Annotated in this window: 67 protein-coding genes, 1 pseudogene and 2 riboswitches (1 of these 70 only partly in view); of the genes and pseudogenes, 61 read left to right on the plus strand and 7 right to left on the minus strand. The window is 45.4% G+C overall.

Features of this window, described 5'->3' with window-relative positions; genetic code table 11:
- Together ASG85_RS32990 and ASG85_RS32995 are read left to right on the plus strand one after the other, a co-directional pair.
- The gene (locus ASG85_RS32990) at positions 1-477 is read left to right on the plus strand and encodes an SRPBCC family protein (protein WP_057306403.1); all 477 of its coding nucleotides are present in this window, start codon (positions 1-3) and stop codon (positions 475-477) included.
- A 78-nt stretch (positions 478-555) separates the two neighbouring features.
- Positions 556-981, plus strand: coding sequence for a hypothetical protein (locus tag ASG85_RS32995; protein WP_057306402.1), 426 nt, complete (start codon positions 556-558; stop codon positions 979-981).
- Between the two features lie 66 nt (positions 982-1,047).
- Here ASG85_RS32995 and ASG85_RS33000 read toward each other — a convergent pair whose 3' ends face one another.
- Complete coding sequence (locus ASG85_RS33000; protein WP_057306401.1) at positions 1,048-1,626, minus strand: guanylate kinase; 579 nt, start codon at positions 1,624-1,626, stop codon at positions 1,048-1,050.
- Between the two features lie 163 nt (positions 1,627-1,789).
- On the opposite strand from ASG85_RS33000, the gene ASG85_RS33005 reads away from it, so the two are divergent.
- The 11 genes from ASG85_RS33005 (at position 1,790) to ASG85_RS33055 (ending at position 12,923) form a co-directional block, all read left to right on the plus strand.
- Positions 1,790-2,020: a hypothetical protein gene (locus tag ASG85_RS33005; RefSeq protein ID WP_057306400.1), complete on the plus strand. Its 231-nt coding sequence runs from the start codon at positions 1,790-1,792 to the stop codon at positions 2,018-2,020.
- 42 nt (positions 2,021-2,062) lie between these two features.
- A riboswitch (cobalamin riboswitch) is annotated at positions 2,063-2,264 on the plus strand.
- A gap of 140 nt (positions 2,265-2,404) precedes the next feature.
- Positions 2,405-4,099 (plus strand): precorrin-3B C(17)-methyltransferase, encoded by a 1,695-nt coding sequence (cobJ, locus tag ASG85_RS33010; RefSeq protein ID WP_057306399.1) that lies wholly within the window; start codon positions 2,405-2,407, stop codon positions 4,097-4,099.
- An 18-nt stretch (positions 4,100-4,117) separates the two neighbouring features.
- Positions 4,118-5,104, plus strand: a complete 987-nt coding sequence (locus tag ASG85_RS33015; protein WP_057306398.1) for a sirohydrochlorin chelatase — start codon at positions 4,118-4,120, stop codon at positions 5,102-5,104.
- The gene (gene cobK, locus ASG85_RS33020) at positions 5,101-5,877 is read left to right on the plus strand and encodes a precorrin-6A reductase (RefSeq protein WP_057306397.1); all 777 of its coding nucleotides are present in this window, start codon (positions 5,101-5,103) and stop codon (positions 5,875-5,877) included. Before ASG85_RS33015 ends, cobK begins: the two co-directional genes overlap by 4 nt.
- 5 nt (positions 5,878-5,882) lie before the next feature.
- Positions 5,883-6,533 carry a precorrin-8X methylmutase gene (locus ASG85_RS33025; protein ID WP_057307057.1) on the plus strand — a complete coding sequence of 217 codons (651 nt, stop codon included), beginning with the start codon at positions 5,883-5,885 and terminating at the stop codon, positions 6,531-6,533.
- 5 nt (positions 6,534-6,538) lie between these two features.
- Positions 6,539-7,669, plus strand: a complete 1,131-nt coding sequence (locus ASG85_RS33030) for a cobalt-precorrin-5B (C(1))-methyltransferase (protein WP_057306396.1) — start codon at positions 6,539-6,541, stop codon at positions 7,667-7,669.
- Positions 7,666-8,901, plus strand: a complete 1,236-nt coding sequence (locus tag ASG85_RS33035) for a bifunctional cobalt-precorrin-7 (C(5))-methyltransferase/cobalt-precorrin-6B (C(15))-methyltransferase (RefSeq protein ID WP_060649045.1) — start codon at positions 7,666-7,668, stop codon at positions 8,899-8,901. The genes ASG85_RS33030 and ASG85_RS33035 overlap by 4 nt, the downstream gene beginning before the upstream one ends.
- Positions 8,894-9,604: a precorrin-2 C(20)-methyltransferase gene (cobI, locus tag ASG85_RS33040; RefSeq protein ID WP_057306394.1), complete on the plus strand. Its 711-nt coding sequence runs from the start codon at positions 8,894-8,896 to the stop codon at positions 9,602-9,604. The genes ASG85_RS33035 and cobI overlap by 8 nt, the downstream gene beginning before the upstream one ends.
- Entirely contained in the window at positions 9,605-10,381 is a 777-nt protein-coding gene (gene cobM / locus ASG85_RS33045; protein WP_057306393.1) for a precorrin-4 C(11)-methyltransferase, read from the plus strand.
- Positions 10,378-11,535: a cobalt-precorrin 5A hydrolase gene (locus ASG85_RS33050; protein ID WP_057306392.1), complete on the plus strand. Its 1,158-nt coding sequence runs from the start codon at positions 10,378-10,380 to the stop codon at positions 11,533-11,535. The genes cobM and ASG85_RS33050 overlap by 4 nt, the downstream gene beginning before the upstream one ends.
- On the plus strand, positions 11,535-12,923 hold the full coding sequence (locus ASG85_RS33055; RefSeq protein ID WP_057306391.1) for a cobyrinate a,c-diamide synthase: 1,389 nt from the start codon (positions 11,535-11,537) through the stop codon (positions 12,921-12,923). The genes ASG85_RS33050 and ASG85_RS33055 overlap by 1 nt, the downstream gene beginning before the upstream one ends.
- A 46-nt stretch (positions 12,924-12,969) precedes the next feature.
- On the opposite strand, the gene ASG85_RS33060 is transcribed toward ASG85_RS33055, so the two are convergent.
- Positions 12,970-13,236 carry a hypothetical protein gene (locus ASG85_RS33060; RefSeq protein WP_029192924.1) on the minus strand — a complete coding sequence of 89 codons (267 nt, stop codon included), beginning with the start codon at positions 13,234-13,236 and terminating at the stop codon, positions 12,970-12,972.
- 180 nt (positions 13,237-13,416) lie between these two features.
- On the opposite strand from ASG85_RS33060, the gene ASG85_RS33065 reads away from it, so the two are divergent.
- Together ASG85_RS33065 and ASG85_RS38805 are read left to right on the plus strand one after the other, a co-directional pair.
- The gene (locus ASG85_RS33065; protein ID WP_057306390.1) at positions 13,417-13,671 is read left to right on the plus strand and encodes a hypothetical protein; all 255 of its coding nucleotides are present in this window, start codon (positions 13,417-13,419) and stop codon (positions 13,669-13,671) included.
- A gap of 329 nt (positions 13,672-14,000) precedes the next feature.
- Entirely contained in the window at positions 14,001-14,177 is a 177-nt protein-coding gene (locus tag ASG85_RS38805) for a hypothetical protein (RefSeq protein ID WP_164484201.1), read from the plus strand.
- Positions 14,178-14,261: 84 nt separating this feature from the next.
- Here the strand turns inward: ASG85_RS38805 and ASG85_RS33075 are convergent, their stop codons facing one another.
- Entirely contained in the window at positions 14,262-14,447 is a 186-nt protein-coding gene (locus ASG85_RS33075; protein ID WP_047674694.1) for a hypothetical protein, read from the minus strand.
- A 130-nt stretch (positions 14,448-14,577) separates the two neighbouring features.
- Between ASG85_RS33075 and steA the strand changes: the two genes are divergently transcribed.
- The 3 genes from steA to ASG85_RS33090 are packed head-to-tail and all read left to right on the plus strand — an operon-like array spanning position 14,578 to position 17,329.
- Positions 14,578-15,732, plus strand: coding sequence for a putative cytokinetic ring protein SteA (gene steA, locus ASG85_RS33080; protein ID WP_057306388.1), 1,155 nt, complete (start codon positions 14,578-14,580; stop codon positions 15,730-15,732).
- Positions 15,729-16,460, plus strand: coding sequence for a glycosyltransferase family 2 protein (locus ASG85_RS33085; protein ID WP_060649046.1), 732 nt, complete (start codon positions 15,729-15,731; stop codon positions 16,458-16,460). Before steA ends, ASG85_RS33085 begins: the two co-directional genes overlap by 4 nt.
- Positions 16,430-17,329, plus strand: a complete 900-nt coding sequence (locus tag ASG85_RS33090; protein WP_060649047.1) for a hypothetical protein — start codon at positions 16,430-16,432, stop codon at positions 17,327-17,329. The genes ASG85_RS33085 and ASG85_RS33090 overlap by 31 nt, the downstream gene beginning before the upstream one ends.
- Positions 17,330-17,338: 9 nt before the next feature.
- Here the strand turns inward: ASG85_RS33090 and ASG85_RS33095 are convergent, their stop codons facing one another.
- Entirely contained in the window at positions 17,339-17,596 is a 258-nt protein-coding gene (locus tag ASG85_RS33095; RefSeq protein ID WP_057306385.1) for a DUF2627 domain-containing protein, read from the minus strand.
- 169 nt (positions 17,597-17,765) lie between these two features.
- Between ASG85_RS33095 and lpdA the strand changes: the two genes are divergently transcribed.
- From lpdA to ASG85_RS33115, 4 genes are all read left to right on the plus strand, one after another.
- Positions 17,766-19,190 (plus strand): dihydrolipoyl dehydrogenase, encoded by a 1,425-nt coding sequence (gene lpdA / locus ASG85_RS33100; protein WP_057306384.1) that lies wholly within the window; start codon positions 17,766-17,768, stop codon positions 19,188-19,190.
- A 107-nt stretch (positions 19,191-19,297) separates the two neighbouring features.
- Positions 19,298-20,308 (plus strand): thiamine pyrophosphate-dependent dehydrogenase E1 component subunit alpha, encoded by a 1,011-nt coding sequence (locus ASG85_RS33105; protein WP_057306383.1) that lies wholly within the window; start codon positions 19,298-19,300, stop codon positions 20,306-20,308.
- Positions 20,309-20,311: 3 nt separating this feature from the next.
- A complete protein-coding gene (locus tag ASG85_RS33110) occupies positions 20,312-21,292 on the plus strand; it encodes an alpha-ketoacid dehydrogenase subunit beta (protein ID WP_057306382.1) in 981 nt (326 codons plus the stop codon).
- Positions 21,293-21,347: 55 nt separating this feature from the next.
- Positions 21,348-22,697, plus strand: a complete 1,350-nt coding sequence (locus ASG85_RS33115) for a dihydrolipoamide acetyltransferase family protein (protein WP_060649048.1) — start codon at positions 21,348-21,350, stop codon at positions 22,695-22,697.
- Between the two features lie 2 nt (positions 22,698-22,699).
- Here ASG85_RS33115 and prli42 read toward each other — a convergent pair whose 3' ends face one another.
- The gene (gene prli42, locus ASG85_RS39775; RefSeq protein ID WP_321166621.1) at positions 22,700-22,882 is read right to left on the minus strand and encodes a stressosome-associated protein Prli42; all 183 of its coding nucleotides are present in this window, start codon (positions 22,880-22,882) and stop codon (positions 22,700-22,702) included.
- On the opposite strand from prli42, the gene ASG85_RS33120 reads away from it, so the two are divergent.
- Both ASG85_RS33120 and ASG85_RS33125 read left to right on the plus strand, forming a co-directional pair.
- Positions 22,881-24,011 (plus strand): M20/M25/M40 family metallo-hydrolase, encoded by a 1,131-nt coding sequence (locus tag ASG85_RS33120; protein WP_057306380.1) that lies wholly within the window; start codon positions 22,881-22,883, stop codon positions 24,009-24,011. The two genes, prli42 and ASG85_RS33120, sit on opposite strands and share 2 nt — an antisense overlap.
- A 152-nt stretch (positions 24,012-24,163) precedes the next feature.
- Entirely contained in the window at positions 24,164-25,279 is a 1,116-nt protein-coding gene (locus ASG85_RS33125) for a DUF3866 family protein (RefSeq protein WP_060649049.1), read from the plus strand.
- Here the strand turns inward: ASG85_RS33125 and mciZ are convergent.
- Positions 25,179-25,430 carry a Z-ring formation inhibitor MciZ gene (gene mciZ, locus ASG85_RS40040; protein WP_082588331.1) on the minus strand — a complete coding sequence of 84 codons (252 nt, stop codon included), beginning with the start codon at positions 25,428-25,430 and terminating at the stop codon, positions 25,179-25,181. The genes ASG85_RS33125 and mciZ overlap by 101 nt on opposite strands.
- Positions 25,431-25,475: 45 nt before the next feature.
- Between mciZ and ASG85_RS33130 the strand changes: the two genes are divergently transcribed.
- The 18 genes from ASG85_RS33130 (at position 25,476) to ASG85_RS33215 (ending at position 41,351) form a co-directional block, all read left to right on the plus strand.
- Positions 25,476-26,030 (plus strand): NUDIX hydrolase, encoded by a 555-nt coding sequence (locus tag ASG85_RS33130; RefSeq protein ID WP_060649050.1) that lies wholly within the window; start codon positions 25,476-25,478, stop codon positions 26,028-26,030.
- A complete protein-coding gene (locus tag ASG85_RS33135; RefSeq protein ID WP_057306377.1) occupies positions 26,031-27,209 on the plus strand; it encodes an endonuclease Q family protein in 1,179 nt (392 codons plus the stop codon). It begins immediately after the preceding gene.
- A 61-nt stretch (positions 27,210-27,270) separates the two neighbouring features.
- Positions 27,271-27,912, plus strand: coding sequence for a stage II sporulation protein M (spoIIM, locus tag ASG85_RS33140; protein ID WP_057306376.1), 642 nt, complete (start codon positions 27,271-27,273; stop codon positions 27,910-27,912).
- Positions 27,913-28,017: 105 nt separating this feature from the next.
- Entirely contained in the window at positions 28,018-28,503 is a 486-nt protein-coding gene (locus ASG85_RS33145) for a Fur family transcriptional regulator (RefSeq protein ID WP_057306375.1), read from the plus strand.
- A 182-nt stretch (positions 28,504-28,685) separates the two neighbouring features.
- Positions 28,686-29,801, plus strand: a complete 1,116-nt coding sequence (gene ald, locus ASG85_RS33150; RefSeq protein WP_060649120.1) for an alanine dehydrogenase — start codon at positions 28,686-28,688, stop codon at positions 29,799-29,801.
- Positions 29,802-29,858: 57 nt separating this feature from the next.
- Positions 29,859-30,098 (plus strand): DUF4227 family protein, encoded by a 240-nt coding sequence (locus ASG85_RS33155; protein WP_057306374.1) that lies wholly within the window; start codon positions 29,859-29,861, stop codon positions 30,096-30,098.
- A 92-nt stretch (positions 30,099-30,190) separates the two neighbouring features.
- Positions 30,191-31,087 carry a site-specific tyrosine recombinase XerD gene (gene xerD / locus ASG85_RS33160; protein ID WP_057307055.1) on the plus strand — a complete coding sequence of 299 codons (897 nt, stop codon included), beginning with the start codon at positions 30,191-30,193 and terminating at the stop codon, positions 31,085-31,087.
- A gap of 106 nt (positions 31,088-31,193) precedes the next feature.
- Complete coding sequence (gene deoB / locus ASG85_RS33165) at positions 31,194-32,369, plus strand: phosphopentomutase (RefSeq protein ID WP_057306373.1); 1,176 nt, start codon at positions 31,194-31,196, stop codon at positions 32,367-32,369.
- Positions 32,370-32,425: 56 nt separating this feature from the next.
- On the plus strand, positions 32,426-33,253 hold the full coding sequence (locus tag ASG85_RS33170; RefSeq protein ID WP_057306372.1) for a purine-nucleoside phosphorylase: 828 nt from the start codon (positions 32,426-32,428) through the stop codon (positions 33,251-33,253).
- An 18-nt stretch (positions 33,254-33,271) separates the two neighbouring features.
- Positions 33,272-34,126: a purine-nucleoside phosphorylase gene (locus tag ASG85_RS33175; protein ID WP_060649051.1), complete on the plus strand. Its 855-nt coding sequence runs from the start codon at positions 33,272-33,274 to the stop codon at positions 34,124-34,126.
- A gap of 152 nt (positions 34,127-34,278) precedes the next feature.
- A complete protein-coding gene (locus ASG85_RS33180; protein ID WP_057306370.1) occupies positions 34,279-34,716 on the plus strand; it encodes a hypothetical protein in 438 nt (145 codons plus the stop codon).
- A gap of 179 nt (positions 34,717-34,895) precedes the next feature.
- Entirely contained in the window at positions 34,896-35,279 is a 384-nt protein-coding gene (locus ASG85_RS33185) for a cupredoxin domain-containing protein (protein WP_057306369.1), read from the plus strand.
- A gap of 117 nt (positions 35,280-35,396) precedes the next feature.
- On the plus strand, positions 35,397-36,698 hold the full coding sequence (locus tag ASG85_RS33190) for a pyrimidine-nucleoside phosphorylase (RefSeq protein ID WP_060649052.1): 1,302 nt from the start codon (positions 35,397-35,399) through the stop codon (positions 36,696-36,698).
- A gap of 161 nt (positions 36,699-36,859) precedes the next feature.
- Complete coding sequence (locus ASG85_RS33195) at positions 36,860-38,035, plus strand: D-alanyl-D-alanine carboxypeptidase family protein (RefSeq protein WP_060649053.1); 1,176 nt, start codon at positions 36,860-36,862, stop codon at positions 38,033-38,035.
- Positions 38,036-38,196: 161 nt separating this feature from the next.
- On the plus strand, positions 38,197-38,550 hold the full coding sequence (spoIIAA, locus tag ASG85_RS33200; RefSeq protein ID WP_047674049.1) for an anti-sigma F factor antagonist: 354 nt from the start codon (positions 38,197-38,199) through the stop codon (positions 38,548-38,550).
- Positions 38,547-38,993, plus strand: a complete 447-nt coding sequence (gene spoIIAB, locus ASG85_RS33205; protein ID WP_060649054.1) for an anti-sigma F factor — start codon at positions 38,547-38,549, stop codon at positions 38,991-38,993. The genes spoIIAA and spoIIAB overlap by 4 nt, the downstream gene beginning before the upstream one ends.
- Before the next feature lie 11 nt (positions 38,994-39,004).
- Positions 39,005-39,760: an RNA polymerase sporulation sigma factor SigF gene (gene sigF, locus ASG85_RS33210; protein WP_029192952.1), complete on the plus strand. Its 756-nt coding sequence runs from the start codon at positions 39,005-39,007 to the stop codon at positions 39,758-39,760.
- 160 nt (positions 39,761-39,920) lie between these two features.
- Positions 39,921-41,351, plus strand: coding sequence for a SulP family inorganic anion transporter (locus ASG85_RS33215; RefSeq protein WP_060649121.1), 1,431 nt, complete (start codon positions 39,921-39,923; stop codon positions 41,349-41,351).
- An 81-nt stretch (positions 41,352-41,432) separates the two neighbouring features.
- Here ASG85_RS33215 and ASG85_RS33220 read toward each other — a convergent pair whose 3' ends face one another.
- A complete protein-coding gene (locus tag ASG85_RS33220) occupies positions 41,433-41,642 on the minus strand; it encodes a DUF378 domain-containing protein (protein WP_057306365.1) in 210 nt (69 codons plus the stop codon).
- A 178-nt stretch (positions 41,643-41,820) separates the two neighbouring features.
- Between ASG85_RS33220 and ASG85_RS33225 the strand changes: the two genes are divergently transcribed.
- The 19 genes and pseudogenes from ASG85_RS33225 to ASG85_RS33305 all read left to right on the plus strand — a co-directional run.
- Positions 41,821-42,453, plus strand: coding sequence for a stage V sporulation protein AA (locus tag ASG85_RS33225; RefSeq protein ID WP_060649055.1), 633 nt, complete (start codon positions 41,821-41,823; stop codon positions 42,451-42,453).
- On the plus strand, positions 42,450-42,872 hold the full coding sequence (locus ASG85_RS33230; RefSeq protein WP_057306363.1) for a stage V sporulation protein AB: 423 nt from the start codon (positions 42,450-42,452) through the stop codon (positions 42,870-42,872). Before ASG85_RS33225 ends, ASG85_RS33230 begins: the two co-directional genes overlap by 4 nt.
- Before the next feature lie 23 nt (positions 42,873-42,895).
- Positions 42,896-44,530 (plus strand): spore germination protein, encoded by a 1,635-nt coding sequence (locus tag ASG85_RS33235; protein ID WP_060649056.1) that lies wholly within the window; start codon positions 42,896-42,898, stop codon positions 44,528-44,530.
- 159 nt (positions 44,531-44,689) lie between these two features.
- The gene (gene lysA / locus ASG85_RS33240) at positions 44,690-46,021 is read left to right on the plus strand and encodes a diaminopimelate decarboxylase (RefSeq protein ID WP_060649057.1); all 1,332 of its coding nucleotides are present in this window, start codon (positions 44,690-44,692) and stop codon (positions 46,019-46,021) included.
- A gap of 191 nt (positions 46,022-46,212) precedes the next feature.
- A complete protein-coding gene (locus ASG85_RS33245) occupies positions 46,213-46,644 on the plus strand; it encodes a peptidylprolyl isomerase (RefSeq protein ID WP_060649058.1) in 432 nt (143 codons plus the stop codon).
- 203 nt (positions 46,645-46,847) lie between these two features.
- Positions 46,848-47,030: riboswitch (FMN riboswitch) on the plus strand.
- Positions 47,031-47,264: 234 nt separating this feature from the next.
- On the plus strand, positions 47,265-48,374 hold the full coding sequence (gene ribD, locus ASG85_RS33250) for a bifunctional diaminohydroxyphosphoribosylaminopyrimidine deaminase/5-amino-6-(5-phosphoribosylamino)uracil reductase RibD (RefSeq protein ID WP_235550271.1): 1,110 nt from the start codon (positions 47,265-47,267) through the stop codon (positions 48,372-48,374).
- A gap of 16 nt (positions 48,375-48,390) precedes the next feature.
- A complete protein-coding gene (gene ribE, locus ASG85_RS33255) occupies positions 48,391-49,062 on the plus strand; it encodes a riboflavin synthase (RefSeq protein WP_057306360.1) in 672 nt (223 codons plus the stop codon).
- A gap of 169 nt (positions 49,063-49,231) precedes the next feature.
- The gene (locus ASG85_RS33260; RefSeq protein ID WP_060649059.1) at positions 49,232-50,458 is read left to right on the plus strand and encodes a bifunctional 3,4-dihydroxy-2-butanone-4-phosphate synthase/GTP cyclohydrolase II; all 1,227 of its coding nucleotides are present in this window, start codon (positions 49,232-49,234) and stop codon (positions 50,456-50,458) included.
- A gap of 50 nt (positions 50,459-50,508) precedes the next feature.
- Positions 50,509-50,979: a 6,7-dimethyl-8-ribityllumazine synthase gene (ribE, locus tag ASG85_RS33265; protein ID WP_029192962.1), complete on the plus strand. Its 471-nt coding sequence runs from the start codon at positions 50,509-50,511 to the stop codon at positions 50,977-50,979.
- Entirely contained in the window at positions 50,979-51,617 is a 639-nt protein-coding gene (locus tag ASG85_RS33270; RefSeq protein WP_060649060.1) for a site-2 protease family protein, read from the plus strand. Before ribE (ASG85_RS33265) ends, ASG85_RS33270 begins: the two co-directional genes overlap by 1 nt.
- Positions 51,618-51,633: 16 nt before the next feature.
- Entirely contained in the window at positions 51,634-52,425 is a 792-nt protein-coding gene (locus ASG85_RS33275; protein WP_057306357.1) for a segregation and condensation protein A, read from the plus strand.
- On the plus strand, positions 52,409-53,011 hold the full coding sequence (gene scpB, locus ASG85_RS33280) for an SMC-Scp complex subunit ScpB (RefSeq protein ID WP_060649061.1): 603 nt from the start codon (positions 52,409-52,411) through the stop codon (positions 53,009-53,011). Before ASG85_RS33275 ends, scpB begins: the two co-directional genes overlap by 17 nt.
- A 216-nt stretch (positions 53,012-53,227) precedes the next feature.
- Positions 53,228-53,938, plus strand: a complete 711-nt coding sequence (locus ASG85_RS33285; protein ID WP_060649062.1) for a DUF2953 domain-containing protein — start codon at positions 53,228-53,230, stop codon at positions 53,936-53,938.
- A 117-nt stretch (positions 53,939-54,055) separates the two neighbouring features.
- Positions 54,056-54,163, plus strand: a pseudogene (locus ASG85_RS37445) (sporulation protein YtfJ); the annotation flags it as partial.
- A gap of 63 nt (positions 54,164-54,226) precedes the next feature.
- Entirely contained in the window at positions 54,227-54,355 is a 129-nt protein-coding gene (locus ASG85_RS39665; RefSeq protein WP_268796146.1) for a hypothetical protein, read from the plus strand.
- Positions 54,356-54,360: 5 nt separating this feature from the next.
- Positions 54,361-54,816 carry a hypothetical protein gene (locus ASG85_RS33290; protein ID WP_156396996.1) on the plus strand — a complete coding sequence of 152 codons (456 nt, stop codon included), beginning with the start codon at positions 54,361-54,363 and terminating at the stop codon, positions 54,814-54,816.
- A gap of 260 nt (positions 54,817-55,076) precedes the next feature.
- On the plus strand, positions 55,077-55,712 hold the full coding sequence (locus ASG85_RS33295; RefSeq protein ID WP_060649064.1) for a hypothetical protein: 636 nt from the start codon (positions 55,077-55,079) through the stop codon (positions 55,710-55,712).
- A 9-nt stretch (positions 55,713-55,721) separates the two neighbouring features.
- Positions 55,722-56,090: an HNH endonuclease gene (locus ASG85_RS33300; protein WP_060649065.1), complete on the plus strand. Its 369-nt coding sequence runs from the start codon at positions 55,722-55,724 to the stop codon at positions 56,088-56,090.
- On the plus strand, positions 56,090-56,117 hold the beginning of the coding sequence (locus ASG85_RS33305; RefSeq protein ID WP_060649066.1) for a hypothetical protein. 245 nt of this gene lie beyond the right edge of the window; the window shows 28 of its 273 coding nt (coding positions 1-28); the start codon lies at positions 56,090-56,092; the stop codon falls past the right edge of the window. The genes ASG85_RS33300 and ASG85_RS33305 overlap by 1 nt, the downstream gene beginning before the upstream one ends.

Consider the following 56,117-nt stretch of genomic DNA (forward strand, 5'->3'; position numbering starts at 1 on the left):
ATGCCAACTATACGACAGGAGTTACTTATTCATGCACCTATCGAGGTTTGTTTTGATTTGGCAAGGAGTATAGATATCCATGCGAAATCGACCTCCCATACGAAGGAACGAGCAATAGCAGGCAGGACTCAGGGATTGATTGAGCATGGAGAAACAGTGACTTGGGAAGCTTATCATTTAGGTATTAAGCAGCAGTTGACTGCCCAGATTACTGAGATGGAGAAGCCGAATTATTTTGTAGATGAAATGGTAAAAGGGGCATTCAAGCGATTTCATCATACACATGAATTTGTTACTGTAGATCAAGGTACATTGATGGTAGACACGTTCGATTACACATCGCCTTTTGGAGGATTGGGGAAGATTGTTGATCACTTGTTTCTAGCAAAGTATATGACTCAATTTCTTAAAATGCGCAATAACTATGTGAAGAAAATTGCTGAAGAGATAGCCCAGTCTACAAGGTCTGTTAGGTAAGAACTGGATAGTAAGACTCCCACATGTTATTATGGATAAGGCTGGTAGGTCGAAGTGATCAGGAGAGAAGAAGAATCTATGGTTGAACAAAAAAGTGAACGAAAATTCCATTTTCTGGGTGTGCTGCTTGGTATAGCGGTCGATAACTTAGGGACTTTGATATCGACTACGTTAATTGGCGGTATATATTTTGCTAATCGCCCGGTGGATGAGCAAGATGTAAGTGTTATATATTCGAATGTAGGCCTATTACTCTTGCTTTTGGTAGTTGGTTTGTTCTGGTCGTTTCTTGGCGGATACATCGCCGCTAAGGTTGCGAAGCGTGCCGAATACTTCAATGCAGCCATTATTGGCGTCATCGGCGCTGCAATCGGATTTGATTCTATGTTAACGAATCATAGCATTCCATTATGGTATGAGTTGATTGGTTTTGTCGTCATCGTACCGGTTTCACTGTTAGGTGGATTTGTGGCCTTGAAGAGGAAAAAAGCCCCATTAAAATGAATGTAGGATCGTAAAAAAGAGACTCGGTGATGTCGATCACCGGGTCTCTTGGCGTTATTAGCACATTTAACTAGTTGTAGTTGGCATGTGAGCGAGCATGGTTGCCTTTACTTTGTCGATCGTTTCTTGTAAATTCATATTCTCAAAAACATGCTCACAATCTTTGCGGTAGGAGACTTCCTCTATGTAGTGGTTCATGTAGTGGTCTATGACGTCCGTTGGCGTGTTTCGAGCAAGCATGCGTTCCATGATCGTTTGTTTGTTGACATAGATGAACAAGCGGATTGCTCTTTCTCCAAATGTATACTTGAAACGGTTAGCTGCATAACGATTCACAATGACATAGATAAGTCCGTCTTTGCGAAGCGCTTCATCGATGTCCGCTTTCTTAATCCCATAGAAATTCCCATCAATTTCAGCAGTTTGAAAAAATTCACCTGCAATGTCACAATCGATGAAAACTTTGCGTGAGATGAAATTATAATCTTTCCCGTTGACTTCTTTGGGTCTAGGTGTTCGAGTTGTGTAGGAGACGACAGATGAGAAACCAAGTTCTTTGGCAATGTGATGGGCAATTGTTTTACGACCGGAACCGCTTGTGCCAGTAAATACAAACACCAATCCATTCGTTTCATGACTGCTCATATCAATTCCTCCTTCATATAATGAAAGCGATATCTTGATAGATTCATTATAGTACGAAAATTCTGAAAATTAAAGAAATACTTTCTCGTTTGATAGGAATCAAAGGGTTAAAATACGCTATAATAGATAGCATCACGTCGTTTAAATGGAAAGGAATCTAACAATGCCTAAATATGCGAATTTGAGTGCGGAAGCAACGGAATTTTTACGTCAAAAAACCGGAAGCAGTCACTTAGAGTGTTATACCTATATTGACCCGGAGCGTGGAGAGGATAGTTTTTTTATCGTTAAAACGATCAACAAGGTCATTCAAGTTTCTTTTGCCGAAATGACCTATGATCCAAGCAGTTACCAGAGTTTGATGGAAGGACTCTACCGGGCCATCTATGAATAAATACGTGACAACCCTATCGATAGATGGTAGGATGATCGTAATTGCATATCAATGGAATTAGGTGCCATATATCCTTTCGGATTTATGGTTAAAAGGGAAGACCGGTGAAATACCGGCACGGACCCGCCACTGTAAAAATCGCCGTTATTACGGTAACTCCTTGCAACATGCCACTGGGTAACAACCTGGGAAGGTGCAAGGGGATGATTAAGTCAGGAGACCTGCCTAATTCAACAACACAATAACCCTACGAGGAATTAGGGAGTGTTAGAGAGCGGTTACTTCTGGTTTTATTAACTGTAGTAATTTACCAAGCATTTCTAACATGACTTATGTTAGGGATGCTTTTTTTGTTTGTGTAATTATGGGAAAGGGTGATACAAATTGTCAGGAAAACTGCTCATTATCGGCTTTGGGCCGGGGAGTTTTGAACATATTACGAAGCGTGCACGGGAAGCGATTCAGGAAAGTGAAGTTATCATCGGATATAACACCTATGTGGATCTTATCGCAGGTCTGTTAACTGAACAGCAAGTAGTTCGAACAGGTATGACAGAAGAAGTGAGTCGTGCGCAAGAGGCTGTGCGGCAAGCCAAGCAGGGTAAGAAAGTTGCCGTTATTTCCAGTGGAGACGCCGGCGTGTATGGGATGGCCGGTCTTGTCTATGAGGTATTGATGGAACAAGGCTGGACCCGTGAGGATGGCGTCCAAGTGGAAGTGATTCCTGGCATTTCAGCTGTTCATTCGGCTGGATCTCTGCTAGGTGCTCCAATTATGCATGATTCATGCACTATAAGCTTAAGTGATCATCTTACGCCCTGGGAGCTGATCGCGAAGCGGGTCGAGGCAGCGGGGATGGCGGATTTCGTTATTGCCCTCTATAATCCGCGAAGCGGTAGACGGACTAGACAAATCGTTGAGACTCAGCGCATACTCCTAAAGCATCGTTCTCCTTTAACACCTGTTGGGATTGTCAAAAGTGCTTATCGAGATCGCGAGCATGTTGTTGTGACGACGCTTGCCGATATGCTGAATCACGATATTGGTATGTTAACAACCATTATTATTGGTAATTCTGCAACTAAACTGTATGAAGGTCTCATGATTACACCACGCGGTTATCAGCGGAAATACACATTAGGGGCTGAAACACAGCCGCTTAAACCACATCAAAGGTTGAAATCCGAGGCGGAGCCGTGGGCTTTGGAACAATTGGATGAGCAGGATTGGGATGAATCCATGGAGGACTTCGATGAAGATGATGAACTCATGGATGATGAGGTTACTGAAAGTAAAGAACCGTCCCTGCTGAAATCATCGCCGAATTTGTCACCTAGCAACTCCTTACAACTTGCAATGGAAGCCTTGCAGCTAGTATCCAAAGGGACTGAAGTGGTGCCTTTTGAATTTGACAATAAGCTGACTGCGACCCAATCGATCTTTGAGTTTGCCGTAAGCCCAGGTATTGCGAATAAAAAGTTAACAGCAGCCCAACTGTGTGCTTTAGGCGAGATTGTTGGAGATCGTGGAGATATTGAGTACTCACCGCATCATCAATTGATTGTTCGTGTGCAAACCAATAACCCTAAGCAGATTACCTCCGAACTAAGTGTGCTTGGATTATTGTTATCTCCGATTGGTGATGTTGCCCAAATTAAAGCATGCGACTTTTGTAATTTGGAAAAAGGTGAATCTATTCCTTATGCGGAAGCCATTCATAATCGAATTGGTAATCTAGAGGTGCCAAAAGAGCTGAAAATTGGGTTCAATGGATGTGGTATGGCTTGTTATGGGGCGGTTCAGCAAGATATCGGCATTGTTTACCGCAAAGAGAAATTTGATCTATTTCTTGGCGGAAAAACAGTAGGTCGAAATGCACATGCGGCTCAGCCTGTTGCAGAAGGAATTGATCCTGAGGAGCTTGTTGGATTAGTTGGCAGAATCGTGGAACGTTACCAAAAAGAAGGACACCCGAACGAACGGTTTCATAAATATTTCAAGCGTGTTAAAGAAATTGAAGGTTACCGCCATCAAGAAATGGTAGGTTTCGTCATCGAGAATGCCATTTGCGGCGATTAGAATTAGGAGGAATAAAAGATGAATGCTGTTTTATTTGTGGGTCATGGGAGTCGGGAAGAAGGCGGGAATGAGGAAGTTCGCCTCTTTGTTTCAGAAATTGCGAGTAAGATGCAAGAGCAAATTGTGGAGACATGTTTCTTGGAATTTGTTCAACCAACGATTATGCAAGGAATTGATCGCTGTGTAGAGCTAGGGGCTACTCATATTGTGGTCATTCCGATTATCTTATTTGCGGCTGGACATGCGAAAATTCATATTCCGTCTTCTATCGATGATGCGAAATTAAAATATCCTTTTGTGAAATTTACATACGGTAGACCTATTGGGGTACACGAACAAATTCTGGATATTTTATCCTCTAGGGTAGAAGATCTCGGAGTTCAATTGAAAGAGGACTTAGGTGAAACAGCTTTACTTATTGTTGGACGTGGAAGCAGTGATGCAGATGCGAATAGCGATCTGTTTAAAATCTCTCGTTTATTCTGGGAGAAGCTTCAGGTGAAATGGGTGGAAACAGCCTTTATCGGAGTTACAGCACCTCTGATGGATGCTGGGATTGAGCGATGTTTACTGCTCGGAGCGAAGAAGGTAATCATTTTGCCATATTTCCTGTTCACAGGCGTTTTGATTGGGCGCATGGAACAATTGGTTCAAGGGTATCGCGAAACATATCCAGATAAACAATTCCAGATGGCACCTTATTTTGGCTTCCATCCGCTGCTGCAAGAGATTCTGATTGGACGCGCGCAGGAGGCGCTTCAGGATGAAGTGAAGATGAACTGCGACATGTGCCAATATCGACTAGAGGCAATGAAGCATATTGATCATCATCACCATCATGATCATGACGATCATCACCATCACGATCACACTCACGACCACGATCATCATGACCATGAGCATAAACACGACCACGACCACGACCACGATCACGAGCATCACGAGAATCACGAGAATCACGAGCATGATCATGACCATGCTCATTCAAGAGGTGACAAACGATGATTCTCGTTCTTGCAGGTACGAGTGACGCTAGGGAGCTGGCGTTAGGAATTCGAGCAGCAGGATACGCTGTGCTCACAACAGTTGTGACCGAGAGCGCAGCAAAGAGCATGGAGGCGGAAGGGCTTCCGGTACTTACTGGTCGCCTAACCGCGGAAGACATGAACCAGCTAGTTCAAGATAAAGGTTTACGCGTGGTTGTTGATGCAACCCACCCTTTTGCGGAGGAAGCGTCGAAGAATGCAATGGCGGCGGCTAAGCTGGCGGCAGTACCTTATGTTCGTTTCGAACGTCAAAGCTTGTCCATCGAGCAAAGTGCACTTGTTACGACGGTTGATGATTATAAACAGGCTGCAGAGCTAGCGGCTGAGAAGCGTGGCAGCATTATGCTGACAACCGGCAGCAAAACATTGAAGATTTTTGCTGATCGCCTAATTGGGCTTCCCGATACGAGGCTCATTGCGCGGATGCTTCCACGCCAAGATAATATGGAGAAATGCGAAGAACTGGGTATTGAGCAGAAAAATATTGTGGCCATGCAGGGCCCTTTTTCCAAAGAGTTAAATAAAGCTCTTTATGACCATTACAAAGTTACCTTGATGATAACGAAAGAAAGCGGGAAAGTCGGAGCTGTGGATGAGAAGCTCGAAGCAGCACTCGAAATGGGGATTCCGAGTATTGTCATAGGTAGACCGGAACTTGAATATGGAACTCTTTATTCAGACTTTCAAGGCGTTATTCAATTTATAAACGATAGCATTCATAAGGAGGGCTAAATATGATGGATTTTCATACGGAATTCAAACCATTAACCGTACAACCGCAAGAAATTGAAGAGAAAAGCTTTGAGATGATTACAGAGGAATTGGGCGAGCATCCGTTTACCCCGGAGCAATATCCCGTTGTACAGCGTGTGATTCATGCTTCAGCGGATTTTGAATTAGGACGCAGTCTTGTTTTTCATCCGAGAGCAATCGAAGCAGGTATTGCAGCTATTCGAGCTGGTAAAATCGTTGTGGCTGACGTTCAGATGGTGCAAGTCGGCATTAGTAAACCGCGTATTGAGCAATTCGGCGGCGATGTCAGAGTGTATATCTCGGATAAGGATGTCATGGAGGAAGCCAAGCGTCTGAACACGACACGTGCGATTATTTCGATTCGCAAAGCAATTAAGGAAGCAGATGGAGCTATTTATGCCATTGGGAACGCACCGACAGCCCTGCTGGAGCTGATTCGACTCGTCAAAGAAGGAATCGCGAAGCCGGGGCTCATCGTCGGTGTGCCTGTTGGATTTGTTTCCGCAGCGGAATCGAAGGATGAACTGGCCAAACTGGACATTCCGTTCATCACGAACATTGGCCGCAAAGGCGGCAGTCCCGTTGCCGTCGCAGCCGTCAACGCGCTGTCCATCATGGCGGCGCGTAAGGAGTAGCGCCTATGGAGGAAGTACCGGGCAAGCCGCTGCGCCACGGCTACACCACCGGCTCCTGTGCAACCGCAGGAGCCAAAGCAGCACTAGTGGCGCTTATCGAGCAAGCGCCGCAAACGCACGTGCATATCCGTATCCCCATCGGGGAAACGGTTGAGTTTGCTCTGCACAGCTGCGCGTTCACGCAGCTGTGGGGCGAAGCCGCCGTCATCAAGGACGGCGGCGATGATCCCGATGCGACGCACGGTGCGGAGATCATCGTGCGCGTAAGCTTCCGTGCCGAGCCTGGCGTCGGCATCGATGGAGGCATTGGCGTTGGGCGCGTGACGAAGCCCGGCCTGCCAGTTGAGATCGGTCAAGCAGCGATCAACCCGGTCCCGAGGAAAATGATCCGCGAAACCGTGCAAGAAGTGCTTGACCATTACGAGATCGTGCACGGTGTAGACGTGCTCGTATCTGTGCCCGCCGGCGAAGAAATCGCCAAGAAGACGCTGAATGGGCGTCTTGGCATCCTCGGCGGCATCTCGATTCTCGGCACCCGTGGCACAGTGGTGCCATTCTCGAGTGCGGCCTACAAGGCCAGTGTCGCACAGGCGATTCGCGTAGCCGTGAAATGCGGCTGCAAGCATCTGGTGCTCTCGACCGGCGGCCGGACGGAAGTATTCGGGATTAGCATGTATCCCGAGCTTCCAGAGGAAGCTTTTATCGAGATGGGCGATTTCGTCGGTTTTGCGCTGATACAAGCCCAAAGACAAGGCATTCGTAAGGTGACATTGGTCGGTATGATGGGCAAGTTCTCTAAGGTTGCACAGGGTGTGATGATGGTGCATTCGAAGAGTGCCCCGGTTGATTTTGGGTTCCTTGCACAGGTTGCGATCGAATCGGAAGCTTCCGATGCTCTTGTTGAAGAAATCAGAGGCGCCAATACAGCTTCACAGGTTGGAGATTTAATGGCTTCTATGGGGAATTTGCGTTATTTTGAGCGGTTATGCGAGCGCTGTAATCTAGCTGGACTAGAAGAGGTTGCAAGAGACGGATTTGATTTCATAGAAACAGTGATCATTTCGATGAAAGCCGAACTCTTAGGGAAATCGGCGATGGTGAAGCGAAGCGAGAATGGAGAGTTGGCATACGAATGAGTAGAAGCGTAAAAGTGATTGGTGTCGGCGATAACGGACTAGGGAGCCTGCTCCCTTTATATATCAAATGGATTAATGAAAGTGAAGTACTTGTAGGCGGAGAGCGGAACCTTGCCTTTTTTCCTGAATATAAAGGCGAGAAGATCGTCATAAAAGGCAGCTTGCCAGAGCTCATGAGTAAACTCCAAAAAGAAGAGCGTTCCATTGTTATCTTGGCTTCGGGCGATCCTCTCTTTTATGGGATTGGCGTTTATGTTGAGAAGAAGCTGGAAGGTGTACAAATTTACCCGGCTGTTAGCTCGGTTCAATTGGCTTTTGCCCGGATGGGGGAAAGCTGGCACGATGCTTATATCACAAGCGTTCATGGACGGAGCATCAAGGGCTTGGCGCAGCGAATAGACGGGAAGGACAAAGTGGCCCTGCTCACGGATGAAACGAATTCACCGAGTGCGATTGCGGCTTATTTGCTTTCTTTTGGAATGTCCGAATATCGTGCCTTTGTGGCTGAGAATTTGGACGGAGCCGAAGAACGCTGTGGTTGGTACGATTTGGACCAGCTGGCCACGGCAACATTTTCACCACTCAATGTGGTTATTTTGAAAAAACAAGCCCCAGGGCCTGTTTGGCCGCTTGGTATTGAAGATGATCAGTTCGCCCAACGCAAACCGGATAAAGGGCTAATAACGAAAAAAGAGATTCGCGTATTAAGCATCAGTCAATTAGCTCTACAAGTGGATAGTGTCGTATGGGATATTGGAACTTGTACAGGCTCCATAGCCATTGAGGCGGCACGTATAGCTCGTGAAGGTGCTGTATTTGCCATCGAGAAAAACGAAGACGATCTTCAGAATTGCCTGGAAAACAGCGCCAAGTTTCGCGTTGATCTGACAGCCGTGCATGGCAGAGCACCAAAGGGTCTCGATACTTTTGCAGATCCGGATGCCATCTTTATTGGCGGAAGCGGTGGAGAGATGCAAGAGCTGCTAGAAATATGTGCAGCGAGACTGAAGCCGAATGGTAGAATTGTGTTGAACGCTGCGACAATTGAGACGTTATACGAAGCTGATAAAACGTTTGAAAAGGTTGGATTCACAACGCAGATATCGCTTGTACAAGTATCGCGCAGCAAGCCTATCCTCCATATGAAACGATTCGACGCACTGAATCCGATCTACATCATCACAGCGCAGCGCAAGCAGACAGATATGGAGGGAGGAACTGGCGATGAGTAGTCTCGGCACGCTATATGGTTTGGGTGTAGGCCCAGGCGATCCTGAATTAATTACGGTCAAGGCTTTTCGATTGTTAAAAGAATGTCCGGTCATCGCTTACCCAAGAAAGAAGCGTGGAGCCAAGAGCTATGCGCTAGCGATTACGGAGCTGTACGTGAATACGGAGCAAAAAGAAATGATGGGGCTCACTTTTCCAATGACAAGGGATAAAGAAGCGCTTGAACTGCAATGGACGAAGACGGTTGAAAGTGTTTGGGCACATTTGGTGCAAGGGAAAGATGTTGCCTTCGTGACGGAGGGCGACCCGATGATTTATAGCACTTACATTCACTTGATGCGTCTTATGAACGAACGTCATCCTGAAGTTAAGGCTGTCTCCATTCCAGGAATATCTTCGATTAACGCGTCTGCTTCTCGTTTGGGCATCCCCTTAGCGGATGGTGATGAGCAAATTGCTATCGTCCCGGCTATGGACGACTACGACAAGATGCGCAAGGCCATTGAAGAACATGATTGTGTCGTCTTCATCAAGGTCGCTAAAGTGATAGATTTGATGCTATCCGTACTTCACGATCTCGGACTCGTGAATAAGGCATCCGTTTTAACTAAAGTTACTTCCTCGGAGGAAGAGATTTGGCGTAATGTGGAAGAACTGCAAGGACGAGAATTAGAATATTTAACCTTGATGGTGGTGAGAAAATAGATGAAACTCTATATTATTGGTGCGGGACCAGGAGATCCGGATTTGATCACTGTGAAAGGCTTAAAGCTTCTTCAACAAGCAGATGTTGTGATGTATACGGACTCGCTTGTGAATGAAGAGTTGATTGCTAAGGCGAAGCCTGAAGCAGAAGTACTGAAAAGCTCCGGCATGGAGTTGGTGGAAATGGTTGGCATCATCGTCGACCGCCTTAAACAAGGAAAGATGGTTGTGCGCGTGCACACCGGAGATCCAGCCATGTTCGGGGCAACAATGGAACAAATCGCCTTGCTGCGTAAAGAAAACATTGGCTATGAAATTATTCCAGGCGTAAGCTCCGTCTTCGCTTCAGCCGCGGCTGTTGGCGCAGAGCTAACGATTCCAGAACTTACCCAGACGGTTATTCTAACTCGAGCGGAAGGCCGTACGCCAGTGCCTGAGCTTGAGAAATTGCGTGATCTTGCCGCACATCATTGTACAATTGCATTGTTCCTGAGTGCTACTTTAATCAAGAAAGTTGTTAGCGAGTTTGTTGAGGCGGGTTGGAGCGAGGAGACACCTGTTGCGGTCGTTCAGCGTGCTACCTGGCCGGATCAGCTCATTGTTCGTACGACGGTAGGGAAGCTGGAAGAGGATATGCGGAGCCATGGCATCCGTTCGCATGCGATGATTCTGGCAGGCTGGGCGCTGGATCCGGAAATTCATGGCAAAGAGGAGTACCGCTCCAAGTTATATGATAAATCATTTACACACCGCTTCCGCAGAGGGGTTAAGCCATGACGATTAGTCTGCAAGAAGGAGTCATTCCTGTTATACGACAGCAAAATGACTATGCGATCGTAGCTATTACGAAACATGGTGTTGAGATTGCACGCAAGCTGAATGAGCAAATGAGCGGCACGGATGTCTATTACATGAGCAAATTCGTCAAAGGTGATGAAGAGCAGCGCTCGATTCAACTTTTTACAGGAAGTGTAAGGTTATTATTTCCAGCCTTATTTCCTGCATACCAAGGACTTATTATCATCATTTCCTTAGGTGCTGTTGTTCGTATGATTGCTCCATTACTTAAAGATAAGAAAAAAGATCCTGGTGTTGTAGTTATTGATGATAATGGGGAGCATGTCATTAGCGTGCTTTCTGGGCATTTGGGCGGCGCCAATGAGCTAACCCATGAGGTCGCAGCTGCTATTGATGCAAGGGCTGTAATTACTACGGCATCGGATGTTCAGAAAACGATACCTGTCGACCTCTTCGGCCGTCGATTCGGCTGGGTTTGGGACTCGGCAGATAAACTGACCCCGGTCAGCGCTGCTGTCGTCAATGAAGAGCGAATTGCCGTTATTCAGGAATCGGGTGAACCGAATTGGTGGACGCATGAGCGACCTATACCCGCCAATATTAGGCGGTTCACATCAATTTCGGAGGGTCGAGCAAGCGAGCCGAATGCCGTTCTGCTCATTACGCATCGGCTTTTGGAGCCAGAGGAGGAGAGCGTTTTAACTAACGGTGTGCTGTACAGACCGAAAGTTATCATACTCGGAATAGGCTGTAACCGCGGTACTTTATCAGATGAAATTGAACAAGTCATACAAGTAACACTTGAAGAGCTATCATTTTCCATTCGAAGCGTGAAAGCAGTATGTACGATCGATTTGAAGAAGGACGAAGTTGGCTTGCTCGAGGTTACCCGTAATCACGGCTGGGAGTTCATCACCTATACTCCTGATGAGTTGAACACAGTGAGCGTTGAGGCACCGTCTGAGACTGTGTATCAGTTTACAGGAGCGTATGCGGTGAGTGAGCCGGCTGTTAAGCTTTACACGGGTCAAGATAAATTAGCTTTAGTTAAGAAAAAATCAGGAAACGTCACCATATCTGTGGGATTACTCGAATTTACAGGTTCTACGCAATATGGACGAGGTGGCTTGTGATGGATCATCGGATTGTCATAGCAGGCACAGGCAGTGGTGTAGGGAAGACCACCTTGACCATCGGGATTATGGCTGCTTTGCAGAAACGAGGAAATACGGTTCAGGGATTTAAGTGTGGTCCCGATTATATTGATCCTACCTATCATTCGGCAGTAACGGGAAGGCCTTCACGCAACTTGGATTCATGGATGACTGGGCGTGAAGCGGTGAAGGAAATATTTGAACGCGGAAGCCAAGGGTCAGATATATCGATTATCGAAGGTGTTATGGGGATGTTTGATGGCAAAAACCCGCTGACAGATGAAGGCAGTACCGCAGATATAGGACGCATTCTAGGTGCTCCGATCGTGTTGATTGTCAACATTGCCAGTATGGCAAGAAGCGCCGCTGCGATTGTAAAAGGCTTTCAGCAGTTTGGTCAAGGCGATAACATTGTAGGAGTTATTGCCAATCGAGCAGGCAGCGAAGGGCATTATAAGATGGTTAAGCAAGCCATCGAGCAGGAATGCGGTGTTCCTGTCTTAGGGTATCTGCCGCGCGACGCAAACATTGAACTACCTGAAAGGCATTTGGGTCTGGTTCCATCGATTGAGCGAGGCGAGCTCCAACCTTTTTTTGAGCTTTTGGCTAACAAAGTGACAGCACATATAGATTTGGACCTTTTGTTGGATTTAGCCGCAGCTGAGCCAATAAATAGTAAGTCCGTTTTATTCACTAGCAAAGATCAACTTGACGAACTTAAGAGAGTTAAAATTGCGATCGCCAAAGATGCCGCATTTCATTTTTATTATCCGGAAAATCTGGAGCTGTTAGAGGCGAGCGGTGCGGAATGTGTATTCTTTTCGCCGCTTGCTGGTGAACAGGTTCCTCCTGATGCGGACGGACTTTACATTGGCGGAGGGTTTCCCGAGGAATTCGCAGAGCGATTAGCTGCCGAAGAAGGGGTTAAGGCCTCAATTCGCAGCCGAATTGAGGAAGGTATCCCGACACTCGCTGAATGCGGTGGATTTATGTTCCTCACGGAACAAATTGTAGATACGACAGGAAATGAATTTCCAATGGTTGGCATGATCCCCGGAAAAGTCACCATGCAGACGAAGTTAGCAGCTCTAGGTTACCGCGAGGTTACAGGTGTAGAGGAAAACTTCTTGTTTTCCGCAGGCGAACAGGCTCGCGGCCATGAATTTCATTATTCAACTTTTCAAGCTAATGAGGGTGTGGATGTAAAAGCTGCCTTTCAATTGAAAGGCCGGTTTGGAACCAAAGCAGACGGATATCTCACTGGGAATCTTGTTGCCGGTTATACACATTTGCATTTCGCATCTAATCCGAATATGGTGAAAGAATGGATTCATGCGTGTACGCAGTATCAACAAAGTCGTAACTAACAATGAAACCCCTTAGCTGAATTAGCTAGGGGGTTTCGTCATGCCATTATTTTATGAAGGTTAGCGCTTGATCCGCGATTGAATATTTGTAACGGTCAAGACAGTTGCAAAGGTAATCTTTGCGGCAGATCGGACAAGGTTCTTTCATCAATCTATTCAAATCAGTCACTTTGCCGATACCCGTTTCGGAATCTCTTTCGAAGAAAAGACGGCATTTGTTGCGGTCTTTCAGTGAGACAACGACTTCGAAAAGACCATTTTTTTTGTTATCACTAACTATTGTTGCATCTACTACTTGCGGATCGTATGCCATTGTAATTCCTCCTAAGAGTTTTGCTTTAGCAAAACTTTCTACGTAAGCTTAAGCATAAACTAGCATTGTCGTATAGGGATCCTTGACCTGCGATCAAAGTTTCACCTCGTTGTTTAGCTTGTGCGCATTAGTATATTATATAAATAAAAAAGATTTAATTCAATAGGAGGGCCTACACTCGTGATTATGGACTATTGTGAACAAGAAATGTCGGAAGGGAAGATACAACTCCATATCGGCCTTCAGTTTGAAGATGAACCTGATTCCTTATATGTAGCGGAGTTAGAGTTGGGAGATAACGGAGTTGTGAGCGAGTGGAAGCTGTTCTTTAACGGGTTTGATTGTAACTATACCTTTCGTCCTGCGGAAAAAGAAGCGTTAGTCCTTTATGCAGCGGAACAAGGAATTACGATCCAAGAACGTTATGAAGCATGAAAAAAGGAATCGTCACCATGCGAATGGTTCAAATTCCTTGATTTGTGTTTATGATTTTGTTTCGTTAGTAATTGTTTCAGTGTAGGCGTCGTTTTAGTTACAGGGTTGACTCCATGCCAGTGCAGTCGATGGATAGCAGGATCTAGCTTACCTTCGCGTAAACTTCGTTGTCGATTTTTTTGTGCTTGGGTTCGTGACATTCGGATTCCTCTTTTCTTCATTCAAATTGGATTGTTACTCTTGTTAATTGTAATTAATCAGTTGCCTAGCTGCAATGGAAAGTTTTCTTATCAATTATATATTCACTTCATTTAGAAAAGGGTGAGGGCTTGCGTATTCAAATTCAATTAGCCGTGTCAGGCGAAATGGTTAAGCAGGATGTACTTGAAATACCGGAATATAAACTTGGTGAAATGACTGATGAAGAAATCGAAAGTGCGATTGAAATAAAAATCCGCACATGGGTAGATCGCATGGTGCAAGTTGAATGGGAAGTGCTTGAATAACGAAGAAAATAACGTAGATCGTATAGAGCTCCGAAGGAGATTAATCCCCTTCGGAGCTCTTTGTGTGTGCAATGGTATGTATGTTTAGTGAACGATGTTGCCAACTCCGGTCTTTTGCAAGGCGTGCTCCCAGCTTGGGTAATAATACAGGGCATTTTTCATAAGATCAGGATGCAGCTTCTTCACATTTTTTTTGGCTAGCGACTCTCCGGTGTTGTGAAGCTGTACAATGTGGCCTAACACTTCGTCTGCGCTCATGTTTAGCTCCATGGATGTTTCATCTCCTTTCAATAAGAATATAACCCAATACTTGCCATTGGATAGGTAAAATATACATAGAATATAGTGGCAAAGGGCAAAATAAGCGAGCCAAGAGACGAAAGGAAAGTCGGTGTCTATCATGAATTGGCCCTCGTTGTCATTGTTTTCTTCGAAGCCGCTGCCGCTCTGCAAAGGGAAGATTAACGTAGGGGCGATTACGAAAGTATTGCTGCGTGATTTGCCGCCAGGCCGAATCGTTGTTCTGCAGCACCGTGACTTAGATGAAGTCATTGCACAGGAACTCATCGACCATAAAGTAAAAGCGATCATAAATTGCCACCAAACGATGAGTGGCACTTATCCAACCCAAGGCCCCCTGCTGCTGCTGCAGCAGCATATACGGATTTGGGAAGTGGAGTCGTCGGCGTTCGAAGTTTTTGAATCGAATAAGGAGATTGCGATTTATGAGGATAGGATCATCATCGGAGATCAGCATATCGCCTGTACCGCATTTACACGTGAGAACTGGATGAACTTGCAGCAGCTTGCGAACGATCAATCGTCAAGGCTTTTGGAGCAATTTATTGATAATACATTAACCTATGCAATTCGGGAGAAACAAGCTGTTATGGAGCCGCTGCCCACACTACACCTTAGGGTAAATTGCGAGGGTAAGTATGTATTGGTTGTTTCCAGAAGGAAAGGGTATAAGAAGGATTTACTTGCCGCAAAAGCATTTATCTCAAAGGTCAAGCCGATTCTGATTGGGGTTGATGGGGGGGCAGATGCGCTGCTGGAGTGCGGTTATCAGCCGCATCTGATTGTTGGGGATATGGACAGTGTGACGGATCGAGCCCTTTTGTGCGGTGCGGAGTTAATTGTCCATGCTTACCCGAATGGAACGGCACCGGGGATAGCTCGTACGAACGCATTAGGGTTATTCGCGCATGTACTGCCTTGTTTCGGAACCAGTGAGGACGCGGCGCTTTTACTCGCCTTTGAGCAGCGGGGGGAGTGGCTAGTTACGGTTGGTGCGCATACTCATATGATTGATTTTCTGGAGAAAGGGAGGGAGGGCATGGGAAGCACGCTTCTTGTTCGGATGAAGGTAGGGTCGCGTTTGGTAGATATCAAAAGTATAGGCGCCCTGTATAAGCAGCCGTATCTATGGACGAAAGAGGTTGCCACCACTGCTTTTCTTTCACTTTTCTTTATTGCTTTAGGGCTTTTTCAGCTTCACTGGATTTTGAAGCGAGTTGCTCACGTAGTTTGGAATCTAGGAGGTGAAGGATGAAGCCGTATCTATCCATCATTATTCCAGCTTGGAATGAAGCAAGCACGATTCCGAGTACACTACAACATCTGTTGAATCAGGCAGACTTCATTTGGAGTACGGGGATGAGATTCGAAATTATTGTGGTCGACGATGGCAGCGTCGATAATACCTATGAAGCTGCTTGGCCTTGGGTGGACAAGCTGGTCAAGCATGACCGCCGGCGCGGCAAAGGAGCGGCGATGCAATCAGGTGTCGCCAAGGCTCGTGGCGACCTGCTGCTCTTTCTTGACGCCGACTTGCAGGCTACGGCCGGGGAGGCGCTCGTCCTCATCGAGCCGCTGCTGCGGCGCGAAGCGGATATGGCGATAGCGAAGCTGCCGCCGTCCGGCGCCAAAGCAGGCTTCGGCTTGGTCAAGGGCTTGGCCCGCCGCGGTATTCACCGGCTCAGCGGCTATAAGACCGAAGCTCCCTTGTCTGGACAGCGCGCGGTGCGTGCTGATCGGCTGCGGGAGCTTGGAGGCTTCGCGCGCGGCTTCGGCGTGGAAGTCGCGCTAACGATCGATGCGGTGAGGCATGGCTTTCGCATCGTGGAGCTAGACGTGCCAATCACGCACCGGGAAACGGGGCGGGATTGGCACGGATACATGCACCGCGGCAGGCAATTCGCCGCGGTCAGTTTGACACTGCTGACTCGCTGGAAGGAGAGGAAGCGGATATGGTTCTCATCGGATCGATCCTCGATCTGATTGTGCTTGGAGCGGCAGGGTGGTGGATGCTGCCGCACGTAAGGCGCTTTCTGGAGGCCCATGGGCAAGTAGGGCCGAACTATCTTGGCCATACCATCCCTCGCGGGATGGGGGTCGTTCTTTGGTTGCTCTTATGGCTTCAGGAGCTGGTTCTTCAAGGTGCTCTAAAGCTAGAATCTTCAGGCTTGATGGGCGAAATTTCATTACTTAAAGAGCTTAGTACCCTTGAAGTGAATAATCGGGCATTCACTTTTTCCGCTACATTTATTTTCTTATTAGGTTGGACAGATGATTTAATAGGAAGTAAAGCTGTAAAAGGTCTTAAGGGACATTTTCGGTATTGGATGGAGTCAAAGACTTTATCGATGGGAGCCGTTAAGGCGATAGGCACATTATCGATTGCCGCATGGCTTGTTTTAGCGGTCGGAAACGATCAAACCCCCATCTGGCAGATGGGGGTTGAGCTTATCCTGCTGATACTAATGACGAATACCTTGAACTTGCTTGACGTTCGTCCAGGTCGATCATTAAAAGCATTTTTGGGTAGTTTTTGTGCGGTTTTGCTCTTAGGATATTATTTTTTAGACTTGGATACGAGTTTGTTTTTTCCAATGATCCCAGTATGCATGGGTGGCTTGATCCTTTATAGCCTTGATATTAGAGGCTTTGGGATGCTTGGTGATGCCGGATCGAATCTACTTGGTTTTACATTGGGTTATGGAATTATTATGATCTTTCCTTGGGAGGCACAATGTGTGATTGTTGCTGTAATCGGCTTCCTTCATAGACAAGCGGAGGTGAGCTCCATTACACAAATGATTGAACAGAACCGGTTCCTTCATTGGTTAGATCGTTTAGGCCGGACTTGAAAGTCCGGTCTATTTGCGTCGGTTAGGTTTAAATCTTGGTGCCACATAATTTCGTTTGCGATCACGGAAAAACGTCCATCCTCCAATAAAAGCAACACCTAGAAGAAACAAAATTAGCCCAAGGATAAATTTTCCCCACAACAGATGTCCGTCCGTATCGAATTGAGCGAAAAAGGCATCCTTCATGGCAAGGAACCCATAGGTAGCTGTCAAACCGGGAATGACGAGAAGAAGAATAGCAATAAATCGATAAAATGGCGCTCTCATAGCTGCTCCTTACTTTGCATAAAACATGTTTTATATCATCATACTCTGAAACTGTTAGTGTGTCTAATTCACAAATAAGACTATGATTTGGTGACCAAAAAAGGGTAATATAATAGAGTGAAGTGTATACATATGAGGTAGTGAACGCTTAATAGGGAGGAAATACATAATGAGTGAACATAGATATGATGTCGTCGTACTTGGTGGTGGTATTGGAGGTTATACCGCGGCTATACGGGCAGCACAATTAGGGAAAACTGTAGCTGTCGTGGAAAGGGACAAGCTTGGAGGCACTTGTTTACATCAAGGCTGTATTCCAAGTAAATCTCTCCTTCGGAGTGCGGAAGTATACGCAACAATGAAGAAAAGTGAGGAATATGGCATTTCTGCTGAATCCATCGAAGTAAAGTTTGACAGTGTGCTTAACCGTAAGCAACGTATTGTTGATCAACTGCATCAAGGACTGCAATTCCTGATGAAGAAAAATAAAATCACGGTCCATTACGGCAATGGACGCATTATTGGGCCTTCTATCTTTTCACCACGCAGCGGTGCTGTTTCTGTAGAGAAGGAAGACGGGGATATCGAAACGCTTCTATCGAGTAATTTGATCATTGCTACAGGTTCCAGACCGCGTAGTTTACCAGGTTTAGAGATCGATGGTACCCATATTTTAACGAGTGAAGACGCTTTGCGTATGGAGAACCTTCCGAAGTCAATCATCATTGTAGGTGGCGGTGTGATTGGCGTAGAATGGGCTTCGATGCTGAGCGATTTTGGCGTAGCGGTTACCATAGTTGAACTGGATAAACGATTAGTGAGCTTAGAGGATGCGGATATCTCCAAAGAGCTGGAGCGCTTGTTTAAGAAACGTGGCATTACTTTGGTTACTGGAGCAAAAGTGCTTCCTGATTCCGTTAAGGTAACGGAAGGCAGTGTTACTTTACAAGCGGACAAGCAAGGGGAAATTGTTGAATTAACAGCAGATAAGGTGCTTGTTTCTGTTGGCCGAATAGCGAATATTGAGGGAATCGGACTTGAAAATACGGATATTAAAATAGATAAAGGTGTCATTCGTGTGAATCGGTTCATGCAAACGACGGAATCACATATCTATGCGGTTGGCGACGTTATTGGAGGACTTATGCTGGCTCATATGGCCGGTCATGAAGGGATTCTGGCAGCTGAACACCTGGCTGGTCAAACTCCGCATGAGCTGCAAGCGCATCTCGTTTCAAGATGTACATATACAAGACCGGAAATAGCTAGTGTTGGTTGGACCGAACAACAGGCCGCCCTCCAAGGACACAAAGTGAAAATTGGCAAATTCAGCTTCAAAGGGATTGGGAAAGCACTTGTATATGGAGATACAGACGGCTTCGTAAAGGTTATAGCAGATAGCGAAACGAATGACATTCTTGGTGTACATATGATTGGACCGCATGTGACTAACAGCATATCTGAAGCAGCACTTGCACAGGTACTGAATGCGACGCCTTGGGAAGTGGGACAAACCATTCATCCGCATCCCACTTTATCAGAAGCATTAGGAGAAGCAATGCTGGCCGTGGATGGGATTGCAATTAGCGGATAAAAATTGTAATCATAAACATTTGCGTTTATAATAAGCATATAGAGTCAAGTACTAGGACCAGGTAATAATTTATGTGGTACTTAAAATTTCTAAAGGAGGCAACCTCCATGTCTATTGGTCAACTATATAAACATAGAAGTTTAGGTTTGTCTGACGACGAAGCCGTTCGTATGTATACAGTCATGAGTCTTGCTGCTAAATATGATGAGCGAGCTTTCATGCTTCAACGCGCAGGTAAAATACCTTTTCACGTATCTGGTATGGGACAATATGCGGGTCAAGTAGGGATGGCTTTTGCGATGAAAGCGCAAAAAGATTATTTTTTGCCGTATTATCGTGACTATGCGTTCGTACTATCTGTCGGCATGACAGTAAGGGATTTAATGCTGGCGGTTTTTTGCAAAGCAGAAGACGTTAACAGCGGTGGAAGACAAATGGCTGGTCACTTTGGCGATAAGAAAAATCATATCGTCACAGGGTCGTCCCCTGTTACGACTCAAGTTCCGCATGCTGCTGGTATCGCGCTTGCAGCCAAAATGAAAAAGCAAGACTTCGCCACCTTTGTTTCCTTCGGTGAAGGCTCCAGCAATCAAGGGGATTTCCACGAGGGCTGTAATTTCGCGGGTGTACATAAGCTTCCTGTTATTTTCGTTTGTGAAAATAATCAATACGCGATTTCTGTTCCTCTTCATAAACAAGTGGCAGGAAAAATCGCGGATCGTGCGCTCGGGTATGGTTTCCCAGGTATTCAAGTAGATGGCAGCGATGTATTAGAAATGTATCGGGTGACGAAGGAAGCAAGAGAAAGAGCCGTTCGTGGCGAAGGTCCAACGCTCATCGAAATGATTTCTTATCGACTCATGCCTCATTCAACGTCGGATGATGACATGCTGTACCGGACGAAAGAAGAAGTTGAACAGAACCGTCAAAAAGACGGCATCCTTAAATTCAAAGAATATTTAATGGAATGCGGTCTATGGAGTGATGATCAGGATCGTGACCTTCAGGAACGGCAAAAGCAAGAGATTAATGAAGCTACAAAGTATGCGGATCTCGCGCCTTATCCGAAACCGGAAGATACGCTCCTTCATGTTTATGCAGAAGGAGATGACCAATAAATTATGGCTGTAATTACATATTTGGAAGCAATCCGTTCTGCCATGCAGGAGGAAATGCAGCAGGATGATAACGTCTTCGTACTTGGTGAAGATGTTGGTAAAGGTGGTGTCTTGAACACGACCAAAGGGCTGCGTGATTTGTTTGGAGAAGAGCGAGTTCTAGACACGCCGCTAGCGGAGTCTGCCATTGTAGGCGTGGCTATTGGTGCTGCGATGTATGGGATGAAACCGATCGCCGAAATTCAGTTTGCTGATTTCATCTTCCCAGCAACGAATCAAATTCTTAGTGAAGCGGCTAAGATTCGTTATCGTTCTAATAATGATTGGACTTGCCCGATCGTCATTCGTGCTCCATATGGAGCGACCGGAGCAGGTGCCTTGTACCATTCCCAATGTCCGGAATCTGTTTTCTTTGGCACGCCGGGTGTTAAAATCGTAGCGCCTTCGAATCCATATGATGCGAAGGGGCTGCTGAAGGCAGCAATCCGAGATGCCGATCCTGTGTTATTCTTCGAGCACAAGAAGTGCTATCTGGCGTTATCTGCGGACGTGCCAGATGACGACTACATCGTGCCGATCGGCAAGGCCGACATCAAGCGCCAGGGCACAGACATTACAGTCATCGCCTACGGTATGGTTGTCAATTATGCATTACAAGCAGCTGAAGAGCTTGCGAAGGAAGGCATTTCCGCGCATGTACTCGACCTGCGTTCGCTACAGCCGCTAGACAAAGAAGCTATTTTGGAGGCTGCTAGGAAAACAGGCAAAGTGCTCATCGCCCATGAAGACAACAAAACAGGCGGCGTTGGTGCTGAAGTGTCGGCGATTATCGCCGAAGAAATGCTGTTCGAGCTCGATGCGCCTATCGCAAGACTTTGCGGCCCAGACGTTCCGGCAGTTGGTAGCAATCCACCGATGGAGAAATTTTTTCTGCTCAATGCAGATAAGCTGAAGGATGCCATGCACCAGCTTGCTATGTTCTAATTTACACATCTAATATCCTTTCATTGATCATGTCCTGAACTTAGGAGGTACACCCATGAACCAAACCAACAGCCGACTAACCGAGGTCACAGTCCCGCATCTAGCGGAGAGCCTTGTTTCGGCTACAATAGGCAAATGGCTCAAGAAGCCAGGCGATTATATCGAACAATACGATGTGCTTTGTGAGCTTTTCACAGAGAAAGTGAATACGGAAATGCCTTCACCCATTGAAGGCACACTTGTAAAAATTATTGTCGGCGACGGCGAGACAGCTGCTGTTGGCGAAGCCATTTGTTTGATTGAAGAGCCTGGTGCTGCTTTAGCGAACGGAGCATCAACCGCTGCAGCTGCTAGTCATACTGGAGCTGAACTGGCTGAAGACTCAGACCAAAGCATGCGCGGTCGTTATTCACCAGCTGTACACCGGCTTGCACAAGACAATCGCATAGATTTGTCTCGTGTTGCAGGAACGGGGCTTGGCGGAAGAATTACGCGTAAGGACGTTGAGCAATTCATCGCCTCTGGTGGAGCTAATGCAGCTCCTGCCGCCGTACAAACGAATCCACCGGCAGCTTCTGTTGCTCCACAAACCGTTCCACCTGTGGATCCGAAGCAGGCCCACCAGCCTGTTCGCAGCTCTGGCATCCATTTATCCGCCAGTCCGCAAACGCCGTTGATTGAAGCGGAAGGACATTCATTAGACGCTCGCAATGAGCATTTCATTGACGTTACACCAATGCGCAATGCCATTGCTTCAAAAATGCGCCAGAGTGTAACAGAAATTCCGCATGCATGGACAATGATTGAGGTCGATGTAACGAATCTTGTTGTTCTGCGGAATAAAGTGAAAGACGAGTTTATGCGCCGAGAAGGCATTAACTTAACGTACTTGGCATTCATGCTGAAAGCGGTCGTCAATGCTATTAAGGATTACCCGATCATCAACTCCGTCTGGGCCGTAGATAAAATTATCGTGAAACGCGATATTAACATTTCGTTGTCTGTCGGAACGGAAGATTCGGTCTTGACGCCAGTCATCAAAAAAGCGGATCAAAAAAATATCGCAGGACTAGCCAGAGAAATTGATGAATTGACGAAGAAAACACGTGCGGGGAAATTATCGTTGAATGATATGGTTGGCGGGACATTTACTGTAAATAATACAGGCTCCTTCGGCTCGATTCTGTCTTATCCGATCATCAACTACCCGCAAGCAGCTATTGTGACCTTCGAATCGATTGTGAAGAAGCCCGTCGTTATTCAAGATATGATTGCGGTTCGTTCGATGGTTAACCTTTGTCTGTCACTGGATCACCGTATTCTTGACGGTGTCATCTGTGGCCGGTTCCTACAGAGAGTGAAAGAAAATTTAGAAAGTTATAACGCGGATACAAAGATTTATTAAAACTATGAATCAAAAAATAATCCCGCAGTAAACAATATGCTTGATAGCAGCATCGTGATCAGCATTAGGTAAATCACGATTTTAAACCAACGCTTATTCTGTAACAATGAAGATTCACTCCTTTTTCGTGAAAAAGCTTGTACGGTTTTATTGTAACTCATAGAGTGTATCGGAGGAAAGTACATGATTCAGCAAAATCGTTTGGTGGAAGAGTTTATCTCCCTTGTGCAAGTAGACAGCGAGACCCGATTTGAGCAAGAGATTTGTGTCGTTCTTAAAGAAAAGTTCAGTCGTTTAGGGTTGCATGTTGTAGAAGATAATTCGATGGCGAAAAGCGGCCATGGATCAGGGAATTTGATCTGTACACTTGAAGCAACGGACAGCAACGCAGCAATTCCGACTATTTTCTTCACTTCTCATATGGATACGGTAGCTCCTGGGAAAGGTATCAAGCCGCAAATTGGCGATGATGGCTATATCCGCAGCGATGGAACGACGATCCTTGGCAGCGATGATAAAGCGGGTATCGCGGCGATGATCGAAGGCATTCAAGTGTTAAAAGAGCAAAACATTCCACATGGCCGCATTCAATTCGTTATTACGGCAGGGGAAGAGAGCGGTCTGAAAGGCGCCCGCGCCATGGATCGCAGCGTTATGGAAGCTGAGTTCGGCTTTGCACTTGATTCTAACGGTGCCATTGGCGATATCGCAACAGCAGCGCCTGGACGTGCAGAAATTGAAATTATTTTCCACGGAAAGTCAGCTCATGCCGGTGTTAATCCTGAAGACGGCATCAGTGCCATCCAAGTAGCGAGTAAAGCAGTTTCGCGTATGTCGCTCGGTCGAATTGACAACGAAACGACTGCGAATATTGGCAGTTTCTCAGGCGTAGGTCCTTTGAACGTGGTATGCGATAAAGTGAAGATGGAAGCGGAAGCACGCAGCATTGTTCAGCATAAGCTGGAAGCTCAAATCGCCGCGATGAAAGAAGCTTGCGAATCAGCAGCAGCTGATGCTGGCACTACTTGCGAGTTTAACGCGGATATTGTATATGCTTCCTATATGCATGATGACTCTGCTCCTATTGTACAATTGACCGCTAGAGCACTCTCAACCCTCGGATTGACAGCTCGAACCTTCCACTCCGGCGGCGGCAGTGATGCGAATATCTTCAACGGAATGGGCATACCAACCGTTAATCTCGCTGTTGGTTATCATGAAATTCATACAACAAAAGAACATATTGCCATCAGTGATTTAGTCAAAACGGCTGAATTACTCGTTGCTCTCGTGAAGGAAGCTGCGAAAGTTTAATTCACCACTTTTCTAGAGAACCGATTAGTCTGCCAATGACATGGCATGGCTGGTCGGTTTTTTTCAGTCATTCAACCGATAAATTGGGGTAAAACGAAATCAATCCTCATATGCTTCGAGTAAGACACGTCCAGGAAGGGGAAACTGGCTTGATGATACGGGATGAGGGTACGGTTGCGGAAATTATTTCAGTTAGAGAGGGACTACAGATTGTCACTGTACGAATGCGGAGCGGTGAGCTTGAGCGTGCTGTACACTACACGGATACATTACCTTTGTTAACTCCTGGGGACCTGGTTGACTTAAATGTAACTGCCATGAAGCTGAGGTTAGGTTCAGGGGGATTTCATATCGTAATATCCATTCGCGACCGAGGATCGGATCACGATTCAGCATCTACATCATCAAATGGACACATTATGAAGCTCAAATATACCCCAATGCAGCGAAGTGTGCTCGCTATTGAAGAACCTGCTAGCTCGTTTCATTCTTCATTTCAAGGTGACATGAATCTAGAGGGGATGCCCGTCTTGCTGGGAGAATTGCACAGTATGCTGCCTGTCGTGATGTGCTGGCTCAGATATCGGCAGCAACAAAGAAATTTATCTGATCGTGCTTTGGAGGTCGCCTATATCATGACAGATGGGGGGGCTCTTCCAATCGCATGGAGTGAGCATGTGGCGATACTTGAGGGGATGGAATGGCTTAAAACAACCATTACTTATGGTCAATCCTACGGCGGTAAGGTGGAGGCGGTTAACAAATTTAGTGCATTAGTTGCAGCGAAGCATGCAGTGAATGCAGATATCAGTCTTGTAACTATGGGACCAGGCATCGTGGGAACGAATACCCGATACGGTTTCTCGGGTCTTGAGGTTGGTGAGCTCGTGAATGCTGTATCCGCTTTAGGCGGGATTCCAGTGGTCATCCCTAGAATTTCTTTTGCTGATCCTAGGATTCGGCATCAGGGCATTAGTCATCATACGCTTACTGCGCTGCAGCTGGCAGCGAGATGTCCGGCTGTAGTGCCTCTCCCAATTTTGGGCGCTAAGGAAAATGCTATTGTGCAAAAACAAGCGCAGAACCTGCAGCTGCATCAAATAGAAGCCATGCCGAGCCCATCGATTGCGGAAATCGCTGAAGCTTTTTCGCAGTATCCACAGCCCATTACCTCGATGGGAAGGGGATTATCGCAGGACCCGGTTTATTTCCAAGCGATTTGTGCGGCTGCGGATTGTGCAAGCCAGTTACATAATCCACTAGTGTAATGGTATTCCCACCTTGCTGCAGCATCAACTGCAATTGACGTTTGATTTCCCAGGCCTTCCCTACAAGTCGAATTTGACGGTCGGTTACATAGCTCTTCATATCCATTTTCCTCTTTTCAGGTGAAATTTTGATATAATGAACGATATGCATGAATGGGACAAGTTAGACCAACTTTAACAAGGGTGAGGTGTTCGTATGATATTACACAAAAAATTCGAAGAAATAACGGTTAAGACTGAATCTATTTTCAAAGGTAAAATCATTTCGTTGCAGGTGGATCATGTGAAGCTGCCAAATGGGGAGATTGCAACACGTGAAATCGTAAAACACCCCGGCGCTGTAGCTGTTATTCCGCTATTAGGAGATAAAATGATCGTTGTAGAACAATATCGAAAGCCGCTGGAGAAAAGTCAGGTCGAGATCCCGGCCGGTAAGCTGGATGCAGGTGAGGAGCCGCTAAAGGCAGCTTTACGCGAATTAAAGGAAGAAACGGGTTATCGCACGGATAATATGAAGCTGGTTAGTTCCTTCTATACCTCGCCAGGTTTCGCGGATGAAATCATTCATCTCTATCTCGCAGAAGATTTGGTAAAGGGCGAAGCGAATCCGGATGAGGATGAATTCCTCGAATGCGAATCGATTACTTTGGAACAAGCACAGCAGTACATACGTGAAGGGCGAATTAGCGACGCGAAGACGATTATGGCTGTTTACGCTTGGCAGCTGTATCTTTTAACGGGTCAAATCTAAATGAATGCTTATTATGTTGATCTCCATATTCACATAGGTCGATCAGAGAAGGGACAAGCGATTAAGATTAGCGCTTCGAATGACCTGACTTTCTTCAATATTGCGCAGGAAGCTGCTGTTAGAAAAGGAATGGACATCATCGGTATTATCGATTGTCACTCGCCTTCTGTTCAGGATGACATTATGACGTACTTGGATCGGGGTGAGATGGAGGAGCTGGAGGGCGGCGGCATCCGGTATCAGGACACGACGATTATGTTGGGCAGTGAAATTGAGGTGCGGGATCCAGGCATGGGCCCGGCCCATTTGCTTGCCTATATGCCTAATCTGAAAGTGATGCAGGGGTTCACGCAATGGATGAAGGGGCACATGAAAAATGTGGAGCTAAGCTCTCAACGCATTTATGTACCCGCTCGCGTACTTCAAGAAGAAGTGCTAGGCAGGGGGGGTATCCTAATACCTGCGCATATTTTTACTCCACATAAAAGTGTGTATGGAAGTGCGACTTCTAAGATGAAGTACCTTCTAGATCTTAATGGTATCTCTGCTGTCGAGCTTGGTCTTAGTTCTGATTCCGATATGGCCGGTTTAATTTCGGAGCTTGACCCGTTCACATTCGTTACGAACTCAGATGCACACTCTCTTGGCAAAATCGGACGTGAGTACAACGAAATGAAGCTGGCTGCCCCTACGTATGAGGAACTCGTTAAAGCGCTGCATCGTCAAGAGGAACGCGGTATAATAGCTAACTACGGCCTTAATCCACGGCTTGGGAAATACCACCGAACCTATTGCAGCTTATGTGAATCCGTTTTGGATGAAAGTGAAACGACTGTCCAGCGCTGTGCCGACTGTGGCAGCAATAAAATTATTAGAGGAGTCATGGATCGGATCCTGAACTTAGCAGACCGTGAAAAAGCTTTCCTTCCGTCTTATCGACCTCCGTATCAGTATCAAGTTCCACTAGAATTTATCCCAGGGCTCGGGCCTAAGAAGCTTGAACAACTGCTTCGCCGCTTCGGAACGGAAATGAATGTGCTGCATCGCACGACACCGGAAGAGCTTGCAAGTGAAATTGGTGAAGAAATTGCTTCTTATATTGTAAAAGCGCGAGAGGGCACCTTACAGCTTGAAGTTGGCGGCGGGGGTAAATACGGCAAAGTTAAAAATCGTTCATAGTTTCCAATACTCGCTCATAAGCTTGTCTTTGTAGAGGTTGACACAAGGAAGGAGCAGCAAGATGAATAGGAACCTAACGATGAAACAATATATGAAGGATAATTTGCCGCTATTTATATTCGTCTCCGTTCTTTTCATCATAGGGGTCGTGTTCGGCGCCGTGATGGTGAATGCACTTTCTTTGGAGCAAAAGCAAGAAATGACTCGTCATTTGGGTAGTTTTTTTCATGAAATTAACGAAGGTGCCGAGTTTGACAGCAGGCAATCGTTCGTTCAAGCTTTCGGCATGCATATGAAGTGGATTTTGTTGATATGGCTCTTTGGTTTGTCTATTGTCGGGCTGCCGCTGATTCTCGTTTTGGACTTTCTCAAAGGTGTGCTAATTGGGTTTACGGTTGGGTATCTGGTCGGCCAAATGTCATGGAAGGGCATGTTATTTGCGCTTGTTTCCGTTGCGCCGCAGAACCTGATTGTTATTCCGGCTATCCTATTCTGCAGTGTAGCGGCTATGGCGTTCTCCATATATATGATCAAAAATCGCTTCATGAGCCGAAATGGTAACATATACCAGCCCTTTATGCGATATACAACGCTAACCCTCTTGATGGGGGTATTCCTCCTTGGAGCAGCGCTTTGGGAAGGATATATGTCACAATTGATGATGAAATGGGTAACGCCTATGCTAGTTGGCCTATATGGATAAGAGATCCACTTATGTTTCTGTTTGACTTTGTCAGTCAGCTCCCCCTATAATAAAAAGAGTGGCTAAAACTGGGCTTGGATGCCCACCTTTCTGAGGGGGAGGCATATGGAAGCAAGGATCGAGAAGATTAAGCAGCAATTGCAATCCCAAGGGTACAAACTAACCCCTCAACGGGAAGCGACAGTACGCGTACTTTTAGAGAATGAACAAGATCATTTAAGCGCTGAAGATGTGTTTATGCTTGTGAAGGACAAGGCTCCAGAGATCGGATTGGCAACAGTTTACCGAACTTTAGAGCTGCTGAGTGAGCTGCATGTCTTGGAAAAAATGAATTTTGGCGACGGTGTCGCTCGTTACGATTTACGTGACGACAGTACACGTCATCATCACCATCACTTAATCTGCGTGCAATGCGGAGCCGTAGATGAAATTATGGAAGATTGGCTCGGACCTTTGGAAGAACGGTTAGAGCAAGATTTTCATTTTCAAGTGCTAGATCATCGACTTGATTTTCAAGGTATATGCTATCGCTGTAACGATCGAGGCAAACCGGACTCATTGGACAAATCTAAAATAACAGTTTCGGAATAGAAGCTGTTTATACAATGAAAATGCCTGTAAGCACACCCTGTGCATACAGGCATTTTTGTGTTCTTTTCATATACTAGGTAATAAGAAAAGTCGGATATTAACTCACATAATTCGTATAGAAGGATGGCACATTATGTTTAGTGATAATAAGGAAGAAGGTAGCAACTATGACTCAGCAACCTATTGTAGTCGGCGTTCCAAAAGAAATCAAAAACAATGAAAACAGAGTAGCTTTAACGCCTGGAGGAGCGGGTATGCTCTTGATGGCAGGACATCAAGTGTTTGTTGAAACTGGGGCTGGTGTTGGCAGCGGCTTCGGTGATGAGGACTATGCTCGCGAAGGTGCCGTTATTGTCGCGGAGGCTGCTGAGGTATGGGCTCTCAGCGATATGATTATGAAAGTTAAGGAACCTTTACCAGCAGAGTATGGTTATTTCCGGGAAGGGCAGATGTTGTTCACCTATTTGCATTTGGCAGCGGCAGGAGACTTGGCTGAACATTTGCTTAACAAGAAAGTGACAGGGATTGCCTACGAAACGATTCAACTTCCGAATGGCTCATTGCCGCTTTTGACACCGATGAGTGAAGTCGCTGGCCGGATGTCGGTACAAATTGGCGCCCATTTTTTGGAAAAATTCTATGGGGGACGCGGAATTTTATTGGGTGGTGTACCCGGAGTGCCGCCAGCCGATGTCATTATTTTGGGCGGAGGGATCGTTGGAACGAATGCGGCCAAAATGGCGCTCGGACTTGGAGCTAATGTTGTCATTATTGAACGGAGTGCCGATCGGATGAGAGCTCTGGACGACATATTCGGGGGAAGACTGCGAACATTGATGTCTAATCCTTATAATATTGCGAGTGCTGTACAGAAGGCGGATTTATTAATTGGCGCTGTTCTTATACCTGGAGCTAGAGCTCCAAGATTAGTAACGGAAGCAATGGTTCAAAGCATGAAGCCAGGCGCTGTGATTGTAGATGTTGCCGTGGACCAAGGTGGATCGATTGAAACGATTGACCGTGTGACAACGCACAGTAATCCCACCTATGAGAAACATGGCGTACTGCATTATGCTGTTGCCAATATGCCTGGTGCCGTTCCGAGAACTTCAACACTGGGGTTAACCAATGTGACGATACCTTATGCCATGGAGCTTGCCAATAAAGGTTTTGAACAGGCTGTAGCTGCTAATTACGCACTCCAATTAGGTGTGAATACCTACAAAGGGAGTGTAACGCACCCCGCAGTGGCTGAAGCACTAGGAAAGCCGTATGTGAAGTTGTCCGATCTGTCATAATCATAGACCAAGCCTCATATCCTGATCATAAAAAGGGGATAGAAATGAGGACTGGCTATGATATTTTCATATCGAAAACTAATTGTTCGCTTACGCTTTATTTTACTATTTATGACTTTGACTGTGATTCTATATCAAGTTATGCTTGTTCTAACGGGTTGGATTCAGCCTGTGAACAAATACAGAACACCAACGGGAAAGTCCGTTAAGGTGTTTGGCCATCACGAGCATACTTCGGTTTCGGATACAGGAACAATGAGTGACCGTTTGCGTTTATTTTATTGGTATGGGGAATAAAGAAAGCGTAAAAAAGAGGAGTTCGCACTGGAATCGTTGAATGCTATTCGGTATGAAGATATGGCATGATAACGAAGGAGTATATCGGCATGATGACGAAAGACTTGCAATCCTTCATCCGATTTTTGTCAGTTGAACGGGGACTATCCCGGAATACGTTGGAATCCTATGAGAGAGACCTACAGCAATTTGTTGATTATCTACAACAGCAAGGCATTACGGCTTGGAAAGACACAGGGAAAACTCACATTGCTGGATACTTATCGCAGATGAAAATGCTCGGACGAGCATCAGCAACCTTGTCTCGCAATATGGTTTCCATTCGAGCACTTTATCAATATTTAGTGAAAGAACGTGTAATGGATTCTGATCCAAGTATTTATGTTGATGCTCCCAAGCTGGAAAAAAAGCTTCCTAAAGTGCTGTCGATTGGAGAGGTAGAGAAGCTCCTTGATGCACCACAACCTGAGCATGTGAGCGGCGCGCGTGATAAGGCCATGCTGGAATTGCTCTATGCGACTGGGATCCGAGTATCGGAGCTCATTTCTCTGAATGTAACGGATATCAATTTGCAAATGGGCTTCATCCGCTGTATAGGGAAAGCGGATAAAGAACGTAACATTCCTCTTAGCTCAATCGCCATTCGGTGTTTAACGACCTATATACATAATTATCGGATGAAGTTGTTGAAAAAAACGGCGGATGAAGAAGCCTTATTTATCGGACACTTGGGAACAAGGATGACGAGGCAAGGGTTTTGGAAGATTTTAAAAAAATATGCAAATGAGATGAATATCGCGAATGAGATAACACCTCATGCCTTAAGGCATTCTTTTGCTGCCCATTTAATTGAAAATGGCGCAGATCTGAGATCGGTTCAAGAAATGCTGGGACATTCCGATATTTCCTCGACACAAATGTATGTTCAAGTCACCAAGCTCAAAATGAAAGAGGTTTACAACCTTGCACATCCAAGAGCGAAATTATAACCTTACAGCGGCATTTCCCTAGGGGAAGCTGCTGTTTTGCATTCATAGAGTGGAAGTGAGATAATCGAGGGTGGATGACATTAGGAATTGATTTGGAGGGACAAGAGTGCGCTTTGAACGTATATGTTTAATTGTATTGGATAGTGTAGGCATCGGCGAATTACCGGATGCCAAGCAGTTTGGCGATAGTGGCGCTCACACACTAGGACATATTGCAGAGAGAGTAAGCGGATTTGCACTCCCTAATTTACAGCGAATGGGACTTGGGAGCATAGCTGATATTAAAGGGATTCCTGCAACTGATTCACCAGAAGGTTATTATGGGAAAATGGCTGAGGTGTCTGTTGGGAAAGACACGATGACAGGCCACTGGGAATTGATGGGGCTTCGAATTAATACCCCATTTAATGTATTTCCGGATGGATTTCCAGAAAAATTGATTTCTCAATTTGAGCAGGAGACAGGGCGTAAAGTCATTGGAAATAAGCCGGCCTCAGGCACTGAAATTTTAGACGAGCTCGGAGAAGAGCAGATGAAAACAGGGGATTGGATCGTTTATACATCTGCGGATAGTGTATTTCAACTAGCTGCGCATGAAGACGTCATTCCGCTAGAAGAGCTGTATCGGGCATGCAAGATTGCCAGAAGGTTGACCATGCAGGATGAGTTTGCGGTGGGCAGAGTCATTGCTAGACCGTACCTCGGGGAGCCTGGCGCTTTCAAACGTACTCCGAATCGCCATGACTATGCCGTGAAACCGCCAGCGCCAACGGTCATGAATCATTTGAAGGATGCTGGATATGATGTGATTGCGATTGGGAAAATTAATGACATTTTCGATGGTGAAGGTGTTACAAAAGCCACATCAACAAAAAGTAATTTAGATGGTATTCAGAAGACGATAGAGGTACTGGGCTCGTCGTTTAAAGGACTCGCTTTTACGAATCTTGTCGATTTTGACTCGTTGTTTGGGCATCGTCGTGATCCTGAGGGCTATGGAAGATCACTGGAGGAGTTTGATGCTTATGTGCCTCAGCTCAAAGCGGGTCTAGGACCGAAGGATCTACTAATCCTTACGGCGGATCATGGCAATGATCCTGTGCATCCGGGAACCGATCATACACGCGAATATGTGCCTGTTTTGTTATACAGCCCAAGCTTCCAATCCCCTGCTTCGCTTGGTATCCGCGGAACCTTCGCTGATCTGGGAGCGACCATCGCAGATAATTTTGGCGTTAGTGCAACCGATCAAGGCGAGAGCTTCTTACATCTTTTAAAATAAATGATTACGAAATACTCAGTCTATGTGAACTGAAATCGCTTAGGAGGAATCCACCCATGTCCGATACGTCCATGATTCAAAAGATTCAAGAAGCAGCTGCATTCATTAGCAAGGAAACGAATATTAAACCCCAAATTGGACTGATTCTTGGTTCTGGTCTCGGCGTTCTTGCTGATCTTATTGAGCAGCCTATCGTTGTAGACTACTCGAGAATTCCCCATTTCCCAGTGTCTACGGTGGAAGGGCATGCCGGAGAATTGGTCGTTGGTACGATTCAAGGCAAACAAGTGTTAGTGATGAAAGGCCGCTTTCATGCTTATGAAGGCTATGGCGCGGAAACGGTTTCTTTTCCAGTAAGAGTTATGAAAGAACTAGGTGTAGAAACGCTGATAGTGACGAATGCAGCTGGTGGAATTAATGAATCCTACCAAGTTGGCGATCTTATGGTCATAAGTGATCATCTGAATTTGACATACCGCAACCCACTCATTGGACCGAATGACTCGGCTTTAGGTGTTCGCTTTCCGGATATGTCGGAAGCTTACAGCAAACGTCTGCGTAAATTGGCGCACGAAGTTGCGGCATCACAGAACTTCCACTTACAAGAAGGCGTCTATGTGGGACTCCTCGGTCCTAACTATGAAACACCTGCTGAGATTCGCATGTTCCGCACATTAGGCGGTGATTCCGTTGGGATGTCGACGGTACCTGAAGTGATTGTAGCACGTCATGCAGGAATCGAAGTGCTTGGATTCTCCTGTATTTCGAATATGGCATCAGGTATATTAGACCAGCCACTCTCCCATGCAGAAGTCATGGAAACGACAGAGAAAGTAAAGCCTAAGTTTCTGAAATTAGTACTAGGCATTATTGAAGCACTTTAACTAGAAGAGGAGAACAAAATGGAACTGACTTACATAGATAAAATTAAAGAAGCAGCGAGCTTTATTGAGCAGCGTTTAGGCGGAGTTAAGCCTGTTATCGGATTAGTTTTGGGATCAGGCTTGGGAGATATGGCGAATCAGGTTGAGCAGCCCATAGCCATCGATTATAGCGAGGTTCCTCACTTTCCCGTTTCAACTGTTGAAGGTCATGAAGGCCGTTTTGTTGCAGGTACCCTTGAAGGTAAGCAAGTTATTGTTATGCAGGGTCGTTTTCATTATTATGAAGGCTACGATATGAAAAAGGTTGTATTTCCTGTTTACGTTATGAAAGCCATTGGCGTTCAGACGGTTGTGATGACGAACGCAGCAGGCGGGATGAATCGAGATTTCAAAGCGGGAGATCTTATGGTTATTAGCGACCATTTGAATATGACAGGTGATAACCCGCTTATCGGACCTAACCATGCTGATCTCGGTGTTCGTTTCCCGGACATGTCGGAAGCGTACAACCGCGAATACCGCAAGCTGGCTCATGAGCTGGCACAAACGGTCGTAGGAGAAGATGGCGTGCCGCTGAAGCTGCAGGAAGGGGTCTATGCGGGGATTACAGGACCAACCTACTGTACGCCAGTTGAACTTACGATGTTAGCTCGCATCGGTGGCGACGCGATTGGCATGTCCACGGTAGGAGAAGTTATTGCAGCACGTCATGCAGGACTTAAGGTGTTAGGGATTTCGTGTATTACCGATATGGCGATAGGCGAAGAGCTGGAACCATTGACGCATGAGCAGGTTGTGGCGGTTGCAAATCGGACGAAACCGAAGTTCATTGCACTTGTTAAGGCCTTTGTTCGTGAGGTCCGTCTGGGATAATTTGGCTATATTTTTTATGAACTTTTAATGAAAATAAGCTTCTGGAGACCTGTGAATTCGGAGGGAGTCATGCTAATATATAGTTAATTAGAACTATATTAGAGGGTGTCGTAGATACAGATACCCATTCCATAACAAGGATGTGATGGAGCATGTCAGTCCAACAATTAATGGTCGCTAACTGTCCTAAATGCGGGAAAGTGTTCCAGAAAAATTTTCGAAACCAGTGTTCAGATTGCAGCCGCAGCATGGATTCCATGCTCACGACCAGTCTTGAATTTCTACGTAAAAATCATCGCTCAACGAATAGGCAATTCAGCGAAGCGACAGGTGTTTCACAAGAGCAAATGCATACTTGGATTAAAGAGGGGAAGCTGCTGCTTTCGGATTATCCGAATTTGAACTATCCCTGCGTATCATGCTCGAAACCGATTCGCGGACAAAAGCTCTGCCCGGATTGCACGTACCGAATTAATAGGGATATTAGAGAACTGAAAGAGAAAGACCGATCATTTCAACCACTTCTTAGAGAAAAACAGTCAGTATCCACTGGCGGTTTTCAAATACGTGAAAGACTTAGTGGTGTGTAATTTATAACAAAATGGGCAATAGTAATGGTGATATCCCCCGATAAGGGGGATGTTTTTACGAAAGGCTGAGTCACAATTTTGTCACAAAATATTCAAGGATTTGCCACTAACCATGTATGGGATTGTCTGAAGATGTTAGGTAGAATAGATGAAGTGAACACATTATGAGGGGGATATGCATGCAAAAGTGGATTTTCTTTGTGTTATTTATACTTGCGGGCGCATTGGGGCTGGGAGTCCTCTTTCAAGATATTTCTGACCGCCAAGTGGCTAAGGAAGCAGAGGCTGCCGCTGGCAAAGGTCAACAGCTTAAAATTGCAGCTTCTAACTGGCAGTTCGATTCTGCAGATTATACGGTTAAAAGCGGTGAGCCTACGAAAGTTACCTTGTCTTTAAAAGAAGGTGTACATGCGATTGAAATCGTAGGATTGGATATCAAGTTGGATAAAGAAAATCCTTCCAAACAAATAACTTTCGATAAACCAGGCACTTATGAAATTCAGTGTGTCCTTCCTTGTGGTGAAGGTCATGCCAAAATGAAATCCAAATTAGTTGTTTCTTAACCAATAATGGTAGTATCAGAGGGGGCTCTAGCAGCTCCCTTTTTTCGATTTTGATGAGTATGCGTACGATGCAAGTTTTCTAGCGAAACTCTTAGGTAATCTTAAGGAGGAATGAACATGAGAATGGTTGATTTAATCCATAAGAAACGTTCTGGTGAAGTGCTTAGCGAACAAGAAATTACGTATATCGTTAGCGGATATACACGCGGTGATATTCCAGATTATCAAATGTCAGCTTTATTGATGGCTATTTTCTTCAATGGGATGACAAGTGAAGAGATCTCTGCACTCACGCTAGCCATGGCAGGATCGGGAGAAATGATCGATTTATCGGAGATTGCCGGGATTAAAGTGGATAAACACTCAACAGGCGGGGTTGGGGACAAAATAAGCCTGATCGTTGGACCTATTGTTGCTTCGCTAGGAATCCCAGTAGCCAAGATGTCTGGCCGAGGATTAGGGCATACGGGCGGTACGGTAGATAAGCTAGAGTCGATTCCAGGCTTTCAAATTGAATTGACGAAAGAAGCTTTTATTCATGCGGTGAATACGAATAAAATCGCCATCGTTGGCCAGAGCGGTAACTTAGCTCCTGCTGATAAGAAGATGTATGCACTTCGCGATGTAACAGCAACGGTTGATTCAATTCCCTTAATCGCTAGCTCCATTATGAGTAAGAAGATAGCTTCCGGAGCAGATGCTATTGTGCTGGACGTGAAAATCGGTTCAGGCGCCTTCATGAAAACAGTGGACGATGCAAGAGCCCTGGCTCGTACGATGGTTGATATTGGAACGCAATTAAAGCGGAACACAATCGCCATGATTACAGACATGGAGCAGCCGCTCGGACGTGAAATCGGAAATGCAAATGAGATTCGTGAATCCATTGAAGTGCTCCGCGGTACCGGTGATAAGGAGCTGACGGAGGTAGCGATCTCGGTTGCTGCCTACATGTCGCTGCTGGGGAAAGTGTTTGAGAGCTTCGAGGAGGCTCAGGTGGCTGTCCGCGATATTGTCCTGAACGGGAAGGCGTTAGAGACATTCAAACGCTTCATAGCAAGCCAGGGCGGTGATCCGAATGTGGTTGACCAACCTGAGCTCCTCCCGACGGCAGCTTACCAATTCGAAGTACTGGCTGAGAAAGATGGCTTTATTAATCAGATCAATGCGGAACAAATCGGTATTGCCGCAATGCTGCTTGGCGCTGGTCGTGCCAAGAAGGAAGATCAGATTGATTATGCAGTGGGTCTTACTTTGAATAGGAAAATCGGTGACGAGGTGCAGATTGGGGAATCTATCTGTACCATTCATGCGAATCAACAGGATGTGAAGGCAGTCGAGAGTATGATTCAAGGAGCCTATCGCATCGAGAATAGCAAACCTGCTCCCATTCAATTAATTTATGATGTCATTGTTTAATGCCAAATGATTTGCCCAAGCACTTTCCACGCGGAAAGTGCCTTTTTTATTTTCTTCCTGTTGGAATATTTTGTGCGGAAATCGTCAAGACTGAATAGCAGTCATTCAAGCTGCAAGTGTCAGACTTTCACTTCATACATCACAGGAGGGGTACAATTGCTATGCGAAAAAAAGGGCTAATAAGTTTAATCTGTTTACAGCTATGTTTGATGCTGCTCATACCAGCCGCATTTGCGGAAGAGAAGAAGGCGCCAACGGTCGATTTGACACCGAATGCACAATCCGCTGTATTAATGGATGCAGACACGGGCACGGTCATTGCCGAAAAGAATAAGGATGCAAAGCTTCCTCCGGCCAGTATTACGAAAATAATGACGATGCTGCTCATTATGGAAGCTGTCGACAAAGGCAATATTAAAATGGATGAGAAGGTCAAGGTCAGTGAATACGCGGCTTCCATGGGTGGATCGCAAATTTTCCTTGAGCCTGGCGAAGAGATGACGGTTGAGGAAATGCTGAAGGGGATTGCCATGGCTTCCGGGAACGATGCTTCTGTGGCAATGGCTGAGAAAATCGCAGGATCGGAAGAGAATTTTGTGCAAATGATGAACGATCGTGCACAGCAGTTAGGCATGAAAAACACCCATTTTTCAAATTGCAACGGACTGCCTGTGGCCAATCATTATACAAGTGCGAATGATATTGCCGTCATGTCAAGAGAACTGCTCAAGCATGAGGGGATTACTAAATTTACAGGAGCTTATCAAGACTATCTGCGAAAAGAAACGGCAACGCCGTTCTGGCTCGTGAATACGAATAAATTGGTGCGCTTCTACAGCGGTGCAGATGGTTTGAAAACGGGATACACAAGCGAAGCGAAATTCTGCTTATCTGCAACAGCAAAACGGGATAATTTACGGGTCGTTGCCGTGGTGCTCGGTGAACCAAATACTAAAACACGGAATGCTGAAGTAACGAAGCTGTTTGATTACGCTTTTGCGCAATTTACGAACTATCCTTTGTTTAAATCTGGCGACAGTCTTGGAAATTTTACGGTTAATAAAGGTCAGGTTTCGACAGTACCGTTAGTCGCGAAGCAGAATTATAGTATTTTAATGAAAAAGGGTACCGTCACTGGGGAGATTCGACATGAACTGAAACTCGATCCAAACATAAAAGCACCGATTTCTATGGGGCAACCAATCGGAAGAATTGTTGTTTACAATGGCGATAATTTACTTGCTGAATACCCACTCGAGTCTCCAGTTGCTGTAGATAAAGCGTCCTGGTGGAAGCTATTCAAGCGAACCACATCGAATCTGTTTCATACGGATTAATGGTGAGATTTCGCGAATAAGCGCAGTTTTCTTCTAGTTTTAGCAGTTTTCTTCTAGTTTTGTCGGGGGGCAGGAGAATCCATCTCAGCTGTAGAAACTTAAGTTTCATGACGGGATCTTTGAGTATGCTCAAAGTCTCTCAGCTGAGAGGAGTGAACATGTTGAGCCTGCAAATTGAATTCGAGCAAGGCCGAAGAGCGCTGATTGTTAGATTGAAAGGCGAGCTGGATCATCACACAGCCGATGTTGTGAAAGCAAGGATGGAGGAAGCGATTGCCAAAGAGCATACGCGTCATTTAATCCTTAGTTTGAAGGATCTATCCTTCATGGACAGCTCAGGTCTAGGCGTCATTCTCGGCCGCTATAAGCAGATTACGAGTAAAGGCGGCAAAATGGTCGTTTGTGACGTTGCTCCTGCTGTCTACCGCTTGTTCGAGCTTTCTGGAATGTTCAAGATTGTATCTATACAGGACAACGAACGCAATGCAATGTCCAGTTTGGAGGTTGCATTATGAGTGAACATAACTTTATGACACTTGAGTTCGCCAGTCGTTCGGAGAATGAAGCTTTTGCTCGTGTAGCTGTTGCTGCTTTCGTCTCTCAATTGGATCCTACGCTGAATGAATTAACCGATATCAAGACGGTTGTTTCTGAAGCGGTAACAAATTCGATTATTCATGGTTATAACAATAGAACAGATGGCGTTATCAAGATTTCGACGCAAATTGATGACGACGTAGTTCGTATTACGATCGAAGACAAGGGTTCAGGGATTGCTGATTTAGAACAGGCGAAACAGCCACTATATACATCCAAACCAGAGTTGGAACGCTCTGGCATGGGTTTCACGATTATGGAAAATTTCATGGACGAAGTAGAAGTTGTGACGGCCGTCGGAATCGGAACCAAAATAAACATGTTGAAGCGAATTGAATCTAAAAAAGCTTTATACAATTAGGGGTTTGATCTATGGATGTCGATCTGAAACATGCTTCTCATAGTTATTTAGACGATTCGGAAGTCAAACGGTTAATCGCCCTCAGCCAATCCGGAGATGGACTCGCCAGAGAAACACTTGTCAGCTGCAATATCCGCTTGGTTTGGTCTGTGGTTCAACGGTTTTTGAACCGAGGATACGAAGCCGAAGACTTGTTCCAGATCGGTTGTATCGGACTGCTGAAGTCCGTAGACAAATTCGATCTATCTTATGATGTGAAGTTTTCAACCTATGCGGTACCGATGATTATCGGTGAAATTCAACGCTTTCTTCGTGATGACGGAACACTTAAAGTAAGCCGTTCGCTCAAAGAATTGGCGAATAAGATTCGCAAGACGAAGGATGAGCTTTCGAAGCGGCTTGGCAGATTGCCTACGATCAAAGAGGTCGCAGAGGAGCTTATGATAACGGCGGAAGAAGTTGTTTTCGCGCAAGAGGCGAACAAACCTCTCTCTTCCATCCATGAGACCGTCTTTGAGAACGATGGTGATCCTATCACGCTAATGGATCAAATTTCGGATGAGTCCGGAGAAAAGTGGTTCGAAAAGCTTGCGCTGAATGAAGCTATTGGGACGCTTTCGGAGCGAGAACGGCTCATCGTTTATCTCCGTTATTTCCGAGATCAAACGCAGTCCGAGGTCGCGAGTAGGCTAGGTATTTCCCAAGTGCAGGTATCACGATTGGAAAAGAAAATTTTGCAATCGATTAAAGATCAGATTGCTCAATAACAGGCTTTTGAAATAAATAACCGTTCCTCCTCGGAGGAACGGTTATTTGACTATGTAGAGACATAGTCTCGATTTGTGTATAATAAATACTGCAAATAACGGTCCCGACTTTTCTGAGAGTGAAAAGTCACCAAAATTAACTTAGGAGTGTGTATTTTTGATTTATAGCAAATGGAAGGATTCATGGTTTTTTAATATTCGTAAGGATGTTTTGTCTGGTATAACGGTTGCTTTAGCTTTAATTCCCGAAGCCATTGCGTTCTCCATTCTAGCCGGTGTAGACCCAATGGTTGGCTTGTATGCTTCTTTCATCATTGCCATAGTGATATCTTTCACAGGTGGCCGGATGGGGATGATTTCAGCTGCAACAGGTGCGATGGCCTCTCTAATGGGTCCTTTAGTTGCGAAATATGGAATTGAATATTTATTTGCAGCCAGTATTTTGACAGGTGTAATTCAATATGTGATGGGTGTTTTGAAATTTGGTAAATTCATTACGTTTATTCCGCACTCTGTCATTGTTGGGTTTGTTAATGCACTCGCCATTATTATTTTCATGGCTCAACTTACTAATTTCACCGGGGCAAGCTGGCAGATGTATGCCATGGTAGCTGGTACTTTGGCTATTATTTATTTGCTGCCTTTAATCACGAAAGCCATACCTTCTGCTTTGGTTGCCATTATTGTGATGACGATACTGTCTATAAACTTACATCTAGATCTACGAACTGTAGGCGATATGGGTGAAATCACACAGACCTTGCCGTTCTTCCATATTCCTGACTTAACGTTAACTCTTCAAGCAATTGGCTATATATTACCTATTTCCTTGGCATTAGCCGTTGTAGGTATGACTGAATCCCTGATGACAGCAACGATTGTAGATGAAATGACCGAAACGAAAAGTGATAAAAATAAAGAGGTGAGAGGGCAGGGCATAGCTAATATCGTGTCTGGCTTTTTCGGTGGGATGGCAGGTTGTGCCATGATTGGTCAAACAGTCATAAACGTGAAATCGGGTGGTCGATCCCGACTATCTACCTTTGTTTCGGGGGTTTTCCTGCTGTTCTTAATTATGGTATTAGGCAATGTGGTCAAGCAAATTCCAATGGCCGCGCTAGTAGGTGTAATGTTCATGGTATCCGTGGGCACATTTGATTGGCAGTCGCTTAGAACCTTAGTTAAAATTCCGCGGAGTGACGCGCTAGTCATGATTATTACCGTAGCCATCGTTGTAGCAACATCCAATTTAGCGATTGGCGTTTTATCAGGCGTTACGTTAAGTGCTTTGATATTTGGCTGGAGATCAGCCAAAATTAAGGCGCATACTTCAAGCGACAAAAATGGCTCAAAAGTATATCGCATTTCTGGTCAGCTGTTTTTTGGAACTATGGCACATTTTATTGAGTTATTTGATCATAGGAACGACCCCGATTCGATTACGATTGATTTCAGCTCGTCACATGTTTGGGATCATTCCGCTGTAACAGCTATAACCAAAACCATTACGAAATATGAGCAACTGAATAAAAAAGTCATCTGTATTGGTTTAAACGAGGAAAGTAAATTAATGATTGAACAAGTCAGATAGTCTGCTCTGCATAAAAAAGAGCCGCTGATTACCCTAATTCTTTAGTGGGTAGTTTGCGGCTTTTTGTGATCACGAGCATGTTTATCGGGCAGAGTGCCTGTCGTCTGAATAAAATCTCACGCAGTAAATTCCGCATAAGCCCACTACCGTATAAATAATGCGGCTTAGACCGGAAGATTCACGATGAGAATCTCCTCCCAATAAAGCAGAAACTAAATCCCATTCGAAAAGCCCAACCAAGAGCCAATTCAGCGCACCAATAATGACTAGTGTTAACGCGAATTTTTTCATGTTATCACCTTCTTTATATGGAATAAGTTATCGTTATTCAATCTTACTATGCCATAATGCAGATGACATTATTCCTGGAGAATTTACCATCTTATCAGGTGTTTATGGGAAGGAAAGATTTTGCATACTACTCCTATACATGGATGATTCACCGTAAAGCTCTGAGGGGAGTGAAACTATGGCTCAGGATGGAAAACCATATCTATACATCCGGCTTCGCCGAAAAGCTAGTATTCGCAAGGGGAATGTCGTGTACTTACGTCATATCGCTCAGATCTTCGTGGAACCTGAATATGAGCAAGCTCTGAACGAGTTGATCATTCATCGTCCGCAACAAGAGGATGGCAATCGGGTTCTCATTGATATGATGCTGATCGTTCGTAAAGTGAAAGATCTTTATCCACAGCTGCAAATTGAGCATTTCGGAGAACCTCATGTGCTTCTCGAGATTATCTCCGATTCTAGAAAGCCAAGTCCAATACTTATCGGTTTGGTTTGGCTTCTTTTGTTCATCGGATCGGGGCTGGCCATCATGAATTTCCATGCGGATGTTTCTATGCTGGAAGTTCACCAACGCATTTATGAATTGATGACAGGGAAAAAAGTGGAGCATCCGCTCATTCTGCAAATCCCGTATTCCCTAGGTATTGGTGTTGGAATGGTCATTTTTTTCAACCACCTGTTCAAGAAGAAATTCAATGAAGAACCAAGCCCGCTGGAAGTGGAAATGTTCATGTACCAGGAAAATATAAACCATTATGTGATAACGGAAGAATACATCAAAATTCATGAGGAAGGAGACCGTGCGTGATTACCCTATTTGGGGAAGCCCTCTTGGCGGCTTTTATCGGATTAGCAGGTGGAATCGCTGTTGGCAGCGGCATGGTCGCGTTCCTTGTGGTACTGGATATTATTCCAAGACTTGCCCAGATCACACGCTCGTTTTCAAAAATACACGCTTATGAAGCGGCTGTTGTGATGGGTTCACTCTTATTTACATGGGTTGATTTTAGCGATGCTAAGCTGCACCTTTTTCCCATGGGAACAGCGGTAGTAGGTATTTTTGCCGGATGTTTTGTTGGCATGCTAGCGGCAGCGTTAACGGAAATCATTAACGTGCTGCCCATCCTCGCCAAGCGTGTTGGCATGGGATCCTATATGATTTTGCTTTTAATGGCGATGATTTTCGGTAAAGTATTTGGATCCTTGTTTGAGTGGTTGTTTTATTAACGTGTGTTGAAGGAGGAGTGCAAATGAAGTTTATTGTGAAAAAAGGAAATGGAAGCGATAAGGATGACTCGAACGAATCAATCGAATCAAACGAATCACAGGGAGAGACAGAGAAGCTGGCCGTAGATGAGGAGGGGAATTTATCTGCTTACAATCCAATAACCAACATGACGCCTGAAGAAAAGGAGCTCAAAATTCAGGACGATATCCCCAGAAGTATTCGAGAAGTTCGAAGGGTGCTGGAGGAACGAGTAGGACTCGATCGAAGCTTCGATCTCATACTCAGAGAAATGGTGTTCGGATCCAAGCGCGTAGGCATCTTCTATTGCAATGGATTTGCCAAAGATACGGTGTTAACAGATATCATTACACGTCTCACTTATGCGGATGAAGAATCCGTCTCACATCATACATTGGAAGCATTCATTGAGAAATTAATTCCGCACATTCAAGTGAAGTCCTACAAGAAAATGTCTGAAGTCGTAGGACAAGTATTGATGGGCGGAACGGCGTTTTTCATTGAAGGGGAGACAGCAGGCATTACGATCGATGTTAAAAGTTATCCCGTTCGCTCGATCGCTGAGCCTGACTTAGAGCGGGTTGTTCGAGGTTCACGAGATGGCTTCGTGGAAACTCTTTTATTGAATGTGACATTAGTCAGACGAAGAATTCGCGATGAAAGATTTAAGCTGGAAATCTTGCAAATCGGCAAACGAACCAAAACGGATGTCTGTGTAGCTTATATTAACGATATTGCTGATGCGGACTTAGTCCAAGCTGTAAAAGATAAAATAAAGAATGTTGAAATAGACGGCCTTCCTCTGGCTGAAAAACAACTGGAAGAAGCGATTGTGAATAAGGGTTGGAACCCATACCCGATGGTTCGATATTCGGAACGGCCGGATGTTGTATCCGCTCATTTACTTGAAGGACATGTATGTGTTTTTGTGGACACGTCGCCGAGCGTCATGATCCTGCCGACAACGTTTTTCCATCATGTACAGCACGCAGAGGAATATCGACAAACGCCTTTCATCGGTACTTATTTAAGGTGGGTACGCTTTGCTGGCATTATGGCTTCGATTTTCCTGCTCCCTCTTTGGTTTATGATGGTAATGGATCCTTCCTTAAAGCCGCCGGGACTAGAATTTCTCGGTCCGCAGAAGGAAGGAACCCTGCCGCTATTGGTTCAGTTCTTGTTAGCGGATATAGGGATTGATCTCATGCGAATGGCAGCCGTACATACACCTACACCGCTCGCTACCGCAATGGGTTTAGTGGCAGCCATTTTGATTGGAGATATCGCGGTGAAAACCGGTCTATTTATCAATGAGGTTATCCTGTATTTGGCACTCGCCTCCATTGGGATGTTCGCGACACCAAGCTATGAGCTGGGTTTAGCGAATCGAATTGTAAGGCTTGCGCTCTTAATCATCGTGGCGATCTTCCATGTGCCCGGTTTTGTAGTAGGCTCAACAATATGGTTGATTCTGCTAGCGACAAGGAAATCCTTTAATGCACCCTACATGTGGCCCTTTATTCCATTTAACGCCAAAAGCTTCTTTGCCATCCTGGTTCGGCGTCCGGTGCTTGCAGGCAAAACGCGGCTTAGTATTACAAAGCCGATCGATGGCACACGTCAACCAAAATCCAAATAGCAGAAAAAGGACAGGGAATTCTCTTGTCCTTTTTTGCTTTTATGTCGAAGCGTGTATTGTCAAAAGCGCATGCCATATGGTACTTTTAATAGTAATGTACATTAACCTCTTGGCGGAATATAGCAAGAAGATGGTTCAGGGAGAGAGGGAAATAAAGCTATGTATTTACATGGTACTAGTAAAATAAACGACCAAGGCCACCTCGAAATCGGCGGTGTCGATGCAACGAAATTAGTTGCTGAATATGGCACACCTTTATATGTATTTGACGAAGCGTTAGTACGTGGGCGCTGCCGTGAATTCGTAGATGCTTTCAAAGCATCTGGTCTGAAATTCCAAGTGGCTTATGCAAGTAAAGCATTCTGCGTAATGGCCATGTGCCGAATTGTAGATGAAGAGGGAATGTCACTTGACGTTGTTTCCGATGGTGAGCTTTATACGGCGCTACAAGCCGGCTTCCCAGCGGACCGCATTCATTTCCATGGCAATAACAAAACAATCACTGAATTAGAATTGGCGATCGATGCCAAAATTGGCTGTTTCGTCGTAGATAACTTTATCGAACTTCAAATGTTGAATGCGATTGCCGGAGAGAAGCGCCAAAAGGTGAAGATCTTACTGCGTATTACGCCAGGTGTTGAGGCACACACGCATGAATATATTTCTACAGGCCAGACGGATTCCAAATTCGGTTTCGACATGGGCAATGGATCAGCATTCCGCGCTGTTCAGGAGGCTTCGCAATTAAGCAACGTGGAGCTATTGGGTGTTCATTCCCATATTGGTTCCCAAATTTTTGAAGTGGAAGGCTTCCGCATAGCTGCTGAGAAAGTGGCTGGCTTTGCCGTTCAAGTTCGGAAAGAAATAGGCGTTACATTCAAGGTCATTAACCTTGGCGGCGGTTTTGGCATTCGCTATGTGAGCGAAGATAGCCCGCTTCCGGTTGCCGTCTATGTGAAAGCTATTACAGACGCGATTAAAGACAACTTCGGCAGCAATGATTTTCCAATGCCTGAAATTTGGGTTGAACCAGGCCGGAGCATCGTGGGTGACGCTGGAACTACGTTGTACACAGTAGGGACAACAAAGGATATTCCAGGAGTGCGTAAATATGTAGCTGTAGATGGCGGAATGACGGATAATCCGCGTCCTGCTTTGTATGATGCTGTGTATGAGGCAATGTTGGCTAACCGCGCTACAGAGCAACCAACAGAGGTTGTGTCTATAGCAGGGAAATGCTGTGAGAGCGGCGATATGCTGATCTGGGATCTGAACCTGCCAAAAGTAAATTCAGGTGACGTACTCGCTGTATCTTGCACAGGAGCATACAATTATGCAATGGCAAGCAATTATAACCGTATCCGCCGTCCTGGTGTTGTCTTCGTGAAAGATGGTCAAAGTGATCTTGTCGTGAAACGCGAAACGTTTGATAATATCGTTGGCAACGACATCATTCCTGCAAGAATGAAACAAATGAGCGAGACCGTTTAAATGGTTTTGAATAAAAAAGAAGGAAGCCTAGTTTCACGGGGTTTCCTTCTTTACGTTTGAGCGGGAAGCACATTTTCGCAGTCAAACAGGGCATGGTCGGGGGAGAATTGTGTTAGAAATATAGCGCAGTTTGTGAAATGGATGTTTTCATAGTAGAATAAGATATTATTTCCTAAAGGAGTGGACCACAAATGGCCAAACAAGCAAAAATTAAACTAGCAGGTGGCGGCGAAGTCGTTATCAATCTTTTCGAAAACGATGCACCGAATACTGTTGCTAACTTTGAAAAATTAGCAAACTCCGGTTTCTATAACGGACTTGTTTTTCATCGTGTTATTCCAGGATTCGTAGCACAAGGTGGCTGCCCTACTGGAACAGGAACTGGTGGCCCTGGTTACCAAATCGACTGTGAAATCAACCCGAACAAACATGAGCGCGGCTCTTTGGCTATGGCTCATGCGGGCAGAAATACAGGTGGAAGCCAGTTCTATATTGCTTACCAACCGCAACCGCATTTGGATGGACAACACACCGTATTCGGTAAAGTATCCAAAGGAATGGAATTAGTCGATGCTTTCAAAGGCAAAGATTTGATGGAGAAAGTTGAAGTTGTAGAAGTATAATTCGACATATTCGAAAAGAGGCCTGTTGATCTATTTCAATAGGTTTCTTTTTTGATTTAATTCCGAGTGAATTCATTGAAAAAGTAAGAAATTAATGTGAAAAGGAAAAAAGCACTTGCTTTTTGTAAGTGTGAGTGATAAATTTTTCATTACCAAAGTAATTTTTAGCTAGTTCTTAGTTGTAAGTTACTTTCATATGTATGCAAAACCTTCGGGGCGTGGTGAAATTCCACACCGGCGGTGATTCGATAGCATGTACCCGTTACATGGTTTCGATAAGTCCGTGACCCGTTTTGAAGCTAGCGGTACCTGACACACAGCTTCGCTACGGCTGATCCGGTGCAATTCCGGAACCGACAGTATAGTCTGGATGGGAGAAGGAAAACGCGAACATTTGATTCGCTATGCATGCTTGTACATTTTTTCACGTAAACAAAAATTCGGCAGGTCTGTTTTTTGAAGCAGATACGTCGTTGTTGTTTGATTTGATCAAAAATGCGGCAAGTATGGATGGATGAAGCTTCTTCGTGTTATCTAGACAATCTCTGGCCCCTATCCGATACACGGAGGGGCCTTTTTGCATTCAAATTTTGGAATGAACCTGAAAGGCGGTGAACTTCGTGCATGTACTGAATGACGAAGCTTACATGAGACTTGCTCTGCAAATGGCTGAAAGTGCTCTTGGTCAGACAGGGATTAATCCCGTAGTAGGGTGTGTCCTTGTTAAAAATGGACGCATCATTGGCATGGGAGCGCACCTGAAGCGCGGACATGGCCATGCCGAGGTTCTCGCCTTGCAAATGGCAGGCGAGGAAGCTAAGGGCAGCACGGCTTATGTGACATTAGAGCCGTGCAGTCACTTTGGAAAGACGCCACCGTGCAGCGACCGACTCATTGAGGCCGGCGTGTCACGGGTTGTCGTCGCTGGAACGGATCCGAATCCGCAGGTTGCTGGGACAGGCATCGCTAAGCTGCGAGAGCACGGTCTCGACGTGGCGGTTGGGCTGCTTGCAGAGGAGGCCGCGGCAATGAACGAGGCCTTCAACAAATACATCGTCACCCGAATGCCTTATGTGACGATGAAGACGGCAAGCACGCTGGACGGTCGCATCGCCTCGAAGACCGGCGACAGCAAGTGGATCACGTCGCCAGCGTCGCGTGCCTTCGTTCATACCCTGCGCCATCGGCATCAGGGGATCATGGTCGGCGTCAGCACCGTCATCGCCGACGACCCGCTGCTGAGCGCGCGCGGCGACGTACCGGCTGTGCAGCCGGTACGGATCGTCGCGGACTCGCTCCTGCGAGTCCCGCAGGGCGCCCGGGTGCTCACGGAGCAGGATCGTCAGCCGACGATCCTGCTCGCGAGCGCACAGGCTCCCGCAGAGCGGCGTGCCGCGCTGGAAGCGCGCGGCATCACGGTCCTCACCTGCGGGGACGGCCCGCAGGTGGACCTAACGCTCGCCATGCGGCAGCTCGGCGAGCGCGAGATTGGCTCCATCCTCCTAGAGGGTGGAGGGAAGCTCAACGGCGCTATGCTGGAGCAGCGCCTGATCGACAAGCTGGTGCTGATGTTTGCGCCGAAACTCATCGGCGGAGGCTCTGGAGCACCTGTAAACATCAACTTCGATGGCTTCGCGAAGATGGATGATGCGATTACGCTCGACCGACTCAAGGTCGAGCAGTTCGGACCGGATATATGCGTAACCGGCTATCCGAATTATAAGAGCTAACGAATGGAGGACTTGCATGTTTACCGGAATTATCGAAGAAATCGGCCACATGCGCCGCATTCATAGTCAAGGGCAAGCGATGGTATTGACCATCGCAGCCAAGAAAGTACTAGAAGATGTCCACCTGGGTGACAGTATTTCTGTAAATGGCGTCTGTTTGACGGTTATATCCTTTGATAACGACTCATTTTCCGTGGATGTTATGCCAGAAACATACCGCAAGACGAATCTTCGCAAACTACAAACAGGCACACGCGTGAATTTGGAGCGGGCAATGTCAGCGAATGGCCGATTCGGCGGGCACATTGTTCAAGGGCATGTAGATGCAATCGCAACGATCCTTTCACGAATACCCGAAGAAAATGCCGTTGTTTACCGGTTCGAACCGGAGAACAAGCATATTTTCCGATATATCATTTCCGGGGGTTCCATCACCGTTGACGGCATAAGCCTTACCGTTGTTGATGTAAATGATCGTGAAGTGGCGGTATCCATCATCCCGCATACCCTTGCTCAAACGGTCCTACATGATAAAAAGGCCGGGGATACAGTCAACATAGAATGCGATGTGCTAGGCAAATATATGGAGCGTCTACTAAAGTTCGGTCCATCTGAATCTTCGGATGGAAACGGGAAAAAGCAAAGTACGCTAACTGCGAGCTTTCTTGCCGATAACGGCTTTATGTAGGAACTTGAAAAAAGCTTTGCTAAGCAAAGCTCAAGTTTAGGCTTACGAAGCCTGCTTTGCTAAACCAAAGCTCAGTTTATGCTTACGAAGAAAGTTTTGCAAAAGCAAAACTCAAGTTTACGCTTACGAAGCCAGCTTTGCTAAAGCAAAGCTTTTAGGAGAGGTGAATATGACACAAATAAACTTCAACACCATAGACGAAGCGTTAGAGGATCTTAAACTTGGTAAAGTCATTATTGTTGTAGACGATGAGGATCGTGAGAACGAAGGCGATTTTATCGCACTTGCTGATAAAACTACGCCAGAGGTCATTAATTTCATGATCAGAGAGGGACGCGGGCTCGTTTGTGCACCTATAACGGAAGAACGTGCACAAGAACTTGAGCTGCCTCCCATGGTCGCTCGGAATACGGATTATCACGGAACAGCGTTTACCGTTTCTGTTGACCATATGGACACAAGCACTGGGATATCTGCGCATGAGCGTTCAAGAACGATTATGGGCTTGATTGATCCCGCGACAAAACCGCAGGATTTCCGCAGACCTGGCCACATTTTCCCTCTGATTGCCAAGAAGGGGGGAGTCCTTCGCAGAGCTGGACATACAGAAGCGACAATAGATCTAGCTATCTTGTGTGGCTCTTACCCAGCAGGCGTCATTTGTGAAGTCATCAAGGAAGACGGGACGATGGCTCGTGTACCGGATCTGATGGAGATTGCAACGAAACACGACTTGTGTATTATCACGATTCAGGACTTAATCCATTACAGGAATCAGCAGGAGAAATTAGTTGAACGTGAGGTTGAAATTAAACTTCCTACCGACTTCGGCGTTTTCAAGGCAATTGCCTATACGAACCTGCTTGATAACAAAGAACACGTAGCCCTTGTTAAAGGGACAATTGACCCTTCAAAACCGACTTTGGTACGTGTGCATTCCGAGTGTTTAACTGGGGATGTTTTCCATTCTCATCGCTGTGACTGCGGTCCACAATTGGATGCCGCATTAAAACAGATTGATGAAGAGGGCAATGGTGTATTATTATATATGCGACAGGAAGGCCGCGGAATCGGTTTAATCAATAAATTGAAGGCTTATGCCTTGCAAGAGCAGGGATTAGACACCGTAGAAGCGAATATTAAGCTAGGCTTTGCTCCAGATCTTCGGGATTATGGGATTGGTGCGCAAATTTTGAAAGATCTTGGCATCACGCAGCTTCGTCTATTAACGAATAATCCTCGCAAAATTAAAGGACTAGAAGGCTACGGCCTTGAAGTGGTTGAGCGGGTTCCGATTCAAATGGATAGTAAGGCTGATAACCTCCATTATTTACAAACGAAGAAAAACAAACTTGGTCATATGCTCAGTTTCCACGACTCGGGCAGCGGCATTTAAATCCAATCTAATCCAAATAATTGTTCAAATAAGAAAGGGAGTATCTCACCATGGCTAACATTTTTGAAGGACATTTAATTTCGCAAAATTTAAAATATGGTATCGTTGTAGGTCGTTTCAATGAATTTATTACATCCAAATTGTTGGGTGGCGCACAGGACGCTCTGAAACGTCATGGTGTAAATGAAGATGAAGTAGATATTGCTTGGGTTCCAGGCGCATTTGAACTTCCGTTAATCGCTCAAAAAATGGCTGAAAGCGGGAAATACGATGCTGTTATTACACTAGGTGCGGTAATTCGAGGATCAACTCCGCATTTTGATTATGTGTGCAGCGAAGTAGCGAAAGGTGTTTCTGCTATTAACCTGAAAACAGGCGTACCTACGATTTTCGGCGTCTTGACTACAGATTCCATTGAGCAAGCGGTGGAACGCGCGGGTACCAAAGCTGGAAATAAAGGCTGGGAAGCTGCCGTAACAGCGATTGAAATGGCGAATTTGACGAAGCAATTCACTTCGTAATGCTTTCTTATTATCATCTGGAAACACTGCTGCCCAGGTTGTTCGCTTTTCTGATCGCAATGACGCTGCACGACGCAGCTCATGCGGGGGTAGCTTGGCTGCTCGGAGATCGTACAGCTCGAGAAAGCAAACGGTTATCGCTAAACCCCTTGGCACATTTAGATGCCTTGGGGCTAGCTATGATCATCTTCGGACCCTATGGCTGGTCGAAGAGATTACCGGTAGATGAATCACGATTTAAGAAAAGACCGAGGCTATCCCATACACTTGTTTATTTAGCGGGTCCTTTTACGAATTTGTTGCTCGTTTTGTTCTTCTGGTGGCTCTACTTCTTTCTTCCTGCTTTGTTAGGAGGGACCGAGTCCATAACCGTTGAACAGTGGCGAGTCTATTTGCAGTACTGCGTCATCGTTAATTTAATGATTTGTCTCATACATATGCTGCCCCTTTACCCGCTCGACGGATGGCATGTTTTGAAAGGACTTGTTCCTTCTCACAAGCAAGGATGGTTTACACGGAATCAACGTTATGCACTTATTCTAGTTATTGTTTTACTGATTACACCAGCTGGTCAATGGGCGCTCGGACATGTTTATCCGTTTGCCGCGCAATTTGTTATGAATCTATTTTCAATATGACAAGGGGGAGAACGAAATGAAAGTAACCTATAAGCTAGAAGCATTTGAAGGCCCCCTTGATCTATTGCTTCATCTTATCGATAAAAATGAACTTGACATTTATAATATTCCGATCAAAGAAATTACAGACCAATACTTGGGTTATGTTCAAGCCATGCATGAATTGGAGCTGGATATTACGAGTGAATTTCTTGTGATGGCAGCAACTCTCCTCTCTATCAAGAGCAAAATGCTATTACCTAAGCCGCCTGTTATTGAATTTGATGAATATTTTGATGATATGGACGACTCGCTAGATCCTCGCGCAGAACTTGTTGCGAAGCTGATTGAATACCGAAAGTACAAATCGATTGCCGATATGCTTAGGGATAAAGAAGTAGAACGTAGTCTGGTTTACACGCGAGAACCTGAGGATTTGACATCATACTTGCCTGACATCCAGGAGAACCCGGTTGAGGGGCTTGATGTCGCAGATCTGTTGTTTGCCTTTCAGCGAACGCTAAGGAAGCTGGCTAACCGCAATGTGGTTACGAGAATACGTAGAGATGAAATATCTGTCAAAGAACGCATTAGAGAGGTAGTCGATTTACTTAGAGTTAAAGGCGGCAAGCTGCTTTTCTCGAAGCTATTCGATTACGAAATGACACGTGAAGAAATTGTTGTGACTTTCTTAGCGATACTCGAATTAATGAAAATGAAAAAAGTTATTTGCTATCAGTACAAGCTGTTTGAAGACATCGTCATCCAAGCGAAAGAGGAGGTTTCTGACATTGACACTCAATTTCCAACAGATGAAATCAATTATTGAAGGACTGCTCTTTGCCTCTGGCGACGAAGGTTTGGATGCCAAGCAATTAGCTGAAGTCATGGAGCTTGATCTTTATTTGGTTCGTGATCTGCTTAAAGATATGAGAACAGAGTTCAAACGAAAGGGTCGTGGCGTTCAGATTGTGGAAGTAGCTGGAGCGTATCAGCTAACAACCTTAGCTGAGCATGCGCCCTATTTTGAACGATTAGCTTATTCACCTTCACGATCATCCTTATCTCAAGCTGCGTTAGAGACTTTATCCATCGTTGCTTATAAACAGCCAATTACAAGGGTCGAAATTGAGGAGATCCGCGGCGTGAAATGCGATCGGGCCTTGGCAACCTTAACCGGCAAAGACTTGATAACGGAAGTCGGACGCGCCGATGCGGTAGGTAGACCGATATTGTACGGAACCTCCAAGCAATTTCTAGAATACTTCGGGCTTAGTTCGATTACAGAGCTCCCAGATTCAGCAAGCTTCCAAGGGAATTTCGATCTTGAAGAAGAAACACGTCTATTATTTGACCGATTAGGCGGGGATCAGAAGCAGCTTACGCTTGAAGATGTAAGTGATGAAACAGAATAAGACTCGCATACATGCATTTCATTTCCTTTTTAGGGTCATACTAACTCCACCTACGAGAAGACTTTTTCTTGCAGGCGGAGTTTTTTGTTAAACGGAGTCTTTGGGCAATGCTCAAGATGCCAAAGCGGAGAGACTTTGAGCATAGCTCTCAAAGATCCCAAAGCGGAGAGACTTTGAGCATAGCTCAAAGATCCCTATATTAGGAGGGATTCTAAGTTGTTGTGGCTGTGGATTGTGTTTCTTTTGATCATTTTTGCGATCATCGTTTTCTTATTCAGTTTCATTCGTGGAGAGTTCAACTTCACCAGAGTGAAGGACAACGATACATTATCAGTGGAAATGCGGGCGCTATTCGGGCTTATACGCTATCGTTACGTCATTCCAATCATACAATTCAAAGGCTTTACGAAGGGGATCATGATTAAATCTGAAACCATAACCAAATCCAGTTCCGAACTTAAAGATGAAAACAAGGATCATATCACCAAAGAAAAAATAATCTACCTTTACAATCAAGCAAAGGAAGCACTTGTACATACATTAAACCTTTATGATTGGACGAAGCAGACATTAGCGAAAGTCGAATGTACCGATTTGAAATGGATAACTCGTGTAGGCGTAGGTGATGCTCCTGAAACAGCAATTACAACAGGGGCTATATGGGGAATCAAATCTTCGCTGCTTGGTTTTTCCATTCGCTATGTGAAATTAACGGCTAAGCCACAGATTGATGTCATTCCGCAATACAATGAGAAGCAATTTTCTACCGATTTTCGTTTTGCAGGACGTATCCGCGTATGGTTTGTAGTAGTTGCAGGAGTTCGTTTAATTAGCAGAGCTGCCAAAGTAAAAGGTGGTATTCGCACATGGATTCAAATTGTTTTGAAAACAATGAAGATAAGGTCACGAGTTAAAACTGCTTCTTAAAGTGTACATAACGATATTCCACTAAGGGCACTATACAAATGAACCATTATTGCATTTTGACGTTTTTGCTTCCGATGCCAGTTGATCTGGCTAACAACTCTAAGGAGGAATACGATCATGTCCGAACACCCGATTCAAGGCCTCATGAAAGTCGCCATGGAAAATATTAAAGAAATGGTCGACGTTAATACGATTGTCGGTGACCCTGTAGAAACGCCTGATGGGTGCGGAGTTCACGAATGATACCAGTGCTAGACCCCTTGACCAAACAAACAAAGGGGAATTGTTATGTTGAAGCTAAAGAGCAGAGTAGACGAGTATTTTGGGTTGGAAGAATTTGATGCAGGAAGTCAGTCGTTGTTCTACGGTACACTTGGGTTAATGTTTGTCATCATGATGTCGGGATGGTGGTTCTAATGCCGATGGGATACTTGAAGAGAAAAGAACTACGCGAGAAGATGATGCCAGTGATCGTCAAGTCACTGGAAGACGAAGGGTACAAGCTGCTGTCAAAGACTTACACGAACAATTCCACACACATGGTCAGTGAATGTCCACGCGGGCATGAGTACACGTTCACATGGAACGGTTGGAACGGGGGCAAGCGATGCAGACACTGTTGGATCGAGGACAGCAGACTGACCCAAGAACAGGTCGCTCTCAGGCTCTCAGAGGACGGCTGTGAGTTGTTAGGCGAGTACACGGGCTGTGAGAAGCCATTCAAGTATAAATGCAACTGCGGGAACGTGAGCAGCATTAGATTGCATGATTGGCAGAAGGGTGTCCGTTGCTCGAGATGTGCGGGTCATAAGGCACGGTTAACGATGCGGGAGAATCGCAAGAAAGAGATTATGGAGTTTTTTTCAAGGGTAGAATAAAGGTGATCCTATGGGTCATCTTTTTTATATATTGACATGGCAAAGTATTTGACGTAGAATACAAAGTATCAACAGAAAAGGAGTTGACTAGATGAGGGTTGTCAGCATGTGTTATGTGGTTTGTGACGGTTGCACGGAGTCTAGTCCTGCCGAACAAACCAAGAAGGATGCTATCTGGGTTGCTCGTCAAGTCGGATGGAAGACTATAAAGGGCGAAACATTATGTGTTGATTGTCAAACTAAACAGAAAGAGGTTAATCATGGCTAACAGGAAAGGTCTTGGAGTTAGTAAGAAGTATGCAAATGGCACGATCCATGAGACTGCAACAGGGAAGTTCATGGTGATTGACAGGTTCGCAGACGAGGATGACGATTCAAACACAGCCATGCTTGAGTTCCAGTGGATCTCAGGTGAGAAGGAAGGCAAAACAGAAATCAACAGGGAATCCAATATGGCAGCTAACATACACAAGTTTCAGACATCTAGGGGTAGACCTACAATATTAGCAGAACCACAGAGGATTGAACACAATGTTCCCTTCATGGAAAAGATTGATATGATGTACGATATTTTAAGTGGTTTTACAAATTACATAGACCAAGCTGCAGCAAAGGTAATGAACAATACCTCGTCGTTTGGGGGCAATGTCGAACGGTTGATCGAATTAGCAAATTCTAATAAGGAATATATAGACAAGGGAATGACTGCAATAGATAGATTAGATACTATGGTAAGGCAACAACAGGCTTCCATTTTACAATTAACAGAACAGATACATAGTTTGATTAATCATAGTAATGTGTTCGCACACCAACAGGATGCTATGTATAAGCTTCAAGCAACTATGGCTATGCAACAGGAAACAGTGAACAAATTAATAGAGAAGATCAAATAGGAGAGCAACATGAAAAAATCGTGCAAATACTGTGGACGCTATCATGACGTGACCGTGGTGTGTGCGAGTAAACCACCGCGGAAGAAGCTTGGCAACACAGCAGCCGAACGGTTCAGATCCACCAGTGCGTGGAAGAAGAAGTCCATCGAGATCCGCACCCGTGACAAGGGGTTGTGCCAGTGGTGTCTACGTATCGTGCCTGTCCGCTATTCATTCGATGTAGAGGTACATCACATCATCAAGTTGGAAGCCGATATCACCAAGGCACTGGACAACAGCAATCTTATTACATTATGCAAAGAGCATCACATACAGGCAGATGCCTATGAGATACCGATCAAGGAACTACAAACAATCGTGAAGGGGATGGCAGTGTAATGTGGAAAGTGACTTACGATTGGTTAG

It is taken from the genome of Paenibacillus sp. Soil724D2 (assembly GCF_001427935.1).
GTDB lineage: Bacteria > Bacillota > Bacilli > Paenibacillales > NBRC-103111 > Paenibacillus_E.

Bases quoted from the DNA above. Each gene is read 5' to 3' on its own strand.
- ASG85_RS32990 (WP_057306403.1), top strand. From the start codon at position 1: ATGCCAACTATACGACAGGAGTTACTTATTCATGCACCTATCGAGGTT.
- ASG85_RS32995 (WP_057306402.1), top strand. From the start codon at position 556: ATGGTTGAACAAAAAAGTGAACGAAAATTCCATTTTCTGGGTGTGCTG.
- ASG85_RS33000 (WP_057306401.1), bottom strand. From the start codon at position 1,626: ATGAGCAGTCATGAAACGAATGGATTGGTGTTTGTATTTACTGGCACA.
- ASG85_RS33005 (WP_057306400.1), top strand. From the start codon at position 1,790: ATGCCTAAATATGCGAATTTGAGTGCGGAAGCAACGGAATTTTTACGT.
- ASG85_RS33015 (WP_057306398.1), top strand. From the start codon at position 4,118: ATGAATGCTGTTTTATTTGTGGGTCATGGGAGTCGGGAAGAAGGCGGG.
- cobK (WP_057306397.1), top strand. From the start codon at position 5,101: ATGATTCTCGTTCTTGCAGGTACGAGTGACGCTAGGGAGCTGGCGTTA.
- ASG85_RS33025 (WP_057307057.1), top strand. From the start codon at position 5,883: ATGGATTTTCATACGGAATTCAAACCATTAACCGTACAACCGCAAGAA.
- ASG85_RS33030 (WP_057306396.1), top strand. From the start codon at position 6,539: ATGGAGGAAGTACCGGGCAAGCCGCTGCGCCACGGCTACACCACCGGC.
- ASG85_RS33035 (WP_060649045.1), top strand. From the start codon at position 7,666: ATGAGTAGAAGCGTAAAAGTGATTGGTGTCGGCGATAACGGACTAGGG.
- cobI (WP_057306394.1), top strand. From the start codon at position 8,894: ATGAGTAGTCTCGGCACGCTATATGGTTTGGGTGTAGGCCCAGGCGAT.
- cobM (WP_057306393.1), top strand. From the start codon at position 9,605: ATGAAACTCTATATTATTGGTGCGGGACCAGGAGATCCGGATTTGATC.
- ASG85_RS33050 (WP_057306392.1), top strand. From the start codon at position 10,378: ATGACGATTAGTCTGCAAGAAGGAGTCATTCCTGTTATACGACAGCAA.
- ASG85_RS33055 (WP_057306391.1), top strand. From the start codon at position 11,535: ATGGATCATCGGATTGTCATAGCAGGCACAGGCAGTGGTGTAGGGAAG.
- ASG85_RS33060 (WP_029192924.1), bottom strand. From the start codon at position 13,236: ATGGCATACGATCCGCAAGTAGTAGATGCAACAATAGTTAGTGATAAC.
- ASG85_RS33075 (WP_047674694.1), bottom strand. From the start codon at position 14,447: ATGGAGCTAAACATGAGCGCAGACGAAGTGTTAGGCCACATTGTACAG.
- steA (WP_057306388.1), top strand. From the start codon at position 14,578: ATGAATTGGCCCTCGTTGTCATTGTTTTCTTCGAAGCCGCTGCCGCTC.
- ASG85_RS33085 (WP_060649046.1), top strand. From the start codon at position 15,729: ATGAAGCCGTATCTATCCATCATTATTCCAGCTTGGAATGAAGCAAGC.
- ASG85_RS33090 (WP_060649047.1), top strand. From the start codon at position 16,430: ATGGTTCTCATCGGATCGATCCTCGATCTGATTGTGCTTGGAGCGGCA.
- ASG85_RS33095 (WP_057306385.1), bottom strand. From the start codon at position 17,596: ATGAGAGCGCCATTTTATCGATTTATTGCTATTCTTCTTCTCGTCATT.
- lpdA (WP_057306384.1), top strand. From the start codon at position 17,766: ATGAGTGAACATAGATATGATGTCGTCGTACTTGGTGGTGGTATTGGA.
- ASG85_RS33105 (WP_057306383.1), top strand. From the start codon at position 19,298: ATGTCTATTGGTCAACTATATAAACATAGAAGTTTAGGTTTGTCTGAC.
- ASG85_RS33110 (WP_057306382.1), top strand. From the start codon at position 20,312: ATGGCTGTAATTACATATTTGGAAGCAATCCGTTCTGCCATGCAGGAG.
- ASG85_RS33115 (WP_060649048.1), top strand. From the start codon at position 21,348: ATGAACCAAACCAACAGCCGACTAACCGAGGTCACAGTCCCGCATCTA.
- ASG85_RS33120 (WP_057306380.1), top strand. From the start codon at position 22,881: ATGATTCAGCAAAATCGTTTGGTGGAAGAGTTTATCTCCCTTGTGCAA.
- prli42 (WP_321166621.1), bottom strand. From the start codon at position 22,882: ATGTACTTTCCTCCGATACACTCTATGAGTTACAATAAAACCGTACAA.
- ASG85_RS33125 (WP_060649049.1), top strand. From the start codon at position 24,164: ATGATACGGGATGAGGGTACGGTTGCGGAAATTATTTCAGTTAGAGAG.
- mciZ (WP_082588331.1), bottom strand. From the start codon at position 25,430: ATGCATATCGTTCATTATATCAAAATTTCACCTGAAAAGAGGAAAATG.
- ASG85_RS33130 (WP_060649050.1), top strand. From the start codon at position 25,476: ATGATATTACACAAAAAATTCGAAGAAATAACGGTTAAGACTGAATCT.
- ASG85_RS33135 (WP_057306377.1), top strand. From the start codon at position 26,031: ATGAATGCTTATTATGTTGATCTCCATATTCACATAGGTCGATCAGAG.
- spoIIM (WP_057306376.1), top strand. From the start codon at position 27,271: ATGAATAGGAACCTAACGATGAAACAATATATGAAGGATAATTTGCCG.
- ASG85_RS33145 (WP_057306375.1), top strand. From the start codon at position 28,018: ATGGAAGCAAGGATCGAGAAGATTAAGCAGCAATTGCAATCCCAAGGG.
- ASG85_RS33155 (WP_057306374.1), top strand. From the start codon at position 29,859: ATGATATTTTCATATCGAAAACTAATTGTTCGCTTACGCTTTATTTTA.
- xerD (WP_057307055.1), top strand. From the start codon at position 30,191: ATGACGAAAGACTTGCAATCCTTCATCCGATTTTTGTCAGTTGAACGG.
- ASG85_RS33170 (WP_057306372.1), top strand. From the start codon at position 32,426: ATGTCCGATACGTCCATGATTCAAAAGATTCAAGAAGCAGCTGCATTC.
- ASG85_RS33175 (WP_060649051.1), top strand. From the start codon at position 33,272: ATGGAACTGACTTACATAGATAAAATTAAAGAAGCAGCGAGCTTTATT.
- ASG85_RS33180 (WP_057306370.1), top strand. From the start codon at position 34,279: ATGTCAGTCCAACAATTAATGGTCGCTAACTGTCCTAAATGCGGGAAA.
- ASG85_RS33185 (WP_057306369.1), top strand. From the start codon at position 34,896: ATGCAAAAGTGGATTTTCTTTGTGTTATTTATACTTGCGGGCGCATTG.
- ASG85_RS33190 (WP_060649052.1), top strand. From the start codon at position 35,397: ATGAGAATGGTTGATTTAATCCATAAGAAACGTTCTGGTGAAGTGCTT.
- ASG85_RS33195 (WP_060649053.1), top strand. From the start codon at position 36,860: ATGCGAAAAAAAGGGCTAATAAGTTTAATCTGTTTACAGCTATGTTTG.
- spoIIAB (WP_060649054.1), top strand. From the start codon at position 38,547: ATGAGTGAACATAACTTTATGACACTTGAGTTCGCCAGTCGTTCGGAG.
- sigF (WP_029192952.1), top strand. From the start codon at position 39,005: ATGGATGTCGATCTGAAACATGCTTCTCATAGTTATTTAGACGATTCG.
- ASG85_RS33220 (WP_057306365.1), bottom strand. From the start codon at position 41,642: ATGAAAAAATTCGCGTTAACACTAGTCATTATTGGTGCGCTGAATTGG.
- ASG85_RS33225 (WP_060649055.1), top strand. From the start codon at position 41,821: ATGGCTCAGGATGGAAAACCATATCTATACATCCGGCTTCGCCGAAAA.
- ASG85_RS33235 (WP_060649056.1), top strand. From the start codon at position 42,896: ATGAAGTTTATTGTGAAAAAAGGAAATGGAAGCGATAAGGATGACTCG.
- lysA (WP_060649057.1), top strand. From the start codon at position 44,690: ATGTATTTACATGGTACTAGTAAAATAAACGACCAAGGCCACCTCGAA.
- ASG85_RS33245 (WP_060649058.1), top strand. From the start codon at position 46,213: ATGGCCAAACAAGCAAAAATTAAACTAGCAGGTGGCGGCGAAGTCGTT.
- ribE (WP_057306360.1), top strand. From the start codon at position 48,391: ATGTTTACCGGAATTATCGAAGAAATCGGCCACATGCGCCGCATTCAT.
- ASG85_RS33260 (WP_060649059.1), top strand. From the start codon at position 49,232: ATGACACAAATAAACTTCAACACCATAGACGAAGCGTTAGAGGATCTT.
- ribE (WP_029192962.1), top strand. From the start codon at position 50,509: ATGGCTAACATTTTTGAAGGACATTTAATTTCGCAAAATTTAAAATAT.
- ASG85_RS33270 (WP_060649060.1), top strand. From the start codon at position 50,979: ATGCTTTCTTATTATCATCTGGAAACACTGCTGCCCAGGTTGTTCGCT.
- ASG85_RS33275 (WP_057306357.1), top strand. From the start codon at position 51,634: ATGAAAGTAACCTATAAGCTAGAAGCATTTGAAGGCCCCCTTGATCTA.
- scpB (WP_060649061.1), top strand. From the start codon at position 52,409: ATGAAATCAATTATTGAAGGACTGCTCTTTGCCTCTGGCGACGAAGGT.
- ASG85_RS39665 (WP_268796146.1), top strand. From the start codon at position 54,227: ATGTTGAAGCTAAAGAGCAGAGTAGACGAGTATTTTGGGTTGGAAGAA.
- ASG85_RS33290 (WP_156396996.1), top strand. From the start codon at position 54,361: ATGGGATACTTGAAGAGAAAAGAACTACGCGAGAAGATGATGCCAGTG.
- ASG85_RS33295 (WP_060649064.1), top strand. From the start codon at position 55,077: ATGGCTAACAGGAAAGGTCTTGGAGTTAGTAAGAAGTATGCAAATGGC.
- ASG85_RS33300 (WP_060649065.1), top strand. From the start codon at position 55,722: ATGAAAAAATCGTGCAAATACTGTGGACGCTATCATGACGTGACCGTG.